The following is a 55,622-nucleotide window of genomic DNA, read 5'->3' as shown; positions in this document are numbered from 1 at the left end:
GAGCAGTTGCAAGGCACGGTCGGTGTCGAGCACCTTGGGCAATCGACGCTCCCCCTTGGGGGCGCTCAGGCCATTGGCAGGATCGTGCTGGCAGATCTTTTCGCGGTTGAGGTAACGGTACAGCCCTCGCACCGCCGATAGCAGCCTGGACAGACTGCGCGAAGACTGGCCCTGGTGATGCTGGCGCGCGATCAACTGGCGCAGGTGCTGAATCTGCAAGGCTTGCCAGCCCCCGATAGCCTGCTCGCTGCAGTAGGCCATGACCTTCTCCAGGTCCCGACGGTAGCCCACAAGCGTGTGCTCGGAAACCTGGCGCTCATTGCGCAGGTGTGCGCAGTAAGCCTCCAGCTGGCGCTCCATCAGCGCACCGGGCGCAGGCTTTGGCTGACGCGGGGGACCACACGGCCCAGCACCTCGGCGATATAGCTCAGGAACAGCGTGCCGACACTGCTCTTGTAATGCTGCGGGTCGCGGCTACCAATGGCCAGCACACCATGCAGCCCCTGGTGCTCCAGGGTCGCCACTGCGCTGGAGCCTACGTCGCGGCGTTGCTCCTCACCGAACAAAAACGCCAGCTCATGATCACGCAGGCTGCCGCTGACGGTCTTGCCGCTACCGAGCAGCGGGCCGATCGCTTGCTGGGCTTCGGCGTTGCTGACCCAGCGCCCCACGGGCGCCACGTTGTCGCCAAACAGGATCAGGCTGACGAAAGGCACCTGGAACTCCTGACGCAGGCTGTCTTCGACGACCATCACCACGTCTTCCAACGTGGTGGCGTCGAGCAAGTCCAGGATCAGGCGTCTGGTCTTGTCGAACAACCGATCGTTGTCACGGGCCACGTCCATCAACTGCGAAAGGCGGTGGCGCATCTCGATGTTGCGGTCGCGCAGCAACTTGAGCTGGCGCTCGACCAGGGAAACACTGTCACCGCGCTGGTGTGGAATGTGCTGCTCGACCAGCAGCTCATCATGCTCGGTGAAGAAGGTCGGATGAGCACGCAGGTAAGCGACCACCGCTTGGGCATCGAGCTCAGCGGCCTGCTGGGGTATATCCTTGGGGTGATCGGTCATGACGGTTACTCGCTTAAAATCGAACCTGTCCTTCGTAGACGCGTACGGCTGGGCCGGTCATCACCACCGGCTTGCCTGGCCCGGCCCACTCGATATGCAAGCGCCCGCCCGGCAGGTCAAGGGAGACGGGCGAGTCCATCCAGCCCTGGCTGATGGCAGCCACGGCAGCTGCACAGGCCCCGGTACCACACGCCTGGGTTTCCCCAGCACCGCGCTCCCACACGCGCAAGTTGGCGCGGTGGCGGTCAATGACCTGCAGGAAGCCGGCATTGACGCGCTGGGGGAAGCGCGGGTGGTTTTCGATCTTCGGCCCCAGCTGATGCACAGGGGCACTGACCACGTCGTCCACGCGCAGTACGGCGTGAGGGTTGCCCATGGACACCGCTGCAATCGAATGCACCTGACCGTCCACCTCCAGCGGGTAGCTCACCGACTGCGCGTCGGCGACGAACGGGATGTCGGCAGGGACGAAGCGTGGCGGGCCCATGTCGACACTGACCTGGCCGTCGTTCTGCACGTCCAGCACGATGATGCCGCCCTTGGTTTCCACACGTATGCGCCTCTTAGCGGTCAGGCGCTTGTCGAGCACGAACCGCGCAAAGCAGCGTGCACCATTGCCACACTGTTCAACTTCGGAGCCGTCGGCATTGAAGATACGGTAGCGGAAATCGACTTCCGGGTTGTTTGGCGCCTCGACGATCAGCAACTGGTCAAAGCCGATGCCCGTGTGGCGATCGCCCCACTGCTTGGCGTGCTTGGGCTGGATGTGGGCATGCTGGCTTACCAGGTCCAGGACCATGAAGTCGTTGCCCAGCCCATGCATCTTGGTAAAACGCAGCAGCATGGGCTTACTCCGGCAGCAGGCTTTCGCCAGCGTACAATTCGGCGATGGTTTCGCGGCGGCGTACTTCGAAAGCCTGGTCGCCGTCGACCAGTATTTCCGCGCAACGGCCACGGGTGTTGTAGTTGGAGCTCATCACGAAACCATAGGCGCCCGCTGACTGAACGGCCAGCAGGTCACCTTCGGCAAGGTTCAGAACTCGGTCCTTGCCCAGGAAATCGCCGGTTTCGCAGATCGGACCGACCAGGTCATACGGACGACCTTCGCCCTCACGCGGCTTGACTGCACAGATGCCCATCCAGGCCTGGTACAGGGCTGGGCGGATCAAGTCGTTCATGGCCGCATCGATGATGGCGAAGTCCTTGTGTTCGGTGTGCTTGAGGTACTCCACACGGGTCAGCAGCACGCCAGCGTTGGCCACGATATAGCGCCCCGGCTCGAACACCAGTGCCAGGTCTCGATCGCCCAGGCGCGTGCGAATGGCCTGGATGTAATCGGCTACCAGCGGTGGTTCTTCGTCGCGGTAGCGCACGCCGACCCCGCCGCCCAGGTCCAGGTGGCGCAGGTGGATACCGCACTCTGCCAGGCGGTCGACCAGTACCAGCAAGCGGTCCAGCGCATCGAGGAAGGGCTCCACGGTGGTCAGCTGCGAACCGATATGGCAATCGACCCCGACTACGTCCAGGTTGGGCAACTGAGCGGCCCGCACGTAGATGGCCTCTGCATCGGCGATGGCGATGCCGAACTTGTTTTCCTTGAGCCCGGTGGAAATGTACGGGTGGGTACCTGCATCCACGTCCGGGTTGACCCGCAGCGAGACGGGCGCGACCTTGCCCATTTCGGCGGCCACCTGCTGCAAGCGCTCCAGCTCGTCGGTGGACTCGACGTTGAAGCAATGCACGCCCACTTCAAGCGCACGACGCATGTCTTCGCGGGTTTTGCCCACGCCGGAAAACACCACGCGGTCGGCGCGCCCGCCAGCAGCCAACACGCGCTCGAGTTCGCCACCTGAAACGATGTCGAAGCCTGCACCCATGCGCGCCAGTACATTGAGCACGCCCAGGTTGGAGTTGGCTTTCACCGCGAAGCAGACCAGGTGTTCACACCCTTGCAAGGCATCGGTGTAGCTGCGGTACTGGGCCTCGATATGGGCACGCGAATACACGTAGGTGGGGGTACCGTACCGCTCGGCGATCGCCGACAGGGACATCCCTTCCGCGAACAGTTCACCGTCGCGGTAATTGAAGACGTTCATCCGATTCCCTTATTGCTCAGGCGACTGCTCAGGCTCGGACTGCAGCGTGTCTTGCTGCTCCTCGGTCTGTGCTGACTTGGCTTTGGTCTGGTGCTGGTGCGCCGAGTGGGCGTCTTTGCGGTCCTTGCCGTCATCGGGCAGGTACAGCGGGCCTTTCTGGCCGCATGCAGAAACGAGGCAGGCAACAGCGACCAGCGCCGCGAGGGAGGAAATCAGGCGCTTCATGGATGAAATCCTTAGAAAAATGCAGTATTGAGCCCGAGTATACCGAGCGACCGGCGGCTTGCCTATGCAAGTACCGGCCCGCCGGGCAGGCTATCCTTGGTGCCGACCTGCACCTGTTTGCCGTCAGGGCTGCATTGCGAGCGAAGTGGCCTGCAAGGACCCTGGCTAAACCTTTGCATTCATCGGCCAGCGCCCGTATCGTGCCCGGCTTGCCTGTCACGCCGCCAATTTCGAGGTTCCTGCAATGAGTTTGAGTGAAGCGCGTTTCCATGATCTGGTCGACGCTACCCAGCAGGCGCTGGAAGACCTGTTCGACGAAAGCGGGCTGGACCTGGACATGGAGAACTCCGCTGGGGTGCTTACCGTCAAGTTCGAAGGTGGAGCCCAGCTGATCTTCAGCCGCCAGGAGCCTTTGCGCCAGCTGTGGCTGGCCGATCGGTCAGGCGGCTTCCACTTCGACTATGACGAAGAGAGCGGCAAGTGGGTGTGCGAGAAGAGTGAAGAGCTGCTAGGTGAAATGCTTGAGCGCATCGTGTGGGAGCGAGCCGGCGAAAAGCTGGATTTCGACGATATCTGACATGAGCAATGCACCCGTTCGGCCCCCCAAGCCGCTTTACAGCAACGTCAGCCCAGCGGTGCCATCGCCGTGCATCAGCATCTGCCGCCTTGACGAGCAGCGCGTGTGCACCGGCTGTCATCGGCATGTGGAACATATCCGCGAATGGCGCTCTGCCGATGACGAGCGCCGTCGGCAGATCTGCCGTGAGGCCACTGCGCTTCGCGACCGTAAGGCACACTGATAGCAAGGGCTTGAGTATTTGCCCCGCTGTGGTAGTGTCGGGGCTTGCGTCGATGACGCCAAAGCATTCGAAAACCCCGCCTTTGGGCGTAATGCTGGTCACTTAGGGCTGCACAGCAGCCCCAACAATCTCAAGTGAACAGCACTACGCGCTCAGGGCGGGGTTTCGCTTTATCTGTGCATCGAAAAACTGCCTGTTCAAAGGAGTCTGACTGGATCATGAGCACCAAGCCTTCCCTTATCCTCACCCGTTTGGATGTACAACGTCTGGAGCGTCTGCTCGATAGCCTCGACGAAAGTACCCCTGGCGTGCTCGCGCTCAGCGGCGAGCTCGACCGTGCCGAGCAGGTGGTAGGTCATGATGAGGTACCGGCAGGTGTGGTGACCATGAATTCGCGCGTGCATTGCCGCGAGCAAGCCAGTGGCAAGGACTACCACCTGACCTTGGTCTACCCCAAGGATGCCGGGCCAGACGGCAAGGTCTCGGTCCTGGCGCCCATCGGCTGTGCCTTGCTCGGGTTGTCGGTGGGTGAGCAGATCGACTGGCCGGCGCCAGGGGGCAAGACCCTCAAGCTGGAGTTGCTGGAAGTCGAGTACCAGCCGGAAGCGGCGGGCGATTTCGACCTTTAGTGCTTGCAACGCACCGCTGGCGCGCCCAGTGCCTAAGCCTGGCTCGCCAGCACCTGCCGTAGCCCCTCATTCAAGGCCTGCTCAAGCGTCCGCTTGTAGTTCAGGTAGACCTGCGTCGTGGCCTGGTGGCCATCGGGCAACCCGGAAACATCCAGGTCGGTGATGTAGCACCGATACTGGCCCGCATTTCGCCGTTGGGCGATGATTTCCCGGGCCACCACGCCATACAGGCTCGGCCCATGGTCGAGCTCGGAGAACTCCTGCTCTTCGCAGAACAAGGTCACGTGCGTGGCACCGTCGGCGTCGGCGTGAAGCATGGCCTGGACGTCGTAGTAGGGCTGCGCGTTCCCCGCATCCGGTGCCGCCCGCTGCTCCAGGCCCCGTGCCCTGCCTGATCCAGACCCGAGCAGCTGCGCGTACACGATGCCCAGGCGTGCTGCTTGCCTTGCACCATAAGGCAACTGCGCCTCGCGTCGTCGCAAGACCGATGCCAGAAAGCGTTGCAGCGGCAGCAGAAGATGAGGTTCGTCCTGCAACGGCACGCGCTCGCGCCACAAGGCGTTGCATTCATCCAGCACGTAGAGCTCGGCCCAGTTGTCGAATAGTCGATAGAAGACCTGAACGCAGTCGCGGCGGGCTTGCTCGAGCACAAGGCCCACATCGGTGTCCGCCAGGGCATTGGCATCCAGATGCACAGGGCTGTAGGTGCTGCGCGCCTGGCCCAGGAACGCGAGTAGCGCATCATGATCGTCAAGGCTTGTGAGGACGACCTTGCCCCCAAGCCACTCCAGCACATGAACCTGGTGCGCCACTTGCACCAGGTAACGGCCAGGGGCCTCCTGTGCGTGCAACTGCCGCGCGGTCTGGAAGAGCTCGGCGACACGCTGACTGATGGCCTGCGCCCGGTGCTGGGCAAAGCAGTGCGCCCGCACGTTGGGCCAGCCGCTTGCCTGTTTCGGCAGGTTGATGAAGTCGCGCAGGCATCGCATCAGCGCGTGCTCGCCGTCGTAGCGGTGTACCAGCACTTCGTTCCAGGAGTTGACCGTGACCTGGTCCACCGTCAATACCAGGTTTTCCCGCAGGCCACCGTAGCTGAGCGAGTCGGTACGTTCGGTGGTCAGCAGGATATCCAGTTCACGGTGGTGGGGCAGGGGGTCGATGCCCACGTTGATCAGCAGCAGCACATCGTCGGCAGCGCTTGGCTGCAATAGCCTCACCTCGCTGACGGCCAGCAGCGGCAACACGATAAGCTGCTGCAGGCTCGCGAGCAGGCCCTGCAATTCAGGCTCTTTCAGATCGCTGATGCCCGGATGCAGCGCCAGTCGTGTGTGGCTGTCTATCACGCCATTGCAATGGGCCCAGACCAACAGTTCCACAAGGTGCCAGCAGCGCTTGATCGGGTTGGCGAGTTCCATCTCATGGCCATGCAGGTTACCGCTGTACAGTGCCCAGGGGTGGCTGCCTGGCGCTCTGCGGCTGGGTGATTGGGCCAACGTCACGGTTTGTTCGGCCAGGTCGCAAGCACGGTCGCCCTGGAGGATTTCCACCTTGTCTGCACGGCGTTCGAATGCCGCTTGCAGACGCCGCCCCAACAGGCTGAGCTCGCGCAGGTCAGCGCGACTGGTCGCGTCGTGAGCGCGTGCGAACTGCACCAGAAACCGGTAGCTGCGGCTGAGCTCGGCCACCCGTTCGCGGCGCTCCAGGGTAACCTGGTGCACCCCCCAGCCAGGGCGACTATCGAGCATGGCCAGCTGCGCGCCTCCCCATCCCCATGCGTCGGTCAGGCTGCGCAGCAGGCGGCGTTGCCAGCCCTCGGCGCGCCCCTGTTCGCTGAGCTTGCCGTTCACTTTCAGGTACAAGCTGCGCCGCACCAGTTCCAACCGAGCCAGCTCACCGCGCTGTATCAGGTAGCGCTCGATCCGTCGGTAAACCATGACGTAAGGATCGAGACGGTCAAGGTCGAGCTGATTGGCGAACACCGCTTGCTTGTAGTCAAGGCTCAGGCACCGCACGGTGGGGTATTCGCTGGCATAGGCTTCGGCCAGCAGCAGTTTGAGCAAGGACTTGTGAGGGGCATCGATACCTTTGAACAGCTGCCAAAGCCCGGCGCCAATGAATTCGTGGCCTGGGATCTGCGCCAGGTGGCCCAGATCGAGCGCTTCCCCAGGGCGTACGAAACGCTTTGCCAGCAGGGCCTGGGCGTAGGCCGGGTAAGCGCACTCCTGATCGGGCGGCACCAACCACCACAGTGGCGTCCGACCTGCCAACCAGAGGGCCGTGCGGTAGAACTCGTCCAGCAGAAGATAATGCTGCGTGGTGCCGCAATCGTCGGTGCCGAGTTGGCCTGTGCGCTGGCCTTGAGCGAACGCCTGGGTGTCAATCAGGAAGAAATGCGTATCGGCGCCCTGGCTCGCGGCCCAGGTCTCCAGCAACTGGCATTTACGCTGCAGTGACTCCAACGCTTCGTGCTCCAGGTCGCTGGTATGGCATACCCACACATCGATGTCGCTGTCCTCAGCCTGGGCAAGCGTGCCCAGGCTGCCGATTAGAAACAGCCCGTCGATGGACCGTGCAGAGGTGTTGTCGCGGGCTTTGTAGCTGAAGGCACGTGCCAGGCGCTGGGCTTCGAATACCTGGTCGCCGCTTGGCTCGAAGTCGCAGATCCCTGCCGGCGTCATCGACGAAACATAGCCGGGCAATAACGGATGGTTCACATGGAACAGCACTGGCAGCACGGTCAGCACCTGCTGCTGGCGGGAGGGCAAACCGGCCATTGCCCGCTGCAGGCGGCCTGCGTTGATCTGTAGATAGCGCCCGCGCAAGGTGGCCAGCTGCTTACGGTCGATCCCGTTGTCCAGGTCCAGTTGGATCTCGTCGGGACAATTCATTTTGCGCTCATCAGTCCGCTGAAGCTGGGGCGAGTGTAGCCTGAACGATACGGCCCACGCAGGCTCATTGAGTACTGAGGCCATTTGCGCGAGTTCCTGCAACCTGTGGGGTAGTGCATCATGGCTGGCTAAATGACAACGTGAGGTAAATCATGCGTGTTTGGATCGATGCCGACGCGTGTCCAAAGGCCGCCAGGGACCTGATCGTCAAGTTCGCCCTCAAGCGCAAGTTCGAAGTGGTCATGGTCGCGGGTCAGGCGGTGGCCAAGCCAGCCTTCGGCATCGTACAACTGATCGTGGTACCCAGCGGCATGGATGCGGCCGACGATTATCTCGTCGAGCATGCCGTGCCGGGTGAGTTGGTCGTCTGCAGCGACGTACCGCTGGCCGACCGGCTTGTGAAGAAAGGCGTAGCGGCGCTGGACCCGCGCGGGCGCGAGTTCGACGAGCGCAACATGGGCGAGCGCCTGGCTACGCGCAACCTGTTCACCGAACTGCGTGAACAGGGCCAGTCGGGCGGCGGGCAGGGGCCCTATGGGGATCGCGAAAAACAGGCGTTTGCCAATGCGCTGGACCGGATTATCACTCGGCTATCGGTGCGTTGATATCCAGTAGAGCGTCAACCACCCGGTCAGGCGCTCCAGCCGGGCAAGCGGAGCTTACTCGTGGGTCAGCTCCAGCACGCGATCAACCAGCTTGTAGATCCCGCTAGCGGCTTCGCTGATGGTCTTTGCCGACATGTAGGCGGGAGTGGTCACCAGTTTGCGCTGCGGGTCCTCGACGATGTCGTGCACGTCGCATTCTTCGTGGGTGCCGCCCATCTTGACGACGGCCTCAGCGGTATCGGCGTCGTTACCGATGGTGCAGACCACGCCAGGGCCATAGATCTTGGCAGCCAGTGCAGGCGAGATACAGATCAGGCCAACTGGCTTGCAGGCAGCGGCGAACGCCTCGGCCAACGCCAGGACATCCGGATTGACAGTGCAGTCTGCGCCTTTTACGGCAAAGTCCGAGAGGTTCTTGGCTGCGCCAAAGCCGCCCGGAACGATCAACGCGTCGAAGTCCTCGACGCGCGCCTCACGGATGTCTTTCATATCGCCACGCGCAATACGGGCAGATTCCACCAGCACGTTGCGCGACTCGGGCATCTCGTTGCCGGTCAGGTGGTCGATGACATGCATCTGCGCGATGTTCGGTGCAAAGCACTGCACCTGCGCGCCGCGTTGGTCCAGGCGCAGCAGGGTGATCACACTTTCGTGAATTTCTGCACCGTCATAAACGCCACAGCCAGAAAGAATCACCGCCACTTTTTTTGTCATGCTCATTACTCCAGGTCGAAGCGCTTGATACCCGTCAGGCTGGCAGCGCGGCGCAGTGCGGGATGGTCCATGTCTGTTGGAGTGTGCCGCGGTGCAGGTGTTCAGTCCTGGGACTCGCGCGCAGCCCGGCGCTCTGCCCGCAGCGTACGAAAGCGCCGGTGCAGCCACAGGCCTACGCCAAGCACCAGCAAGGCACCGAGTACCCACAGTTCGTAGCGCTTGATATTGCCCAGCAGGCCTTCGAGGATTGCGCCGAAATGATAGGCCGCAGCACCCAGGGCGATGGCCCAGATCGCGGCCCCGATGCCGTTGAGCAGCAGGTAGCGCCGCGGCGGATAGCCCGAGAGGCCGATTGCGACCGGCATTACCGTGCGAAGCCCGTAAACAAAGCGGAAGCTGAGCACCCAGATATCGGGATGGCGACGGATGTGGCCCAGGGCGCGGTCGCCCATTGCCTGCCAGCGGGGCTTGCGCGCCAGAATCTTGCGCCCATGGCGACGACCCATGAAATACCACAGCTGATCACCGGCATAGCTGCCCATGAATGCCACCAGGCATACCAGCTTGATGTCCATGTAATCGCGGAACGCAAGAAAGCCTGCAAGGACCAGAATGGTCTCGCCTTCGAAGAAGGTGCCTAGAAAAAGGGCAAAGTAGCCGAAATCCTGCAGGAATTGTTGGAGCATTTTCTGAGGTGCTGGCGAAATGAACGCGCAGCCTACCCCTTCGCGTGCGTTCGGGAAAGTGTCCAAATGTGTCTCGACGTGAACAGTGCCCGCCACCACAATGTCTGCAACCGTGTGCCATGGCTTGCCCTGGCGTGTAACACAGGCGTCATAATGGGCGCTTATCTTGCCGCTCAATTGATGATAGGGCGTTAACGTCCTCAGGACCGCCAGATGAATAACGAAGTGCTTCCCCCTGTCTTGATCAAGGATGCCAAGGAGCTTCCAGAGGAGCTGGTGCAGACCCCGCCTGATCTGCCACCCGGGTCCCAGGTCGCTGTAGAGCCTGCAGCGGAGCCAGCGACGCCCACGCCGGCCCCAGCACCGCCCATCGCCGTGCCCGGCCTGGACGATACCAGCCTGTACATTCATCGCGAACTGTCCCAACTGCAGTTCAACATCCGGGTACTGGAGCAGGCGCTGGATGAAAGCTACCCGCTGCTCGAACGCCTGAAGTTCTTGCTGATTTTCTCGAGCAACCTGGACGAGTTCTTCGAGATTCGTGTGGCTGGGCTTAAGAAACAGATCAATTTCGCCCGCGAGCAGGCCGGCGCCGACGGCTTGCAGCCGCACCAGGCCCTCACGCGCATCAGCGAACTGGTGCATATCGAGGTCGATCGCCAGTACGCGATTCTCAACGATGTATTGCTGCCAGAGCTGGAAAAACACCAGATTCGATTCATTCGTCGTCGTCACTGGACACCCAAGCTCAAGACATGGGTGCGTCGCTACTTCCGCGACGAGATCGCGCCCATCATCACCCCGATCGGCCTGGACCCTACCCACCCATTCCCGTTGCTGGTGAACAAGAGCCTGAACTTCATCGTCGAGCTCGAAGGCGTCGATGCCTTCGGCCGCGATTCAGGTCTGGCCATCATTCCGGCACCGCGGCTGCTGCCACGGGTCATTCGCGTGCCTGAGGAAGTGGGTGGCACCGGTGCGAACTATGTCTTCCTTTCGTCGATGATCCATGCCCACGCAGACGACCTGTTCCAGGGCATGAAGGTCAAGGGGTGCTACCAGTTCCGCCTGACCCGCAACGCCGACCTGGCGTTGGATTCCGAGGAAGTCGACGACCTGGCCCGGGCGCTTCGTGGCGAGCTGTTCTCGCGCCGCTATGGCGATGCCGTGCGCCTGGAAGTCGCCGATACGTGCCCCAAGCACCTGTCGGACTACCTGCTCAAGCAGTTCAGCCTGAGCGAAAGCGAGCTGTACCAGGTCAACGGGCCGGTCAACCTGACGCGGTTGTTCAGCATTACCGGGCTGGACAGCCATCCCGAGCTTCAATATGTGCCGTTCACCCCGGCCATCCCGAAGTTGCTGCAGAACGCCGACAATATTTTCAGCGTGATCAGCAAGCAGGACATCCTGCTCATGCACCCCTTCGAGTCGTTCACGCCGGTCATCGACTTGTTGCGCCAGGCGGCCAAGGACCCGCACGTCCTGGCCGTACGCCAGACGCTGTACCGCTCCGGCGCCAACTCGGAAATCGTCGATGCGCTGGTCGATGCAGCGCGCAACGGCAAGGAAGTCACCGCAGTGATCGAACTGCGCGCACGCTTTGACGAGGAGTCCAACCTGCAGATGGCAAGCCGCCTGCAAGCAGCAGGCGCGGTGGTGATCTATGGCGTGGTCGGTTTCAAGACGCACGCCAAGATGATGTTGATCCTGCGCCGCGAGCAGGGCGAGATCGTACGCTATGCGCACCTGGGGACCGGCAACTACCACGCTGGCAACGCCCGTTTGTACACCGACTACAGCCTGCTCACCTCCGACGATGCGCTCACCGAAGACGTCGGCAAGCTGTTCAGCCAGTTGATCGGCATGGGCAAGACCCTGCGCATGAAGAAACTGATGCATGCGCCGTTCACCTTGAAAAAGGGCATGCTGGACATGATCGCCCGCGAAACCCAGTTCGCCTTGGACGGCAAGCCGGCGCATATCATCGCCAAATTCAACTCGCTGACCGATGCGAAGGTCATCAAGGCCTTGTACAAGGCCAGTCAATCGGGGGTGAAGATCGACTTGATCGTGCGTGGCATGTGCTGCCTGCGTCCAGGGATTCCAGGGGTTTCACATAACATCCAGGTGCGCTCGATCATCGGCCGCTTCCTGGAACACACCCGTGTGTTCTATTTCCTCAATGGCGGTGAAGAGCAGATCTACCTCTCCAGTGCCGACTGGATGGAGCGCAACCTCGACAAGCGGGTCGAGACCTGCTTCCCGGTCGAGGGCAAGAAGCTGCTGTTACGGGTGAAGAAGGAACTGGAGGCGTACCTGACCGACAACACCCACGCCTGGACCCTTCAGCCAGACGGGCGCTATGTGCGCAGCAGTCCAACGGGTAACCAGAACCCGCGCAGTGCCCAGGCGACCCTACTGGAGCGCCTGAGCAACCCGGTCCTCAACGTACGCTGAGGACAAAGCCGACCCGGGCCAGCCACTCCGCCTCGTTGGCAAAGTCGGCCTGGGTCAGCTGGTTCTGTTCGAGCCAACCTTCCGGGAATACCACTTCCAGGCGGTTGTCGGCCGCCTTGAGCTCGACTTTGGGCATCTGCTGCGTGCCCCGGATATGGTGGAACAGGATGGCGAAGCGCAGCAGCACGCACAGGCGCAGCAGCTTGACCCCTTCATCCCCCAGTTCGGCATAACGGTCCTTGGGAATGTTGCGGCGGTGGCCGCGCACCAGCAAGGCCATCATCTGCTGATCCTCGCGCGAGAAGCCTGCCAGGTCGGAGTGCTCGATCAGGTACGCGCCGTGCTTGTGGTAATGATAGTGGGCAATGTCCAGGCCGATCTCGTGGACCTTGGCTGCCCAACCCAGCAGGTCGCGCCAGTTGCCGTCCTGCAGGTCCCATGCCTCGGCCACCTGGTCGAAGGCATGCAGTGCCTTGCGCTCGACCCTGGCGGCCTGGCCTTGGTCGACGTGGTAGCGCTCCATCAGCGAGTTGAGGGTACGCTCGCGTACGTCCTCATGATGATGCCGTCCAAGCAGATCGAACAGCACACCTTCACGCAGCGCACCGTCGCAGTGGTCCATGCGCTGCAGCTCCAGGGCATCGAAGATCGCTTCGAGGATGGCCAGGCCCGCCGGGAAGATGGTGCGCCGATCCGGCTTGACCCCATCGAAGTCGATCCTGTCGACTTCGCCCAGCTTGAACAGCTTGCGCTTGACCCAGGCCAGCCCGTCGGCATTCACCTCACCATTGCCCAGGCCTGCGGACCTAATGGCGGCGCCGATGGCACGAATAGTGCCGGACGAGCCGATGGCTTCATCCCAGGTCAGGCGGTGCAGGGCATGCTCGATGCTCATCAGCTCAAGCCGGGCGGCCGTATACGCCTGTGCATATCGCGCCGGGGTGATCTTGCCGTCACGGAAATAGCGCTGGGTGAAGCTGACGCAGCCCATCTGCAAGCTCTCGCGCAACAGGGGCTCGAAGCGCTGGCCAATGATGAATTCGGTGCTGCCGCCGCCGATGTCCGCCACCAGGCGCTTGCCTGGGGTATCGGCCAGCGTGTGGGAAACGCCCAGGTAGATCAGGCGGGCCTCTTCGCGGCCTGAAATGACTTCCACCGGGTGGCCAAGGATGGCTTCGGCACGCTGGATGAAGATGTTGCGGTTGCGCGCTTCACGCAAGGCGTTTGTGCCGACGATGCGCACCGAGCCTGCGGGCATGCCGTTGATCAGCTGAGCGAAGCGCTTGAGGCACTCAAGGCCGCGCTCCATGGCTTCTTCACTGAGCTTGCGCTCCTCATCGATGCCGGCGGCCAGCTGTACCTTCTCGCCCTGCCGCTCGAGAATGCGGATTTCGGTGTGGTGGGCCTTGGCCACGACCATGTGGAAGCTGTTGGAGCCAAGGTCGATGGCGGCTATCAGGGACAGGTTCTTCGCGGTGGTATGCGGCATGATCTGGAAGTTCTCGGTCATTAACCTGGCAATCGTGCCACGATAGCAGGCTGGTCGCCAACGCGTGGCACCTGGCCTGCGCGGTGAGCTTGATATACGGCAATATGCCATTCGATTGGATGACGGCGATGTGACAGTTTCGATTCGAGTGCTCTTGCACAACTATAGTTACACTCAATCGTCTGCGGCTTCCTGTCGACCGCGGGGGCGGCTATGATGGGCAACGTTTTCCGTGCTTACGACCTTGGAGATTTCCATGAGCGACAAAATCAAACACGTCACCGACGCCACCTTCGATGCCGAAGTGCTTCAGGCTCAAGGCCCGGTGTTGGTCGACTACTGGGCTGAATGGTGCGGCCCGTGCAAGATGATCGCTCCGGTTCTGGACGACATCGCCACTACGTACGAAGGCAAGCTGGTCGTTGCCAAGCTGAACATCGACGAAAACCAGGAAACCCCAGCCAAGCACGGCGTGCGTGGTATCCCGACGCTGATGCTGTTCAAGAACGGCAACGTCGAAGCCACCAAGGTCGGCGCCTTGTCCAAATCGCAGCTGGCAGCGTTTCTCGACGCCCACCTGTGATGAAAAAGCCCCGCAAATGCGGGGCTTTTCTTTTCCAGAGCACTAGACGCACAAAAAAGCAAGTGTTACATTCGGCCTCGCACTGCTTCTTCAGTGCCCTCTACATGCCGTCGCCGAAGCATCCCCAATTCGAATCAGTACGCGATCCTTTCGCCATCTAGCGGCGCGGCTTCATTAAGCCAGAAGCTTAATTCTCCCTTCTTACATGATTACGTCATTCCCCTTATGAACCTGACTGAACTCAAGCAAAAGCCGATTACCGATCTTTTGGAAATGGCCGAACAAATGGGCATCGAGAACATGGCCCGTTCGCGCAAACAGGACGTGATTTTCTCCCTGCTGAAAAAGCATGCGAAAAGCGGCGAAGAGATCTCGGGTGACGGCGTGCTGGAGATTCTCCAGGATGGCTTCGGTTTCCTGCGTTCTGCTGATGCGTCCTACCTGGCCGGCCCTGACGATATCTACGTTTCGCCTAGCCAGATCCGCCGCTTCAACCTGCGTACCGGCGATACCATCGTTGGCAAGATCCGCCCGCCGAAGGAAGGGGAGCGTTACTTCGCCCTGTTGAAGGTCGATACCATCAACTTCGACCGGCCGGAAAACGCCAAGAACAAGATCCTGTTCGAAAACCTGACGCCGCTGTTCCCCAACAAGCGCCTGAAGATGGAGGCTGGCAACGGCTCCACCGAAGACCTGACCGGCCGTGTCATCGACCTGTGCGCCCCGATCGGCAAGGGCCAGCGTGGCCTGATCGTCGCCCCGCCCAAGGCGGGCAAGACCATCATGCTGCAGAACATCGCAGCCAACATCACCCGTAACAACCCTGAGTGCCACCTGATCGTTCTGCTGATCGACGAGCGCCCGGAAGAAGTGACCGAGATGCAGCGTACCGTACGCGGCGAAGTGGTTGCCTCTACCTTCGACGAGCCGCCAACCCGTCACGTGCAAGTGGCCGAAATGGTCATCGAGAAGGCCAAGCGCCTGGTCGAGCACAAGAAGGACGTGGTCATCCTGCTCGACTCCATCACCCGCTTGGCACGCGCCTACAACACGGTCATTCCAAGCTCGGGCAAAGTGCTGACCGGTGGTGTCGACGCCCACGCCCTGGAAAAGCCCAAGCGCTTCTTCGGGGCCGCCCGTAACATCGAGGAAGGCGGCTCGCTGACCATCATCGCCACCGCGCTGGTCGAAACCGGTTCGAAGATGGACGAGGTGATCTACGAGGAATTCAAGGGCACCGGTAACATGGAGCTGCCCCTGGACCGTCGTATCGCTGAAAAGCGTGTGTTCCCCGCCATCAACATCAACCGTTCGGGTACTCGCCGCGAAGAGCTGCTGACCGCTGACGACGAACTGCAACGCATGTGGATCCTGCGCAAGCTGTTGCACCCGATGGACGAGATCGCTGCCATCGAGTTCCTGGTCGACAAGCTCAAGCAGACCAAGACCAACGACGAGTTCTTCCTGTCGATGAAGCGCAAGTAAGCGTTTCAGGTCTGAATCGAACGGGGCCGCTTCGCAGCCCATCGCAGTCGGTCCGGTGCCCCGGACCGGCTGCGATGGGACGCGAAGCGGCCCTGATCAGTTTTGACCATTGCACGCTGAACGGCGCTACACTCTGAACCCCCGATCGATACGGCCAACACGAGGCTCATGCATGCAGTATCGCGACTTGCGCGACTTCATTCGTGGCCTGGAACAGCGCGGCGAGCTCAAGCGCATCCAGGTCCCGATCTCCCCAGTGCTGGAAATGACCGAGGTCTGCGATCGCACCCTGCGTGCCAAAGGCCCTGCGCTGTTGTTCGAAAAGCCGACCGGCTTCGACATTCCCGTACTGGGCAACCTGTTCGGTACGCCTGAACGGGTGGCCATGGGCATGGGTGCCGAGTCGGTCGATGAGCTGCGCGAGATCGGCAAGCTGCTGGCTTTTCTCAAAGAGCCTGAGCCTCCCAAAGGGCTCAAGGACGCCTGGTCCAAGCTGCCGATCTTCAAGAAAGTGGTGTCGATGGCGCCCAAGGTGGTCAAGGACGCCGTTTGCCAGGAAGTGGTGCTCGAAGGAGAGGACGTGGACCTTGGCGCATTGCCGATCCAGCATTGCTGGCCGGGCGATGTGGCACCGCTGATCACCTGGGGCCTGACCGTAACGCGCGGTCCGAACAAGGACCGCCAGAACCTGGGTATCTACCGGCAGCAGGTGATTGGTCGCAACAAAGTGATCATGCGATGGCTCAGCCACCGTGGTGGCGCCCTGGACTACCGTGAGTGGTGTGAAAAAAACCCTGGCCAGCCGTTCCCAGTGGCCGTGGCGTTGGGGGCAGACCCTGCCACTATCCTGGGTGCAGTGACCCCGGTTCCCGATACGCTTTCCGAATACGCCTTCGCGGGCCTGTTGCGGGGTAATCGCACCGAGCTGGTCAAGTGCCGCGGCAGCAATCTGCAGGTGCCGGCCACGGCCGAGATCATCCTCGAAGGGGTCATTCACCCGGGCGAGATGGCGCCTGAAGGCCCGTATGGGGACCATACCGGGTACTACAACGAAGTGGACAGTTTCCCGGTGTTCACCGTCGAGCGCATCACCCATCGGCAAAAGCCGATCTATCACAGCACCTACACCGGCCGGCCGCCGGATGAGCCGGCCATTCTCGGGGTGGCGCTGAACGAAGTGTTCGTGCCGATCCTGCAGAAGCAGTTCCCGGAAATCGTCGATTTCTACCTGCCGCCAGAGGGGTGCTCCTACCGCATGGCGGTGGTGACCATGAAGAAGCAGTACCCAGGGCATGCCAAGCGCGTGATGCTGGGTGTGTGGTCGTTCCTGCGACAGTTCATGTACACCAAGTTCGTTATCGTGACCGACGACGACATCAACGCCCGCGACTGGAACGACGTGATCTGGGCCATCACCACACGCATGGACCCCAAGCGTGATACGGTGATGATCGACAACACGCCGATCGACTACCTGGATTTTGCCTCTCCGGTGTCGGGCCTGGGATCGAAAATGGGCCTGGATGCCACGCACAAGTGGCCGGGCGAAACTACACGCGAGTGGGGGCGAGTCATCGTCAAGGACGAAGCCGTCACCCGGCGTATCGATGAGCTGTGGGATCAGTTGGGAATAGATTGATGCAGGTAACGTTGCAGCCGTCCGGAGCAGTGCTGACGCTAGAGCCCGGGGAACGGATCCTGGAAGGTGCGCGTCGGCTGGGTTATGACTGCCCCAATAGCTGCCGTAATGGCAACTGCCATGTCTGCGCTGCATTGCTGGTCGAAGGCAGCGTGCGCCAGAACGGAGAAGTCCGGGACCATGGCGAATTGTTCACCTGCATCGCCGAGCCGCTCGAGGATTGCATCCTGCTGTGGGACGGCGTGCTCGCCCTGGGCGAGCTGCCGGTGCGCAAGCTGACCTGCACGGTCAGTGAATGCCGTGAAGTGGGTGGCGACGTCTGGCGCGTGCGGCTGTTGGCCCCTGCGGGCAAGCCGCCGCGCTACCATGCTGGGCAGTATTTGATGATCGAACGCGAAGCGGGTAAGCCGGCCGCTTTTTCGCTGGCTTGCGCTCCCCATTCCGGACGCGAGCTTGAATTGCATGTACTGGCGCGCGAGCCCAGTGCCGTGCAGTTGATCGAGCAATTGCAGCGCGATCGCCTGGCTCGCATCGAAATGCCCTTTGGCGATACCCACCTGGCCGAACTGCCGGACGGGCCATTGGTGCTGATCGCCGCCGGTACCGGCATGGGCCAGATGCACAGCCTTGTGGAGCACTGCCGCGCTCAGGGCTTCAAGCACCCTGTTCACTTGTACTGGGGCGTACGACGCCCGGAAGACTTCTACCAGATCGAGCATTGGGATCAGTGGCTGAGTTTGCCCAACCTGTACCTGCACCAGGTGGTTAGCGACCTGTGCGGCTGGGAAGGCCGTTGCGGGATGCTGCACGAAGCGGTTTGCGAGGACATCCCCGACCTCAACAGCGTTCATGTGTACGCCAGTGGCTCGCCGAACATGATCTACGCAACGCTCGATGCACTGGTGGACGCTGGCATGGATGCGCACCGCATGCGTGCGGACGTGTTCGCCTACGCGCCTCGCGGCTGAGGAATTCCATCGCGGTGCGTGGCGCCCCTGTGGCTGCCCGCGCCACCCCGTAAGCAGGTAACGCGCTGCACGGCCGGTCGTCGGCGCCTGACGTGAAAATCACTGCATGCACTTGTTCAGCCCCTTGCCCTGACTTAGCTTATACACCGCCTGGCGCGACTGCCGTGAATGACTTGCCTGAGGGTTCTGGTCAACGACGCAGTGACAACGCATCAGGCTCGGTCACGTTACATGCTTTGTTAACAGGGAATCATAGCGGCAGCTTATGTCGGCGCTCGAACGGTCATCCTGGCAAGTCACATACCCCCCTTCGCTCGATTTTGGTCAGCAACTGACCCACGAGCAATTGCATCACTCCATGCAAGCCGCCATGTCCCGTCACCAGGGCGGGCCGGTGTGGCTGTTTGCCTATGGCTCTTTGATCTGGCGGCCCGAGTGCAGCGCGGTGGAGCGTCGACGTGCGCGGGTGCACGGTTACCACCGGGGCTTGTACCTGTGGTCGCACGAGCACCGTGGCACGCCCGAAACCCCAGGTTTGGTGTTTGGCCTGGATCGAGGCGGCTCGTGCAGCGGCTTTGCCTACAGGCTGGATGACGCGACACTCGATGCATCGCTGCGAGCCCTGTGGCAACGCGAAATGCCTTACCCCGCCTACCGCCCCCACTGGCTCAACTGTCGACTCGACGATGGCAGCAGGGTGCAGGCCCTGGGTTTCGTGTTGGAGCGGCACCTGCCTTGCTACGCGGGCAATCTGCCGGATAACGTGCTCAGCCACATACTGGCCAGCGCCAAAGGGCGTTATGGCACCACGCGCGATTACGTCGAGCAGACCCTTCATGCCCTGCGCAGCCACCATATGCCTGATCGCAACCTGGAAGCGCGCTTCAGGCGCTGTCACGATCTGCGCGAACGGTGATCACGCACGCGGCGGCACCACCACCAGCTTGCCGACCGCCTGGCGCTGGCCCAGCGTTTCGATGGCCGCACCCGCGTCGGCCAGGGCGTATGTCTGTGAAACGAGAGGCTTCAATTTGCCCTGCGCGTGCCAGGCAAACAGCTGCTTGAAGTTGGCCGCGTTATCCTCGGGTTGGCGCTGGGCAAACGCGCCCCAGAAGACGCCCAGTACCGCCGCCCCCTTGAGCAGCACAAGGTTGGCTGCCAATTGGGGAATGGTGCCGCTGGCAAAACCCACTACCAACAACCTACCGTTCCACGCCAGGCCCCTCACGGCGTGCTCGAACAGTTCGCCGCCCACCGGATCGTAAATCACATCCACACCTTTGCCATCGGTCAGGCGCTTGATGGCCTCGCGCAGATTGTCCTGGCTGTAGTCGATCAGGTCATCGGCCCCAGCGGCACGGGCCACCGCGAGCTTTTGCGCACTGCTGGCAGCCGCGATGACCCGCGCCCCCATGGCTTTGCCGATCTCGACCGCCGCCAGGCCCACCCCGCCGGACGCGCCCAATACCAGCAAGGTCTCGCCGGTTTGCAATCGACCGCGCTGGTGCAAGGCGTGCATCGAGGTGCCGTAGGTCATGCCGAATGCGGCGGCGGTGATGAAGTCCATGCTGGCTGGCACGGGCATTACGTTGGCGGCGGGCACTGCCACTTGCTCGGCAAAAGCACCCCAGCCGGTCAGTGCCATGACCCGGTCACCCACCTTGAAGGCGCCCACCTTGGCGCCGACGGCTGCGACCGTGCCCGCGGCCTCTCCACCCGGTGAGAAGGGCAAGGGCGGCTGAAACTGGTATTTACCTTCTATGATCAAGGTATCGGGAAAGTTGACCCCAGCCGCCTGCACGTTCAACAGCACTTCGTTGGGCTTGGGCGTTGGGCTGGGCACGTCTTCCAGGACCAGTTCGCGGGCCGGGCCCAGGTGCTTGCATAGCAGCGCTTTCATCGTGGCCTATTCCTTTGCGGGTAATGGCCGATAAGTGTAGGAGGGCCGCCAGTTGGGTCAACGAGCATGGCTTGTCCTGATGGGCCGGCATAAGCCCAGGCTTGGGTTTGAACGATGTGCTGGTTAAGCTGGCGCCACCTGAATAGAGGAGCGATTTCGTGAAAGCGTGGATATTGATGGTGTTGGCACTGGTATTACCCGCCGCAGCCGTGGCCGAGGAGGGCAAGGAGGGTGCGCCCAAGGTGGCCTATATCACGCTGACGCCGCCGTTCGTGGGCAACTATGCGCTCGATGGTGGTCCGCGCTTGCGGGTGTTCAAGGCGGACGTCGCATTGCGAGTGACCGGGGATGAGGCCGCCAAGGCGGTACAGCACCATGAACCACTGATCCGCAACCAGCTCGTCGCACTGTTTACTCAACAGACCGTGGACAGCATGAGCAATGTGGAGGCCAAGGAGCATTTACGTCAGGAGGCCCTAAAGCAGGTTCAGCAGGTGATGGAGACCGAAGAGGGCAAGCCGATCGTCGAGGACCTGCTGTTCAACAACCTGATCGTCCAGTGAGCGGCTGACCCGGTTTTCGGTCAGCCACTGAAGGCTGCGGTTCAAGGGAATGCCGGAGCGGGGCAGGTGCCTCAAACCATCGCCAGGATGGCCGTCCACTGCTCGGCCGTGACCGGCATGACCGACAGGCGACTGCCTTTTTGTATCAGCGCCAGCTCGGCCAGGGCTGGCTGTTGTTTCAACCAGCCCAGCTCAAGCACGCGCGGCAGGGTCCGCACGTGGGCCACGTCTACCGCACTCCACGGGTTCTTGTCGGGCGTGGCCTTGGCATCGTGGTAAGGGCTCTGCGGGTCCAGCGCAGTGGGGTCCGGATAGGCTGCGCGGATGACCTTGGCAATGCCGGCGATGCCGGGTTGAGGGCAGCTGGAATGGTAGAAGAAGAACGTGTCCCCCTCGCTCATCGCACGCATAAAGTTGCGCGCCTGGTAATTGCGTACACCGTCCCAACGAGCTTCGCCTAGGTGAGCCAGGCTTTCAATCGACAGTTCGTCGGGCTCGGACTTCATCAGCCAATAGGCCATGTTGTTTGCTCCAGAAATGCTTTGAAATAACTCGTTCCATCAAACCGACGGCCGGTTGACGTCAACGTTTGCGTGGTGGCTCAGGTTGTCGGAGAATGCGCCCCGTTTGAGGTGCGATGCTCAGGTACTACCCAGAAGTCGCCGAGCACTGAACAGTTTGCCTGGGGGGCAATCGTCGATGAATCAACGTAAAAAGCCGGACCTGCTGTGGGTCCTGGTGTTCATCTTTGGCTTGGGTGTGGTTACCACCGGTTATGCGCAGGGGATCTGGGAGCGCAAGCTGGATAACGCCTACCAGATGCCATACGAAGCTGGTCAGGCGCAACGCTGACCCTTCCCGGCACCGCTTAGCGCGGTGCCACGTACCAGTGACGATCCGAGACCGTTCCCTGCAAAGGCACGTCCCAACTGGCTTGTGCTAGCCGCTCGACCTTCTGGCACTCATGCGCCAAGCCTAGCAGCCGTGGTTTTTTCCAGGTCTGCCGACGGGCCAGGTAAGCCAGGCTGCGATCATAGAAGCCACCGCCCATGCCCAGTCGCCCTCCCGCGTCGTCGAAGCCCACCAGGGGCAGCAGAATCAGGTCCAGTGCCCACACCGGGCGTTGACGCCTGCGGTCGGTGGCCGGCTCAGGGATTCGGAAACGGTTGGGCGTGAGCTTCTCGCCCTTCTCGAATCGCTGAAACACCATGCGGGTGCGTGGCCATGCATGCAGCACCGGCAAGTACGTGCGCTTGCCGCGACGCTGCGCCTCGCGCAGCAACAATGCAGGGTCGATTTCGCCGTCGTTGGGCAGGTACAAGGCGATATGCCTGGCCTTGCGAAAGAGTGGATGCTGTGCCAGCAGACGGTACAGGCCTGCAGCGGCCTGACGCTGCTGGGCGGGCGTGAGCGCCCGGCGCGCGTTGCGCAAGTGCCTGCGAAGTTGAGGGCGGCTGAGCGTCGCGGTGTCGGTCATGGCACGGGCGATCCGAGAAGTGCTGGCCATTGCTGTCGGCCAAAACGACTTGCCCGCCGAGTGGCGGGCAAAGGAATTCGGGCTCCCCGATAAGACCGCTATCGGTGTAGCCCTTGAACCCGAAAGTTCAAGGTGGAGATTGCAGGGGACATTAAGGCTTTCCGTCGAGCGGACATGCACACCTGCCCCAGCGTGCAACCCCCGTGGTTGTGCGTATCGGCTCAGGGACATAACCGACTGGCGCATCCACCAGGGAGTGGCGCCAGTATAACAACCTCAGTTTTTTTTGGTACCCGTCTCGTCGGACAGCGCCTGGTCGACCCGGTCCAGCAAATCGCGCACTTGCTCGCGCGTGGCTCCGCCGGACGGAGCCGCGCTGCGGTCTTCCTGGCGGTGGAGCATCTCGTGGGTAATGTTCAACGCCGCCATGACCGCGATGCGGTCGGCACCGATCACCTTGCCGCTGCTGCGAATCTCGCGCATCTTGCTGTCCAGGTAGTGAGCTGCACTGACCAGGTTGTTGCGCTCTTCGGGCGGGCAGATGATCGAGTATTCCTTGTCGAGGATCTGCACGGTGACGCTATTGCTTGAACTCATGAGTCTTGCTCCAGGGCCTTGAGACGCAAGATCATCGACTCGACCTTGCGCCTGGCGATCTCGTTCTTTTCGATGAGGTGGGCGCGCTCTTCGCGCCAGGACTTTTCCTGAGCTACTAGGAGTGCATTTTGCCGTTTAAGTTGCTCGACACGCTCGATCAGCAGCTCGAATCGGCTCATCAGGGCCTGCAGGTCGTTCTCTTGCGTGGGTTGCACTCGATTCGCTCCGTCATTGACTCATCTTGCGATGATGCCTCTCCCTGGGCCGTGACTGCCAGTGCCGATGGTCTTGGCGCGCCTGCCGGTGCTAGGATACAAGGCCTTCATTCTAGTCATTGCGCCCTCCGGCGCCTAGCAGCCCATGCCCAATACTCAATCGCCCTACGTTGCTTTCGCCATGTTGCTTTCCAGCAATGGCCACCCTGTCACACCCGCCGAACTGCACGGCCTGCTCATCGGCCGCAGCTGTGCGGGCGCCGGCTTCGATGCCGACGGCTGGCTGGCCGATGCGGCCCAGTTGCTGGAAACCGAACCGCAAGACGCTGTGCGCAATGCCCTGATCGGCCTGCAGGAAATGGTCAAGGGCGAGCTTACCAGCGACGACATGGCGATCGTGCTGCTGCTGCCGTCCGATGATGCTGCGCTGACCGATCGCGCCACCGCCCTGGGGCAGTGGTGCCAAGGCTTCATCACAGGCTTCGGCCTGAACGCCGGTGGCAAAGACCTGTCCATCGAGGCCAAGGAAGTGCTCCAGGACCTGGTGGCCATCTCCCAGGTGCAGGAAGCGCTGGAAGAATCCGAGGACGGCGAAAGCGACTACATGGAAGTGATGGAATACCTGCGTGTCGCGCCGTTGCTGCTGTTTTCCGAACTGGCCAAGCCCGCAGCGCCTGCGCCCAAGCCTTCTCTGCACTGAACGACGGGGTAGTCTGCCCATGAGCCGCATTCCCAAGGCCGAATATGCCCGCCGGCGCAAGGCGCTGATGGCGCAGATGGTTCCCAACAGCATTGCCATCCTGCCTGCCGCCGCCGTTGCCATCCGCAACCGTGATGTGGAGCACGTGTATCGCCAGGACAGCGACTTTCAATACCTCAGTGGTTTTCCAGAGCCCGAGGCGGTCATTGCGTTGATACCCGGCCGTGAGCATGGCGAATACGTGATGTTCTGCCGCGAGCGCAATCCTGAACGCGAGCTGTGGGACGGCTTGCGGGCCGGTCAGGAAGGTGCGGTGCGCGACTTCGGTGCTGACGACGCGTTTCCCATCGCCGACATTGACGAGATCCTGCCGGGCCTGATTGAAGGCCGCGAACGCGTCTACAGCGCCATGGGCAGCAATCCCGAGTTCGATCGCCGGCTGATGGACTGGATCAACGTGATCCGCTCCAAGGCCCGCCTCGGTGCGCAGCCCCCGAACGAATTCGTTGCCCTGGATCACCTGCTGCACGACATGCGCCTGTATAAATCGGCGGCGGAAGTGAAAGTGATGCGCACGGCCGCCGAGATATCTGCCAAAGCCCATGTACGGGCGATGCAGGCTTGCCGCCCGGGCCTTCATGAGTACAGCCTGGAAGCCGAACTTGATTACGCCTTCCGCCAGGGCGGGGCAAAAATGCCGGCGTACGGGTCGATCGTCGCCGCAGGGCGCAATGGTTGCATCCTGCACTACCAGCAGAACGACGCGCCGCTCAAGGAGGGCGACCTGGTCCTGATCGACGCGGGCTGCGAAATCGATTGCTATGCCAGTGACATCACCCGCACCTTCCCCGTCAGCGGGCGGTTTTCACCGGAGCAGAAGGCGATCTATGAGCTGGTTCTCAGCGCCCAGGCAGCGGCGTTTGCCGAAATCGCCCCGGGCAAACACTGGAACCATGCCCATGAAGCCACCGTGCGGGTGATCACCGAAGGGCTGGTTGAGCTGGGTCTGCTCAAGGGCGACGTGCAGGCGTTGATCGAGAGCGAGGCGTACCGGGCGTTCTACATGCACCGTGCCGGCCATTGGCTGGGCATGGATGTGCATGACGTGGGCGATTACAAGGTGGGCGGTGAGTGGCGGGTGCTCGAGCCAGGCATGGCCTTGACCGTCGAGCCCGGCATCTACATAGCAGCCGACAATGAAAGCGTGGCCAAGAAATGGCGCGGCATCGGCATTCGGATCGAGGATGATGTGGTGGTCACCAGGCAAGGCTGTGAAATCCTGACATCGGGCGTTCCCCGCACCGTCGCCGAGATCGAGGCGTTGATGCACGACGCGCGTCAGGCCAGCCTATGACCCAGGTGAATCTCGCGATCATCGGTGGCGGGCTGGTTGGGGCCAGCTTGGCGCTGACCCTGCAGGCAGGGGCCAAGGCGCGTGGTTGGAAAATCCTTCTCATTGAGCCCTTCGCCCCCGGCGACAGCTTCCAGCCTAGCTACGATGCGCGTTCTTCGGCGCTGTCGTTCGGTACCCGCCAGATCTACGATCGACTGGGCTTGTGGCCTGCCATCGAGCGGCGTGCCGAACCGATCGCCCAAATTCATGTCTCGGACCGGGGGCGCTTTGGTGCCACCCGCCTGGATGCGAGGGAAGAAGGCGTTCCGGCCTTGGGCTACGTGGTCGAGAATGCCTGGCTCGGGCAATGCCTGTGGCAGGGCCTGGACAGCGATGTGGTCAGTTGGCGCTGCCCGGCGGAAGTGACGTCGATGCAGGCTATCGAGGGCGGTTACCGTCTGCGCCTCAATGACGACACGCACATTGACTGCGACCTGGCGGTGCTGGCCGATGGTGGCCGCTCGGGCCTGCGTGAGCAACTGGGTATTCACGTCTGCCATACCCCTTACGAACAAAGCGCATTGATCGCCAACATCACCCCCGGCGAGCCTCACCGCGGGCAGGCCTTCGAGCGCTTCACCGAAGCCGGTCCCATGGCCTTGCTGCCGTTACCGGAAAACCGCTGCGCGCTGGTCTGGACACGGCAGGGCATGGATGCGCAGCGCCTGGCTGACATGGATGAGCGCAGTTTCCTGCGTGAATTGCAGGGCGTCTTCGGTTACCGCCTGGGCACCCTTCGGCAGGTAGGCGTACGGCATCTGTACCCGCTGTCGCTAATCGAGGCGCAGGAGCAGATCCGTCCCCACCTGGTCGTGCTAGGTAACGCTGCGCACAGCCTGCACCCCATCGCGGGGCAGGGATTCAACCTGTCACTGCGGGATGTGCAGTCCCTTGCCGAGGCGCTGCTTGCAGGGCCGCAACGGCCAGGTGACCTTGCGACCTTGCAGGCTTATGGCAAGCGCCAGCGCCTGGATCAAACGCTGACCATCGGGTTTTCCGATCAGGTGACGCGGCTGTTCGGCAGCGGCCAGCCTTTGCTCGCCGCAGGCCGTAACCTGGGTTTGCTGGGCCTTGACCTGCTGCCACCGGCCAAAAGCTGGTTCGCCCGTCAGGCCATGGGCCTGGGTACGCGTTCCGATGTACGGGGCAAGGCATGAACAACCCACGCAAACTGGCCCGGCGTGCGCGCGTCCTGCGCTGGATGCTGAACCTGTATCCGCCTTACCTGGGCGCAGGTATCCGTGTGCAGCACATTAGCCCTGACATGCGCAGCATCCGGGTGGCGATGAAGCTTACCCGCTGGAACCGCAACTACGTGGGCACCCAGTTCGGTGGCAGCCTCTACGCCATGGTCGACCCGTTCTACATGCTCTTGCTCATCGAACGGCTGGGGCGCGACTACATCGTCTGGGACAAGGCCGCCAGCATCGATTTCATCACCCCTGGCAAGGGCCCTGTGTATGCCGAGTTCCATGTCGATGACGCGCTGCTGGACGATATCCGCCAGCAGACCGCCACCGGCAAGAAATGCCTGCCCCGTTTGCAGGTCGATATCCGCGACGGCGCTGGTGAACTGGTGGCGCGGGTCGATAAAACCCTATACGTGCGGCTCAAGCCGCAAGCGAGGCTGGCGTAAGGCATGGAAACACGCGCAGATATTCTGATCGTAGGTGCTGGTATGGTCGGCAGCGCGCTGGCGCTCGCCTTGCGCCATAGCGGTCTGCAGGTGCTGCTGCTCGATGGCGGCCCCCTGGCAGTCAGGCCGTTCGACGCCAAGGCGCCGTTCGAGCCCAGGGTCAGTGCGTTGTCCGCGGCTAGCCAGCGTATTCTCGACCGCTTGGGCGCTTGGGAGGGCATTGCACGGCGGCGCGCGACGCCGTATTCCGATATGCAGGTTTGGGATGGCAGTGGCACTGGGCAGATTCACTTTTCCGCCACCAGCGTGCATGCGCAGGTGCTGGGCCATATCGTCGAGAACAAAGTGGTGCAGGATGCCTTGCTCGAACGCCTGCATGACAGCGACATCGGCCTGCTGCCCAATGCGCGCATGGAACAGCTGCGCCATTCCGGCGATGACTGGCTGATGACGCTGCACGACGGCCGGCAGCTGCGCGCACCGCTGGTCGTGGCTGCCGACGGTGCTCATTCTGCGGTTCGCCGCCTGGCTGGGTGTGAAACGCGCGAGTGGGATTACTTGCACCACGCCATCGTCACCAGCGTGCGTTGTGCCCAAAATCACCAAGCCACCGCCTGGCAACGCTTCACCGACGATGGTCCGCTCGCCTTCCTCCCTTTGACCCGAGACGGCAAGCAGGACTGGTGCTCGATCGTGTGGTCAACCACGCCGGCCGAGGCCGAGCGGCTGATGGCGCTGGATGAGCCAGCCTTCCTCAGGGCGCTGGAGCGTGCATTCGAGGGCCGCCTCGGAACGGTGCTGCAAGCTGACCCGCGGCTGTGCGTACCCCTGCGCCAGCGGCATGCCAAGCGATACGTGGAAGCCGGCCTTGCGTTGATCGGTGATGCGGCCCACACCATTCATCCGCTGGCAGGGCAGGGGGTGAACCTGGGCTTCCTTGACGCGGCGGTACTGGCCGAAGTCCTGATGGACGCCTGCAAGCGGGGGGAAAGGCTGGCCGATGTCAAGGTGCTGAGCCGCTATGAGCGTCGACGCATGCCGCACAACCTGGCGCTGATGGCAGCCATGGAAGGGTTCGAGCGGCTGTTCCAGGCCGACAAGTTGCCGCTGCGCTGGCTGCGCAACAGTGGCTTGAAGCTGGTCGAGCAGTTGCCGGAGGCAAAAGCCGTGTTCGTGCGCCAGGCATTAGGCTTGAGTGGCGACTTGCCGGACCTGGCCAAGGCGTGAAGGCTGCCCTTGGCCCGCTGTCTGGTACGGATGCGGGGCGGACCCTGGCACATAGCAACATCCAGTAACGGCAATGGGGGTGAGGGTTCAAATGGGATTCACTACCATCTGCGCCTCTCTAATCGATCGAGGAGCGCCTTCCATGTTGCCACGCAAGTCCCTACTGGCCGCCCTGGCCCTGAGCGTTGTCGGTGGTACCGTGCAGGCAGCTGACGAGGTCGTGGTCTATTCCTCGCGTATCGACGAGCTGATCAAGCCAGTGTTCGACGCCTACACGGCCGAGACCGGGGTCAAGGTCAAGTTCATCACCGACAAGGAAGCCCCCCTGATGCAGCGCATCAAGGCCGAGGGCGAGCACGGTGTGGCGGATCTTCTGCTCACCGTCGACGCAGGCAACCTGTGGCAGGCTGAGCAGATGGGCATCCTGCAGCCGATCCGATCCGAGATCATCGAGCGCAACATCCCGCCTCAATACCGTGCCTCGTCCCACGACTGGACCGGCCTGAGCCTGAGGGCGCGCACCATCATCTACTCCACCGAACGGGTCAAGCCGGCCGAGCTCAGCACCTATGAAGCCCTGGCCGACAAGCAGTGGGAAGGTCGGCTGTGCCTGCGCACGGCGAAGAAGGTGTACAACCAGTCCCTGACCGCCACCCTGATCGAAAGCCATGGTGAGGCGAAGGCCGAGCAGATCGTCAAGGGCTGGGTCAATAACCTCTCCACCGACGTGTTCTCGGATGACAACGCCGTGATCCAGGCCGTCGAGGCGGGTCAGTGCGACGTGGGCGTGGTGAACACCTATTATTACGGCCGGCTGCACAAGCAGAACCCCAACCTGCCGGTGAAGATCTTCTGGCCCAACCAGCAAGACCGTGGCGTGCACGTAAACCTCTCCGGCATCGGCCTGACCAAGCACGCGCCTCATCCTGAGGCCGCAACAAAGCTGGTCGAATGGATGACCGGTGAACAGGCGCAGAAGTTGTTCGCCGACCTCAATCAGGAATTTCCGGCCAACCCCCAGGTCAAGCCCTCTGACGAAGTCGCCGCGTGGGGCGACTTCAAGGCCGACAGCATTGCGGTGGAAGTGGCCGGCAAGCGGCAGGCCGAAGCCATCCGCCTGATGGACCGTGCTGGCTGGAACTGAGCGGCGCTCCCTGCCCGAGAGGCCTGCCGAGGCCTCTTCGTGGGTCCTGCAGCGACCCGTCATCGAGACATAACGTGCCCTACACCCACCGTCGTCGCTGGTACCTCCCCGTCACTCTGATCGCCGGCCTCGTGCTGCTGCCCCTGAGCGTGCTGCTGTTGTCGTGGCAGTCGATCGACCTGCAGATCTGGTCACACCTGCTCGACACGCAGATGGGGCGCTTGCTGGGCAACACCGTTACCTTGGTGGTGGGGGTCGGTCTGGGTGTCACCTTGCTCGGTGTCAGCCTGGCCTGGCTCACCAGCCTGTGCGAGTTTCCGGGCCGTCGCTGGCTGGATTGGGCGCTGATGTTGCCGTTCGCCATTCCGGCGTACGTCCTGGCCTTCGTCTTCGTAGGTTTGCTGGACTTCGCCGGCCCGGTGCAGAGTGCCCTGCGCGAGGCTTTCGGGCCCATGCGCCTGCCGCGGGTGCGCTCTACCGGCGGCGTGATCATCGTGCTGGTGCTGGTGTTCTATCCGTATGTCTACCTGCTGGCACGCACAGCGTTTCTTGCCCAGGGCAAAGGGTTGATGGAGGCCGCCCGGGTGTTGGGGCTCTCGCCCTGGCAGGCATTCTGGCGGGTGGCCCTGCCCATGGCCCGACCTGCCATCGGGGCGGGCATCGCCTTGGCCCTGATGGAAACCCTCGCCGACTTCGGCGCCGTGGCGGTCTTCAACTTCGACACGTTCACGACCGCCATCTACAAGACCTGGTATGGCTTCTTCAGCCTGTCCAGCGCTGCGCAATTGGCCAGTTTGCTGTTGCTGGCCGTCATGCTGGTGCTGTACGGCGAGCGCCGTGCGCGGGGCGCCAACCACAGCGCCAGTGAACGCCCCAGAGGCCAGGCGCTGTACCGCCTGCAGGGTGGCAAGGCCGTGCTGGCCAGCGGCTGGTGCCTGTTGGTCTTCGCCTGCGCATTCGTCATCCCTTTGCTGCAACTGCTGGTGTGGTTCTGGCAGCGCGGGCGCCACGATCTGGATGAGCGCTACATCGGCCTGGTGCTTCATACCCTATACCTGGGCGGCGTTGCAGCGCTGGTGACGGTCTGCGTGGCGCTGCTACTGGCCTTTGCCCGGCGCCAGGCGCCCATGCCGGGCATTCGCGTCGGTGTAGGGCTCGCCAACATGGGCTACGCCTTGCCCGGCTCGGTACTGGCGGTGTCGATCATGCTGGCCTTCAGCTACCTGGACAGCCAGGTCGTCGCGCCGCTGTCCAGCTGGCTGGGAGGCGCGGGCAGGCCATTGCTGCTGGGCAGCCTTGCAGCATTGCTGCTGGCCTATGTGATTCGTTTCATCGCCGTGGCCTACGGCCCGCTGGAGAGCAGCCTGGAACGGATTCGTCCCTCGTTGGCGCAGGCATCGCGCAGCCTGGGTGTGGGCGGGGTGCGGCTGTTCATCAAGGTGTACTTGCCGCTGCTGCTGCCAGGCGCACTGAGCGCGGCGTTGCTGGTGTTTGTCGATGTGCTCAAGGAGATGCCGGCTACCCTGCTGATGCGTCCTTTTGGCTGGGATACGCTGGCGGTACGGGTGTTCGAGATGACCAGCGAGGGTGAATGGGCGCGGGCGTCGCTGCCGGCATTGACGCTGGTGGTGGTCGGGCTGCTGCCGGTCATTGGCCTGATACGCCGCTCGGCGCGCAGGCCAGGCCATTCCTGCTAAGGGTGTCAGCTTGCGCCCTTGCCGCTACAATGCGCGGCACTCGCGCAGCAGGCAATCAAAACAACGCTGTTCACACAGCTGAAGGCCATGAGCCTTCCACTGCTGCCGCTTCGCCACGCCCGGAAGGAGAAACCCATGGGACAGCGCACGCTTTTGTACGACCTGCATCTGGCGCTTGGCGCCAAGACGGTCGATTTCGGTGGCTGGGACATGCCGCTGCACTATGGCTCGCAGGTCGATGAGCACCACCAGGTGCGCAGTGACTGTGGGGTCTTCGACGTGTCCCACATGACCGTCATTGATATCCGGGGCGATGCGGCCACGGCTTGGTTGCAGCGGCTGCTGGCCAATGATGTCGCCCGGCTCGATCAGGTTGGCAAGGCACTCTACAGCCCGATGCTGCATGAGCAGGGCGGGGTGATCGATGACTTGATCGTCTATCGCACGGCGACCGGTTACCGGCTGGTCACCAACGCTGCCACCCGAGCCCGGGTGCTGGAGTGGCTGGACCAGCAGCGTGATGGGCTTGCCGTCGACGTTCAGGTTCGTCCGGACCTCGCCATTCTTGCCGTTCAGGGCCCGAACGCGCGCGAGAAGGTAGCTGCTTTGGTCAGTGCCTCGCGGGCCGCTCTGATACGCACGCTACGCCCCTTCGAAGGGGTGATGGACGGGGACTGGTTCATCGCGCGCACCGGCTATACCGGCGAAGATGGCCTGGAGTTGATCTTTCCGGGTGACCAGGCCGTGGCCTTTTTCAACGACCTGGTTGGCGCCGGTATCGCGCCCAGCGGCCTGGGGGCTCGCGACACGTTGCGGCTCGAAGCCGGCATGCACCTTTACGGGCAGGACATCGACGAGCAGCACACGCCGTTATCGTGCAATCTGGGCTGGAGCATCGCCTGGGAGCCGGCAAGCCGAAACTTCATCGGTCGCGCGGCGCTGTTGGCGGAAATCGAGCGGGGCGTACAGGAAAAGCTCGTGGGTTTGGTACTGGAGGAGCGTGGTGTCCTGCGCGCCCACCAGGTGGTCCGTGTGGCGGGAATTGGCGAAGGAGAGATCACCAGTGGTAGTTTCTCACCTACGCTGAGCAAGTCCATTGCCCTGGCACGCGTGCCCATGGCCACGGGCGACCGGGCCGAAGTGGAAATTCGTGGCAAGTGGTACCCGGTGCGCGTGGTCAGGCCGACTTTCGTGCGCCACGGCAAGATCCTGATCTGATCCATCATCAAACGGCGGGCGTACCGCTGAGCCAATCGAGGAATTCAAGACATGAGCACTATCCCCGCCGAACTTCGTTTTGCCCAAAGCCATGAATGGGCCCGCCTGGAAGCCGACGGTACCGTCACGGTAGGCATCAGTGACCATGCGCAGGAAGCGCTAGGTGACGTGGTATTCGTCGAGCTGGCCGAAGTGGGCAAGGTGTTTGCCGCAGGCGACGCGGCCGGTGTCGTGGAGTCGGTCAAGGCCGCGTCCGACATCTACGCCCCGGTCGGTGGCGAAGTGATCGCGGTCAACGAGGCGTTGGCCGACAGCCCTGAACAACTAAACGAGCAGCCCTACGACGCATGGATCTTCAAGCTCAAGCCGAGCAGCCAGGCCGATCTGGAGAAACTGCTGGATGCGGCTGGCTACAAGGCCGCCATTGGCGAGTAAGCCGTCCTTGCGTCACCGGCAGAAAGCACTCGCAGCCAGGGGTTGAAGACCTCCCGGCGCGAGTTAGCCGGCGTTGAGGCCGGCGCTGTACCGATCAGTCGGCTATTGCATGCTTGGCCAGAATGGCATTGGCCAGCTCCATGTCAGACGCGTGAAGCCCTGGATGTTCCGCACGCACCTGCTTGATTGCCGACTCCAGGAATGGCCCACGGATGGCGCCTTCACTGGCTACGAAGCTGCCAGCATCATCCTGCGCCGCCATTACCAACTTGTGGTCACGCGAGGTCAGGTAGGTCGAGCCGGTGGTTGCACCGGAAGAGATCACATTACGCCAGAAGGAATCGGCCATGGCCGAGCCCACAGGCAGCGCGAGCAGGGCTGCGGCAGCGATGGCAGTGTTGAGACGCATGATGAGACACCTCGAAGGTGAGGGTTGAAGATGTGCGGTTGGATGCTCGCGAACCTGCCAAGTTCCTGGGCCTGCCGCTTCTGATCAGCTGCATGCACGCAGTACTTCGTCAGCCAGGGTTTGCCCACACGCAACCTTGGCCTCGCCGCAGCGGCGCAGGTCCACAAGGCCATCTGCCTGGGCCTGGCGTCGCAATTGCGCAAGGTCCGTATGAGGGCCGATCAGGGCACGCAGGTTGTCGCTGGGTTCGAGTAATTCGAACAAGCCGGTACGCCCATGAAAACCCGTGCCGCGGCACGTTCTGCAGCTGGCTGCGTCGCGCCCCTGGCACTGGCTGCACAGCGTGCGCACAAGGCGCTGGGCCATCACGGCAATCAATGTCGCTTTGATCAAGTAGTCAGCCACACCCAGTTCTTGCAGGCGGATGATCGCGGCACAGGCGTCGTTGGTGTGCAGGGTAGACAGCACCAGGTGCCCGGTAAGGGCGGCCTGCACGGCCACCCGTGCGGTGTCGGGGTCCCGTATTTCGCCGATCATGATGATGTCCGGATCCTGGCGCAGCATGGCGCGCACGCCGTTGGCAAAGCCCAGGTCCAGGGCCGGCTGCACCTGAAACTGGTTGAACCCGGGTTCGAGCCGTTCGATGGGGTCCTCGATGGTGCACAGGTTGACCTGCGGGGTGGCCAATAGCTTGAGGCTGGCGTACAGCGTGCTGGTCTTGCCTGAGCCCGTAGGCCCTGTGACCAGGATGATGCCCTGGCGCCGTTGCAGCAGGCCTTGCCATTGACCCAATTGCTGCCCCTGAAGACCGAGCCGATCAAAGCTCTCGTGCAGCTGCTGCGGGTCGAACAGGCGCAATACCAGTTTTTCACCAAAGGCAGTGGGCAGGGTCGACAAACGCAGCTCCACCTCGCTCCCGTTTGGCAGGCGGCTTTGCAGTCGGCCATCCTGAGGCCTGCGTTTTTCCGCGACGTCCATGCGCCCAAGGTGCTTCAGGCGGCTGATCAAGGCCACTGCGACTGCGGCGGGGAAAACATAGACGGTGTGCAACAGGCCATCGATGCGATAGCGCAAGTGGCCCTGGTCGCGGCGCGGCTCCAGATGGATGTCGCTGGCGCGCTGGTCGATCGCGTAGTGCAGCAGCCAGTCGACGATATGCACGATGTGCGCGTCATCCGCGTTGGCCTGCGAGTGACGCTTGCCCAGCTCCAGCCACTGCTCGAGTTCGCCGAAGCGGTTCGATTGCTGGTGGTGCGCGCCCTTGACCGACTGCGCCAGGCGCTGGAAGGGTTCACCGGCCTGACGCATCTGCACAGGGCTTGCGAGCACTCGCCGCACGGTTCGTCCAAGGCTCAGGGCCAGATCGGCCTGCCAACGGCACTGATAGGGCTGTGCGCTGGCCACGGTGACGCTCGCCGCGTCAGCTGCCACGATGAGAATGCCGTGGCTCTGCGCAAAGGCTGGGGACACCAGCTCAGCCACCTGCTGCAGGTCGATTTGCAGCGGATCGATACGCAGATAGGGCAGGCCCGTCTTGGCAGCCAGCCATTGGCAAAGCCGATCCAGGTCCAGTACTTGTCCCGGATGGAGGCGGTCGGCAAGGTTGCAGGCGGCCACCTGCTCCAGCGGATGATCGCCAGGGTGATCGACGGCATGCTCAAGTACACGCACGCTATCGCTGGCGTGCAGGCGCTGGTCGATGAGCAAGGCTTCGAGCACCCGGTGCAGGTCGAGTGCCAGGGTATCGGGGTTATGCATAAAGGCGTCCGTGCCTGATCAAGAAGACCCGATCTAGGCTAGTTCACCCTCCGCCAAAGCCGAATCGAAAGGATGTCAGGGTTTTGCCTGAGGGCTATTCATGCTCATGTCAAAGCGCTGGCCGGTGCGCCGCTAGGCGTGCACTACCGACAGCTCCACACGGTGTTGCGGGGCCAAGTGCACGTCGGCCACACACACCATGTTGCGCAATTTCTGAGCGATCACTTCGGCGCGGTGCCAGCTCAAGCCGCCAATACCGATGTCGAGGGTCAGCCAGTCATCCTGTTGAGTGACCTGGACGCTATGCGGTGTGAGCATTTGCAAGGCGAACTGATTGAGCACCCGGCACAAGCTGTCGGGCTCGGCTTCGGCCCGCAAGCGGTACAGCACAGTGGTGTGAGCATTGCTGTTGGCCCATACATCGGCACGCGGCAGTGAGTTCATGCGTCATCCTCTTTGAGTGCAGAAAGTTTTGCATGCCCGAGCCGGTATTATTTCGCTAAGATTCGACTAAATCAGTCTGTTCTTGCATAACTATGATCGATACAGGTCGATCTGGAGAATTGTTCATGCACGGCGCATTGGATGTCTACGACCGTCGTATCCTCGAGTTGCTACAAGAAGACGCTTCGCTGTCCAGCGCTCAGATCGCCGAACGCATTGGCTTGTCACAATCGCCATGTTGGCGACGGATTCAACGGCTCAAAGAGGAGGGGGTGATTCGCGGGCAGGTCACCTTGCTGGACCGCAAGAAAATCGGGCTGAACACCCAGATATTCGCCGAAGTGAAATTGAATGCCCACGGCCGCTCGAATTTCACCGAGTTCACAGAGGCTATCCGCGGGTTTTCAGAGGTGCTCGAGTGCTACGTGCTGATGGGGTCGGTGGACTTCCTGCTGCGTATCGTCACCCCGGATATCGAGGCGTATGAACGGTTCTTCTTCGAAAAGCTCTCGAACGTACCCGGTATTCAGGAGGTGAACTCGATCGTGGCCCTTTCGGAGATCAAGTCCACCACCAGCCTGCCGCTGTCGGGCTGAAGGCATCACGCTTTGAGCAGATGCTTCCAGCCACGGCTCTGATCGACGGCACGCGCCTGCTCGATGCGGGCTTCGAGCACCTCATCGCTGATCGGGTGCTCAGCCAGCTCGTGCAGTTTCTTCATGTCACCGTACAGGCGGTCCATTTGTGGTGCATCCAGCACATGGCGGGCATGGTGCAGCCAGGCCATCACTTGCTCGATGCGCGGCAGTTGCTCTGCCAGGTCTTCGGGGCGCTGGGTGTATAGCGACAACTTCAGAGCGCGGCCTTCCTCGGCAATCAGGTGTGCCAGCCAGCTTGCCAGAAGCGCCTTGCCCTGGCGCTCGCCACGGCCCTTGCGCTCGGCAGCCCAGGCACGCGACAGCAGCCAACGCGAGGTTTCCAGGGAGAACTGGCCCCAGCGAGGATCATCCAGCTCTTCTGCGAACTGCTCGGGCGCAGCGCGGCGGATGTCTTCGTCACCGTTGCCGGCTTGCACCAGTGGACGCCAGTCTTCGAGCAGGGCATCCAGGCGCGCGCGCAGGTCACGGGTGGCAGCGCGGGGGGCGGCCTGGCCCAGGCTGGCAGTGATGGCGCGCAGCTCGATGAGGTTCTGCACCCAGTCCTGCAGCGACCGCCAGTGGCCGCTGTGGCGGTATTGCTCGGCCAGGCGCTGGCTGTTGCCCAGCAGTTGCCACGCCAACGCAGCGTAGGCATCGTCCAAGGCCATGTCCGCTTCGAGGTCGGCGACGCTCAGATCCAGCTCGAAACGCTCGGGCTCCAGCAGGCGGTAGCCGCGCTCAGCCTTGCTGATATCGCAGGGCATCAGCGCAACGCTTGCGGCCAGCTCGGCGGCCAGCTCCAGCAGCGCCGCAGGCTCACCTTCACGCAGCTCCAGTTCCAACTCGCAAATCGCTTCCTTGCGCTTGCCGGCAATCACGAAGCCTTGGTCCAGCGCGGCCTCGATCACCACCTTGGCCTTGCCACGGCCCCAGGCGATTTCGGCGTATTCGCGGGTGAAGTCGGTGGTGAACAACGGCTTGATGGTCTTCTTGTCCAGGTCGGCCAGTTGCACGGGCCAGCAGCTGTCATCCAGCTTCTTGAGGTCCAGCTTCACCTTGTCCAGTTGCCATTCGTGCTCGTTGCGCTCGGACAGGCCAGCCACGCTGGTGCCGCGACACTTGAGGGTCTGGATGACGGTATCGCCGTCACGGCGCAGGCGCAGGGCAACACGTGCCTCGGCCAGCGCGCGCTCAGGCGTGTCGAAATACTGGTTCAGCAGTTCGCGGGTCTGCCAGCCAGACTTGTTGCGCTTTTTCAGCAGCGGGTGCTCGCGCAGGGCGGCGAGGGTCTCGGGGCTGGCGCGCAGCTTGAGTTCGGTTTCTTTGGGCATTACAGGCTCGAAAGGGGGCGTGGTCGATGCAGAGTCTACAGCAGTAGGCCGTCAACGGTTTATTCCAGACGGCGGATGGTCCTATGATGGGCAATGCTTCCGAGGAGTACACGCATGCCGTTGCCGACGCTGAAAGACCAATTTGCCGCCTTGATCGCCGCGCCTTCGGTCAGTTGCACCCAGGCCTCGCTCGACCAGTCCAATCGTCAGGTCATCGACCTGCTGGCTACCTGGCTGGGTGATCTGGGCTTTTCCTGCGACATTCAGCAGGTGACTCCCGGCAAGTTCAACCTGCTGGCCAGCCGCGGCAGCGGCCCTGGCGGCCTGGTGCTGGCCGGCCACAGCGACACCGTGCCTTACGACGAGCAGCTCTGGAGCAGCGACCCCTTGAAGCTGACCGAAGTCGAGGGTCGCTGGGTGGGGCTCGGCAGTTGCGACATGAAGGGTTTTTTCGCACTGGTGATCGAGGCCGTCATTCCCTTGCTGCAGCACGACTTCAAGCAGCCGCTGCTGATTCTGGCCACCTGCGACGAGGAAAGCTCCATGTCTGGCGCCCGTGCCCTGGCCGATGCTGGCCAGCCGCTGGGCCGCGCGGCGATCATCGGCGAGCCGACCGGGCTGCGGCCGATCCGCATGCACAAAGGCATCCTCATGGATCGGATCGACATCCTCGGGCGCAGTGGTCATTCATCGGACCCAAGCCTTGGCCGCAGCGCCATGGATGCCATGCATGCGGTAATGGGCGAACTGATGGGCCTGCGCCAGCAATGGCAGAAGGTCTACAACAATCCACAATTCACGGTGCCTGCGCCGACCATGAACTTCGGTTGCATTCACGGTGGCGACAACCCCAACCGGATCTGCGGCCAGTGCGCGCTTGAGTTCGACCTGCGCCCATTGCCGGGCATGGACGTGGACCAGCTGCGCGCCGCCATCCGTGAAAAACTGGTTCCGGTGGCCGAGCGCCATGACGTGCGTATCGACTATGCGCCGCTGTTCCCCGAAGTGCCGCCGTTCGAACAGGCGGCCGACAGTGAACTCGTCCAGGTGGCAGAGCGGCTCACCGGCCACCGCGCCGAAGCGGTGGCATTCGGCACCGAAGCACCTTATCTTCAGCAGCTTGGCTGCCAGACCATCGTGCTCGGCCCTGGTGACATCGCCTGCGCACACCAGCCTGGCGAATACCTGGATATGTCACGTATCGAGCCGACCGTGCGTCTATTGCGTGACCTGATCGGGCACTATTGCCTGCATTAAACGTCCACCCCTTTCATTCGTTTCTGCCTAGAGGAGACCGCGCGTGACCGCAAGCCTGTTCCGACGATGATCCTGAACGCCCCTGTAACGCCGTTCTCCGTCCACTTATCCACAGGCCCTGTCATGCACGATTACGTCAACTGGCTACGCCACGCTTCTCCTTACATCAACGCCCACCGCGACTGCACCTTTGTGGTGATGCTTCCCGGCGATGGGGTTGAACACCCCAACTTCGGCAATATCGTCCACGACCTGGTGCTGCTGCACAGCCTTGGGGTGCGTCTGGTCCTGGTACACGGCTCTCGCCCTCAGATCGAGACCCGCCTGGCTGAACGTGGCCTGGCAGCGCACTACCACCACGGCTTGCGTATCACCGATGCCGCTACCCTGGATTGCGTGATCGACGCGGTAGGTGCGCTGCGCCTGGCTATCGAGGCGCGGTTGTCAATGGACATTGCCGCCTCGCCCATGCAGGGCTCGCGCCTGCGGGTGGCCTCCGGCAACCTAGTCACCGCGCGGCCGATCGGCGTGCTCGAAGGCGTGGATTTTCATCACACCGGCGAAGTGCGTCGGGTAGACCGCAAGGGCATCAGCCGCCTGCTCGACGAGCGCTCCATCGTGTTGCTCTCGCCGCTGGGCTATTCGCCAACCGGCGAGATCTTCAACCTTGCCTGCGAAGACGTGGCCACCCGTGCGGCCATCGAACTGGGCGCTGAGAAGTTGGTGCTGTTCGGCGCAGAACCTGGCCTGTTGGATGAACATGGCCGCCTGGTGCGCGAACTGCGCCCCCAACAGGTTGCGCCGCACTTGCAGCGCCTGGGCAGCGACTACCAGGCCGAGCTGCTCGATGCCGCTGCCCAGGCGTGCAAGGGCGGCGTGGCACGCAGCCACATCGTCAGCTATGCCGAGGACGGCGCGCTGCTGACCGAACTGTTCACCCGGGGCGGTGGCGGTACGCTGGTGTCCCAGGAGCAGTTCGAGATCGTACGAGAGGCCACCATCGAAGACGTCGGCGGCCTGCTCGACCTGATCAGCCCGCTGGAAGAACAAGGCATCCTGGTTCGCCGTTCACGTGAAGTGCTGGAGCGGGAAATCGAGCAGTTCAGCGTGGTGGAGCGCGAAGGCATGATCATCGCGTGCGCAGCGTTGTATCCGATTGCAGAGTCCGATGCGGGTGAGCTGGCATGCCTGGCGGTGAATCCGGAGTACCGCCATGGCGGGCGCGGGGATGAGCTGCTGGCGCGTATCGAAAGCCGGGCACGGGAGATGGGGTTGAGCACCCTGTTCGTGCTCACAACACGCACGGCGCATTGGTTCCGCGAACGCGGCTTCTCGCCCAGTGGCGTCGAGCGGCTGCCGGCGGCACGGGCTTCGCTGTACAACTTCCAGCGCAATTCGAAGATCTTCGAAAAGCCGCTGGGCTGAGGCGCTCTGCGCATGCGTGCCTTAAATGAAAACGCCGCCTTGATGGGCGGCGTTCTGGTTTACACGGTGTGCAGATACCAGTTGTACTCGAGGTCGGAGATCGAATGTTCGAACTCCTCCAGCTCGCTTTCCTTGCACGCGACGAAGATGTCGATGTACTTCGGATCGATGTACTTGTTCAGGATTTCGCTGTCATCCAACTCGCGCAGCGCATCACGCAGGTTGTTCGGCAGGCTCTGTTCCAGCTGCTCGTACGAGTTGCCTTCGATAGGCTCCCCAGGCTCGACCTTGTTGGTCAGGCCATGGTGAACGCCTGCCAGCACGGCCGCCATCATCAGGTACGGGTTGGCATCGGCGCCAGCCACGCGGTGCTCAAGGCGCACAGCATCGGGCGAGCCGGTCGGTACGCGCAGCGCCACGGTGCGGTTGTCCAGGCCCCAGCTTGGCGCATTGGGCACGTAGAACTGCGCGCCAAAGCGGCGATAGGAGTTGACGTTCGGGCACAGGAACGCCATGGACGCAGGCAGGGTCTCGAGCACACCGCCGACAGCGTGACGTAGCGCGGCGTTCTGCTCGGGATCCTCGCTGGTGAAGATGTTGTTGCCATCTTTGTCCAGCACGGAAATGTGTACATGCAGACCATTGCCTGCCTGCCCTGGGTAGGGCTTGGCCATGAAAGTAGTGTCCATTTCATGGTCGTAGGCGATGTTCTTGATCAGGCGCTTGAGCAGCACGGCGTAGTCGCACGCCTTGAGCGGGTCCGGCACATGGTGCAGGTTGACTTCGAACTGAGCCGGGGCGCTTTCCTTGACGATGGCATCGGCAGGAATACCCTGTTCCTTGGCCCCTTCGAGAATGTCCTGCAGGCAGTCGGCATACTCGTCCAGGTCATCGATCAGGTAGACCTGGGTCGATTGCGGACGCTTGCCGGAAATGGGCGAGCGCGGCGGCTGCGGACGGCCGTTCACGTTCTCCTGGTCGATCAGGTAGAACTCCAGCTCGAACGCGGCGCAGATGGTCAGGCCCATGTCGTCGAACTTGCTCACCACCTGGCGCAGCACTTCACGCGGGTCAGCGAAGAAAGGTTCGCCTTCGAGCTCGTGCATGGTCATCAGCAGCTGGGCAGTGGGGCGCTTTTGCCATGGCTCGTTGGAGAGGGTGTCAGGGATCGGATAGCAGATGCGGTCTGCATCGCCGATGTCCAGGCCCAGCCCGGTGCTTTCGACGGTGGAGCCATTGATATCCAGTGCAAACAGGGAGGCCGGCAGGTTGATGCCTTTCTCGTAAACCTTGTGGAGGCTGGTGCGCTCTATGCGCTTGCCGCGCACCACACCATTCATATCTGCAATCAGAAGGTCAACGTAGAGAACCTCAGGATGTTCCTTAAGGAACGCGTTCGCTTCGTTAAGCTGAACGGCACGCGGGGGTACCGACATGATGCAACACCTTTGTTGTTAAAAATATCAATCAAGGGGGGCTTGCAGGACCAGTCAATCGAAAAGCCATACTGATGTCAAGCCAACCCCATGATGCCCTGAAATGGCACATCTACGGCAGATTTGCTGCATATCGGGGCACGGCATTATCCGCTATTTTTCTGGAAAAGCGCTATCGCGAGCACTGCGTCGTTTATTTTTTACGCAGGTGTTGTGTAAAAAAATGAACGGCGCTAAGCTCCGATTCAACCCAAAACAGAATAATACGAGGGTCTCATGGTCCGCCTGCCGCGACCTGGAAGCGCTGCCAATGCAGTGCAGTCAGGCTGTTCAGTCATGTTTGCCAGGCCTGCCAACCGCGTGGGGGCAGTGCTCGCAATAATTGACGTCTGGCATGCCCGGCCCCGCCTTCATGGCACCCCATCTCTACGCTTCGCTTCTTTCTGCCGTTACAAATCGCCTCGGGCACACGTGGTTTCAGTGTATCCACCGTCCGCCTGCGCGGGGGTTTTGCTTTAGCCATCCACTGCATCCAGAATCAAGGCGCGGACCACCTTACCTCCTGAGGTATTTATGAGTAACAACCTCGACCAGCTCACCGATTGGTTGAAAGAGCACAAGATCACCGAAGTCGAATGCCTGATCAGCGACTTGACCGGCATCACGCGCGGCAAGATTTCGCCTACCAACAAGTTCATCGCCGAGAAAGGCATGCGCCTGCCCGAGAGCGTGCTGCTGCAGACCGTGACCGGCGACTATGTCGACGACGACATCTATTACGAGCTGCTGGACCCTGCAGACATCGACATGATCTGCCGGCCTGACGAGAATGCCGTGTTCCTGGTGCCATGGGCCATCGAGCCGACCGCGCAGGTCATCCACGATACCTACGACAAGAAGGGCAACCCCGTAGAGCTGTCGCCGCGCAACGTGCTCAAGAAGGTGCTCAAGCTGTACGCTGACAAGGGTTGGCAGCCCATCGTCGCGCCCGAGATGGAGTTCTACCTGACCAAGCGCAGCGAAGACCCTGACTTCCCGCTGCAACCGCCGGTGGGCCGTTCGGGGCGGCCCGAAACCGGGCGCCAGTCCTTCTCCATCGAAGCTGCGAACGAATTCGACCCGCTGTTCGAGGATGTCTATGACTGGTGCGAATTGCAGCAGTTGGACCTCGACACGCTGATCCACGAAGACGGCACGGCGCAGATGGAAATCAACTTCCGTCACGGCGATGCCCTGCACCTGGCCGACCAGATACTGGTGTTCAAGCGCACCATGCGCGAAGCGGCGCTCAAGCACAACGTGGCAGCCACCTTTATGGCCAAGCCCATGACCGGCGAGCCTGGCAGCGCGATGCACCTGCACCAGAGCGTGGTCGACGTAACCACCGGCAAGAATATCTTCAGCAATGAAGACGGCAGCATGAGCACGCTGTTTCTGAACCACATTGGCGGCCTGCAGAAATTCATTCCCGAAGCGCTGCCGCTGTTCGCGCCGAACGTGAACTCGTTCCGCCGCTTCCTTCCGGATACCTCGGCACCGGTGAACGTGGAGTGGGGCGAGGAAAATCGTACGGTAGGCCTGCGCGTGCCTGACGCCGGCCCGCAAAGCCGGCGCGTCGAAAACCGCCTGCCGGGTGCGGATGCCAACCCGTACCTGGCCATCGCCGCGAGCCTGCTGTGTGGCTACATCGGCATGGTCGAAGGTATCGAGGCCAGCGCCCCGGTCCAAGGGCGGGGTTACGAGCGCCGCAACCTGCGCCTGCCGCTGACCATCGAGGACGCCCTGGAGCGCATGGAAAACAGCCGCGCCCTGGAGCAGTACCTGGGCAAGAAATTCATCGCCGGCTACGTGGCCACCAAGCGTGCCGAGCACGAGAACTTCAAGCGCGTCATCAGTTCCTGGGAGCGTGAATTCCTGCTGTTCGCAGTTTGATCAACCTCGGCCCCGCAGGCGCGCGGCCGTCCGTCAACGGAGAAGCACATGAGCCTGAACAACCCGCAAACCCGTGAATGGCAAGCCCTCAGTGGCGAGCATCACCTCGCGCCTTTCAGCGACTACAAGCAGCTCAAGGGCAAGGGGCCGCGCATTATCACCAAGGCGCAGGGCGTGCATTTGTGGGACAGCGAGGGGCAGAAGATTCTCGACGGCATGGCTGGCCTGTGGTGCGTGGCCGTGGGGTATGGGCGTGAGGAGCTGGTTCAGGCGGCAGAGCGGCAGATGCGTGAGCTGCCCTACTACAACCTGTTCTTCCAGACCGCCCATCCTCCGGCGCTGGAGTTGGCCAAGGCGATCACCCAAGTGGCGCCCGAGGGCATGAGCCATGTGTTCTTCACCAGTTCAGGCTCCGAAGGCAACGACACGGTGCTGCGCATGGTTCGCCATTACTGGGCACTCAAGGGCAAACCGAGCAAGCAGACCCTGATCGGCCGGGTCAACGGTTATCACGGCTCCACCGTGGCCGGCGCCAGCCTGGGCGGCATGAGTGGCATGCACGAGCAAGGCGGCCTGCCCATCCCGGGCGTGGTGCACATCCCCCAGCCGTACTGGTATGGCGAGGGCGGTGACATGACACCGGAGGCGTTCGGGGTCTGGGCTGCGGAGCAACTGGAAAAGAAAATTCTCGAAGTCGGCGAGGACAACGTCGCAGCGTTCATCGCCGAGCCCATCCAGGGCGCAGGTGGCGTGATCATCCCGCCAGACACCTACTGGCCGAAGATCAAGGAAATTCTGGCCCGTTACGACATCCTCTTTGTGGCCGACGAAGTCATTTGCGGCTTCGGGCGAACAGGGCAGTGGTTCGGCTCGGATTTCTACGACCTCAAGCCCGACCTGATGACCATCGCCAAAGGCCTTACCTCCGGTTACATCCCCATGGGCGGTGTGATCGTGCGTGACAAGGTAGCCAAGGTGCTCAGCGAAGGTGGGGATTTCAATCACGGCTTCACCTATTCGGGGCATCCTGTGGCTGCCGCAGTGGGCCTGGAAAACCTGCGCATCCTGCGCGACGAACAAATCGTCGAGAAAGCGCGCACCGAAGCGGCACCGTATTTGCAAAAGCGTCTGCGTGAGTTGCAGGACCACCCGCTGGTGGGCGAGGTGCGCGGTGTTGGCCTGCTCGGCGCGATCGAGCTGGTCAAGGACAAGGCGACCCGCAGCCGTTTCGAAGGCAAGGGCGCGGGCATGATCTGCCGTAATTTCTGCTTCGACAATGGTCTGATCATGCGGGCTGTTGGCGACACGATGATCATCGCGCCACCTCTGGTCATCAGCCCGGCCGAGATCGACGAACTGGTGGAAAAGGCACGTAAATGCCTGGACCTGACGCTCGAAGCGATTCGCTGACAGCTAGCGATGTGACATTAAGTCGTTACAAGGGCCAGGTTTCCTTGAAACCGGGCCTTGTAACTTGCCAGACTAGCGGCTGCTTCAGTCGCCCACACGCGTGTACTGCGGGACCCGGCTTCTGAACGGATAGCTAATCGAACACTCTGGAGCATGACGCATGAAGAATATGGGCAAGACGTTGTTGGCCGCCGCGCTGATGGGCGCAGTGGTCGGGGCTGTACAGGCTGAAGACAAGGTACTGAACGTCTACAACTGGTCGGACTACATCGCTCCGGACACCATCGCCAAGTTCGAGAAAGAGTCGGGCATCAAGGTCAAGTACGACGTGTTCGACAGCAACGAAACCCTGGAGGCCAAGTTGCTGGCCGGCAAGTCCGGCTATGACATCGTGGTGCCTTCCAACAACTTCCTGGCCAAGCAGATCAAAGCTGGCGTCTACCAGGAACTCGATCGCACCAAGCTGCCCAACTGGAAGAACCTCGACGAGGACCTGCTCAAGGCCGTGGGCGATGCCAGTGACCCGGGCAACAAATACGCCTTCCCCTACATGTGGGGCTCGATCGGCATCGGCTACAACCCCGAGAAGGTCAAGGCCGCGCTGGGCGTGGACAAGATCGACTCCTGGGACGTGGTCTTCAAGCCAGAGAACATCGCCAAGCTCAAGAGCTGTGGCGTGAGCTTCCTTGATGCCCCAACCGAAATGCTGCCAGCTGCCCTGCATTACCTGGGCCTGCCGACCAACAGCACCAAGAAGGAAGACCTCAAGGCTGCCGAGGACCTGTTCCTCAAGATCCGTCCTTCGATCACCTACTTCCATTCCTCCAAGTACATTGGCGACCTGGCCAACGGCAACATCTGCCTGGCAGTCGGCTACTCGGGTGACCTGGAACAGTCCAAGACCCGCGCCCACGAGGCGGGGGACAAGGTCAAGCTGGACTACGTGATTCCGAAAGAAGGCGCCGGCACCTTCTATGACATGGTTGCCATGCCCAAGGATGCCGAGCACAAGGAAGCGGCCTACAAGTTCATGGACTTCCTGATGCAGCCGCAAGTCATGGCCGAAATCACCAATGCCGTGCGCTTCCCCAACGGCAACAAGGCCGCGACCGCCTTCGTGGACAAGGAAATCACCAGCGACCCAAGCATCTATCCGTCCGCTGAAGTGAAAAAGCAGCTGTACGCCATTGCCGCCCCTGAGGCAGCAGTGCAACGGGTGATTACCCGCAGCTGGACCAAGATCAAATCGGGCAAATAAGCCTGATGTAGCATTTTCGGGCCGGGTATTCCCGGTCCGAAACCAGTGAAAGGCAATTGAACATTGCGGCATCGAAGCTGCGAAGGTAAGTTGCGCGCCGGTTTTGCGTGTGCGGCAGCATTGTCGCTACCCAGACACTGATTGTGAGGACCACCCACTTGTCCAATTCTGTATTACGCAAGGCCATGATGGCTGCAGCGAGCCTGACGCTGGCATGCAGCGTCCAAGCGGCGCCTACGGTGCATTTCTACAACTGGTCCGACTATATCGGCCCTGATACCCTCGCGGGCTTCGAGAAAGCCACGGGCATCAAGCCGGTGCAGGATGTCTTCGATTCCAACGAGACCCTGGAAGGTAAGCTGCTGGCCGGCAGGACCGGCTATGACGTGGTCGTGCCTTCCAACCATTTCCTGGGCAAGCAGATCAAGGCGGGCGCTTTCCAGAAGCTCGACAAGACACTGCTACCCAATTACGCGAACCTTGATCCTGCGCTGATGAAGCGTCTGGAGAAGAACGATCCGGGCAACCTGTATGCCGTGCCTTACCTGTGGGGCACCAATGGCATCGGGTATAACGTCGACAAGGTCAAGGAGGCGCTTGGCGTCGATACCATCGATTCCTGGGCGGTGCTGTTCGAACCCGAGAACATGAAGAAGTTGTCCAAGTGCGGTGTGGCCTTCCTCGACTCGGCGGACGAAATGCTACCGGCCGTCCTCAACTACATGGGCCTGGATCCCAACAGCACCAACCCCAAGGATTACGCCAAGGCCGAGCAGAAGCTGCTGGCGGTGCGCCCCTACGTGACCTACTTCCATTCGTCCAAGTACATCACCGACCTTGCCAACGGCAACATCTGTGTCGCGGCGGGTTTCTCGGGTGATGTGTTCCAGGCCAAGGCCCGCGCCGAAGAGGCCAAGAAGGGCGTGAACCTGGCTTATGCCATTCCCAAAGAAGGCGGCAACCTCTGGTTCGACGTGCTGGCGATCCCCAAGGACGCCAGGAACGTGGAGCAGGCGCATGCCTTGATCAACTATCTGCTGAAACCTGAGGTTATCGCCCAGGTCAGTGATTACGTCGGTTATGCCAACCCTAACTCGAAGGCTGGCGACCTGATGGACCAGGCCGTGAGGACTGACGCTGCGGTCTATCCACCGCAGGATGTGCTGGACAAGATGTTCGTGAACTCAGAGCTGCCGCCCAAGGTGCAGCGCCTGATGACCCGCAGCTGGACCAAGGTCAAGTCGGGCAAGTAATCCACCTCACCCCGCGACCTGCCTGGCAGGCCGCGCGGGCACAAAAATCTTGTTGGGAGTTTCACTCATGGCAGTTGCCTCCGGCGCCTATAAGAAAGCCCTCGAGGGTGGCCAGCAACCCAAGCAGGTGCTGGTCAAGATCGACCGGGTCACGAAAAAATTCGACGAAACGGTAGCGGTGGACGATGTGTCCCTGGAAATCCGCAAGGGCGAAATCTTCGCCTTGCTCGGCGGTTCCGGCTCCGGTAAGTCGACCTTGCTGCGCATGCTGGCAGGCTTCGAACGCCCCACCGAAGGGCGCATCTTCCTGGACGGTGTGGACATCACCGACATGCCGCCCTACGAGCGGCCGATCAACATGATGTTCCAGTCCTACGCCCTGTTCCCGCACATGACCGTGGCGCAGAACATCGCCTTCGGCCTGCAGCAGGACCGCTTGCCCAAGGCCGAGGTCGACGCCCGCGTGGCCGAGATGCTCAAGCTGGTGCACATGACCCAGTACGCCAAGCGCAAACCGCATCAGCTCTCCGGTGGCCAGCGCCAGCGCGTGGCCTTGGCCCGCTCCCTGGCCAAGCGCCCCAAGCTGTTGCTGCTGGACGAGCCGATGGGCGCCCTGGACAAGAAGCTGCGTTCGCAGATGCAACTGGAGCTGGTGGAAATCATCGAGCGCGTCGGTGTGACCTGCGTGATGGTGACCCACGACCAGGAAGAGGCCATGACCATGGCCCAGCGCATCGCCATCATGCACTTGGGATGGATCGCTCAGATCGGCTCGCCGGTGGATATCTACGAAACCCCGACCAGTCGCCTGGTCTGCGAATTCATCGGCAACGTCAACCTGTTCGATGCCGAGGTGATCGACGATGCCGAAGGTCATGCCCTGATCGCCTCGCCTGAACTTGAGCGCAAGATCTACGTCGGGCATGGTGTTTCCACCTCCGTGGAAGACAAGCACATCACCTATGCGCTGCGCCCGGAAAAGATGCTGGTCACCACTGTCCAGCCTGACTTCGAGTACAACTGGTCGCGCGGCAAGATCCATGACATCGCCTACCTGGGCGGTCATTCGGTGTTCTACGTAAAGCTGCCCAGTGGCAAGGTGGTGCAGTCGTTCGTCGCCAACGCCGAGCGCCAAGGCGCGCGCCCTACGTGGGACGATGAAGTCTACGTATGGTGGGAAGACGACAGCGGCGTGGTACTGCGGTCATGAAGCTGCGCAAGCTCAAGCGAGCGTTCCGGCGCATCACCCCTGAGGGGCGGCACCTGGTGATCGGTGTTCCTTTCGTGTGGCTGTTCCTGTTCTTCATGCTGCCGTTCTTCATCGTCCTGAAGATCAGTTTCGCCGAAGCTGACGTGGCGATCCCGCCTTATACCGAGATCTACAGCTACGTCGAGGACAAGATCCAGTTGGTGCTCAACCTGGCCAACTACGGTTTGCTGACCGAGGACGACCTGTATATCTCGGCCTACCTGGGTTCGCTTAAGATGGCGTTCATCAGCACGCTGCTTTGCCTGCTGATCGGCTACCCGATGGCCTACGCCATCGCCAATGCCAAGAAGGAAACCCAGACCGTCCTGCTGCTGCTGATCATGATGCCGACCTGGACCGCGATCCTGATCCGCGTGTATGCCTGGATGGGCATTCTCAGCAACAACGGTTTGCTCAACGGCTTTCTGATGTGGACCGGGCTGATCGACCAGCCGCTGCAGATCCTGAACACCAACCTGGCGGTGTATATCGGCGTGGTCTATTCCTACCTGCCGTTCATGATCCTGCCCTTGTTCGCCAACCTGGTGAAGCATGACCCAAGCCTGCTCGAAGCGGCATCCGACCTGGGCTCGAGCACCTTCAACAGTTTCTGGAAAATCACCGTGCCGCTGTCGAAAAACGGCATCATCGCCGGTTGTATGCTGGTATTCATCCCCGTGGTGGGCGAGTTCGTGATCCCCGAGCTGCTCGGCGGTCCGGAAACCCTGATGATCGGCAAGGTGTTGTGGCAGGAGTTCTTCAACAACCGTGACTGGCCGGTGGCCTCCGCGCTGGCGGTGGTGATGCTGGCGATCCTGATCGTGCCGATTCTGCTGTTCAACCGCAGCCAGGCCAAGGAAATGGAGGGCAGGGCATGAAGCGCTTCGGTTTTTCCAAGCTGATGCTGGTGTTCGGCTTGCTGTTCATTTACTTGCCGATGGTGATTCTGGTCATCTACTCGTTCAACGCCTCCAAGTTGGTGACGGTGTGGGGTGGGTGGTCGGTGAAGTGGTACGTCGGCCTGCTGGACAACACCCAGCTGATCGGCTCGGTGATGCGCTCGCTGGAAATTGCCTGCTACACGGCGGTGGCAGCGGTTGCGTTGGGCACCATGGCCGCTTTCGTGCTGACCCGGGTCACCCGCTTCCGCGGTCGCACCTTGTTCGGCGGCCTGGTCACTGCGCCGCTGGTGATGCCTGAAGTCATCACCGGTCTGTCGCTGTTGCTGCTGTTCGTGGCCATGGCGCAATTGATCGGTTGGCCGCAGGAGCGTGGCGTGGTCACCATCTGGATCGCCCACACCACCTTCTGTGCAGCCTATGTGGCGGTTGTCGTGTCGGCGCGGTTGCGTGAACTGGACCTGTCGATCGAGGAAGCGGCCATGGACCTGGGAGCCAAGCCGTGGAAGGTGTTCTTCCTGATCACCATCCCCATGATTGCGCCATCGCTGGCGGCCGGCGGCATGATGTCGTTCGCGCTGTCGCTCGATGACCTGGTGCTGGCAAGCTTCGTGTCCGGGCCAGGCTCGACCACGTTGCCCATGGAAGTGTTCTCGGCGGTGCGCCTGGGCGTGAAGCCGGAGATCAACGCCGTGGCCAGCCTGATTCTGCTGTCCGTCTCGTTGGTTACGTTCTTCGTCTGGTACTTCAGCCGCCGTGCCGAGGAGCGCCGCCGCAAGGCCATACAGCAAGCCATCGAAGAGGGTGCGGCGGCCAACGCCTCGCAGCCACAGGTACGGCGCCCGGCGCCGGTGGCGCCGATCTGATTGAGGCGTAGCTGCTCGCTTGCAGACGATCAGCTACGCCCGACCCAGCGCCCGTGATCTTGAGAGAATGCGGTACTGACACAATTGCTGGAGCTCGCTATACCTGACCTAACAAAGCCGCCCAGGGGCCTGAAGTAGGCAGGGCCTCTAGTACTCCAATAAGAATTATGGAACCCCGGCTTACCTGGCGAATCGCATGCATGAATCTTTTGCGCGCAAGAAAGGAGCCTCCATGACGTTGTCGCGTGTGCTGCTGGTCACCGGCTTGGGGGTGCTGGGCTTGCTCACGGGCTGCAGCAAGAGTGAGCCCGAAGGAACCCTGCCTCGCGTGGGGGTGCAGACTGTCCAATCTGCTGATTTCGCTGCCAGGGTGACCCTGACCGGTGATATCCAGGCGCGTGTGCAAACCGACCTTTCTTTCCGCGTAGGCGGCAAGATCATCGCGCGCGCGGTGGATGTGGGCGATCACGTCAAGGCCAAGCAGGTGCTGGCGCGGCTTGACCCCAAGGACCTGCAGAACAACGTCGCCTCGGCCAAGGCCGAGGTGTTCGCCGCCCAGGCGCGTGTAACCCAGACCCAAGCCGCCTTCGTCCGCCAGCAGAAACTGCTGCCCAAGGGCTATACCAGCCAAAGCGAATACGATGCTGCCCAGGCCTCGTTGCGCAGTAACCAGAGCGCGTTGAAGGCCGCACAGGCTCAGCTGGCGAACGCCAACGAGCAGTTGAGCTATACCGCGCTGATATCAGAGGCCGATGGTGTGATCACCGAGCGTCAGGCCGAGGTAGGCCAAGTGGTGCAAGCGACCATGCCGATCTTCAGCCTGGCCCGGGATGGCGAGCGTGATGCGGTGTTCAACGTCTATGAGTCCCTGTTGGCAGGCACCCCGAGCGATGCCAGCGTGGTGGTCAGCCTGCTGGACGATCCCAAGGTACAAGCCCGTGGGGCGGTGAGGGAAATCACGCCCACCGTCTCGGCTCAGAGCGGTACGGTACAGGTCAAGGTCGGTCTGCAGGACGTTCCGCCTGCCATGCAGTTGGGCGCGCCCGTCACCGTGACCACGCAGGGGCGGGGCAAGCCGAGTGTCGAGCTGCCTTGGTCGGCACTGACCAAAGGCCTGAAGAAACCCGCCGTATGGATCGTGGGTGAGGGCGACAAGGTGCAGTTGCGGGAAGTCGAAGTGAGCCGCTACCTGACCGGCACCGTGGTCATCGGCAAAGGCCTCGACGGTGGCGAAGTCGTCGTGGTGACCGGCGGGCAGCTGCTGCACCCCGGTATGAAAGTTGAAAAAGTCCCCGCCAAAGCGCCGGAGAGCCCGCTATGAAGCCTTGGCTGACACTGATGTGTGCCGGTGTGTTGCTTGTCGGGTGCGGCAAGCAAGAGCAGCCGCCAGAGCCGGTTCGCCCCGTGCTGTCGGTAGTGGTGCAACCTCAGTTGCAGGCCCGCCTGGGCCGCTTTGCAGGCGTCATCGAAGCGCGCTACGAAAGTACCTTGGGCTTTCGCGTAGGCGGTCGCATCGCACGCCGTTGGCTGGACGTCGGTGCCCAGGTCAAAGCGGGCGATACGCTGGCCACGCTGGATCCGACCGACCAGCAAAACCAACTGCGTGCAGCTGAAGGCGACTTGGCCAGGGTGCAGGCGCAGTGGATCAACGCGCAGTCCGACGCCCGCCGGCAACAACAGTTGTACGACCGCGGCGTGGGTGCTCAGGCGCAGCTGGACATCGCCCAGACCAACCTGAAAACAGCCGGCGCCACGTTGGAGCAGGCCAGGTCCTCGGTCAGTCAGGCCCGTGATCAGCTCGGCTACACCACGCTGCGCAGCGATCATGCGGCGGTGATCACCGCTTGGCAGGCCGAGGCTGGGCAAACCGTCACCGCTGGGCAGGCGGTGGTCAAGCTGGCCAGGCCAGACGTGAAGGAAGCCGTGATCGACCTGCCCATTGGCATTGCCGAGCAGTTGGCCCCGGACCTGACCTTCACCGTTGCCTCGCAGCTCAACCCTGCCGTCAACACCACCGCCACCTTGCGCGAGCTCGAGCCCAAGGCCGATGCCACCACCCGCACCCGGCGTGCGCGGCTGACCTTGGCCAGTACCCCTGAAACCTTCCATCTGGGGACTGCCGTCAGCGTCACCCTCAGCTCGCAGGTTTCTCCGCGCAGCGAACTGCCGGCCAGCGCTCTGCTCGAGCGCGATGGCAAGACCCAGGTGTGGGTCGTCGAACCTCAACAGAAAACTGTCGCTTTGCGCGACGTGACCCTGATCGACCGAAACGAAGACCGCATCGTCGTCTCATCAGGCGTACAGCCTGGAGAGCGGGTGGTGATCGCCGGCGTCAATAGCCTCAAGCCTGGCCAGCAGGTCACCTTCGACGAGGATGCGCAATGAAAGGAAGCTTCAACCTGTCCGAATGGGCGCTCAAGCATCAGTCGTTCGTGTGGTACCTGATGTTCGTCGGCCTGCTCATGGGCATCTTTTCGTACTTCAACCTCGGTCGCGAAGAAGACCCGTCCTTCACCATCAAGACCATGGTGATCCAGACCCGCTGGCCTGGCGCTACCCAGGAGGAGACGCTGCTGCAGGTCACCGACCGGATCGAGAAGAAGCTCGAGGAACTCGATTCGCTCGACTACACCAAGAGCTATACCCGGCCGGGTGAATCAACGGTGTTCGTCTACCTGCGCGACACCACCAAGGCAGACGACATACCGCAGATCTGGTACCAGGTACGCAAGAAGATCCAGGACATTCGCGGCGATTTCCCCGAGGGCTTGCAGGGCCCTGGCTTCAACGATGAATTCGGCGACGTATTCGGTTCCATCTACGCTTTCACCGCCGACGGGCTGAGCCTGCGTCAGTTGCGTGATTATGTGGAGCGGGTGCGGGCCGAGGTCCGTGAAGTGCCCAATATCGGCAAGATCGAAATGGTCGGTATCCAGGACGAAGTGCTCTACCTGAACTTCTCCACCCGCAAGCTCGCTGCCTTGGGTATCGACCAGCGTCAGGTGATGCAGGCTTTGCAGACGCAGAACAGCGTGACGCCAGCGGGCGTGATCGAGGCCGGGCCGGAGCGTATCTCCGTACGGACCAGCGGGCAGTTCGCCTCGGAAAAGGACCTTGAGAACGTCAACCTGCGCATCAACAACCGCTTCTACCGCCTGGCAGATGTTGCTCAGGTCGAGCGCGGCTACGCCGATCCGCCTGCGCCAATGTTCCGCTACAACGGCAAGACGGCCCTGGGCCTTGCCATCGGCATGCAGAAGGGCGGCAACATCCAGGAGTTTGGCAAGGCCCTGAAGCAGACCATGCAGCGCATTACCAATGAGCTTCCGGTAGGCGTCGATGTGCACACGGTGTCCAACCAGGCCACAGTGGTGGAGAAGGCCGTCGGTGGCTTCACTAGCGCGCTGTTCGAGGCGGTGATCATCGTATTGGCCGTCAGCTTCGTCAGCCTTGGCGTACGTGCAGGCCTGGTGGTGGCGTGCTCGATCCCGCTAGTGCTGGCCATGGTATTCGTGTTCATGGAGTACAGCGGCATCACCATGCAACGCATCTCGCTGGGTGCGTTGATCATTGCACTGGGGCTGCTGGTCGATGACGCCATGATCACGGTGGAGGTCATGGTCACACGCCTTGAGATGGGCGAGAGCAAGCAGGATGCCGCGACGTTCGCCTATACCTCCACGGCCTTTCCCATGCTCACCGGTACGCTGGTGACCGTGGCCGGTTTCGTGCCGATCGGCCTGAACGCCAGTTCGGCCGGCGAATACACCTTTACGCTGTTCGCAGTCATTGCCGTGGCGCTGTTGGTGTCGTGGGTGGTCGCCGTGTTCTTCGCCCCCGTGCTGGGTGTGCACATTCTCAACGCCCGGAAGGTGAAGTCCCATGATGACAAGCCGGGCAAGGTGGCCCGGGCGTTCGAACAGGGTTTGTTGTGGAGCATGCGCCACCGCTGGTTGACCATCATCGGCACCGTGGTGCTGTTCGCCCTGGCAGTGTTCTGCATGCGCTTCGTACAGAACCAGTTCTTCCCTGCATCGGACCGTCCGGAAATCCTGGTCGATCTGAACCTGCCACAGAATGCGTCGATCCAGGAAACCCGCAAGGTGGTCGACCAGCTGGAGGCAACGCTCAAGGACGATGAGAGCATCGACCACTGGAGCACCTACATCGGCCAGGGTGCGGTGCGCTTCTACCTGCCATTGGACCAGCAGTTGCAGAACCCCTACTACGCGCAGTTGGTCATCGTGAGCAAAGGCCTGGAGGAGCGCGGTGAACTCATCGCCCGCCTGCAGAAGCGCCTGCGCGAGGATTTTGTGGGTATCGGCTCGAACGTCCAGTCGCTGGAAATGGGGCCTCCGGTGGGGCGGCCGATCCAGTACCGGGTCAGCGGCAAGGACATCGACCAGGTGCGCAAGCATGCCATCGAGCTGGCGACGCTGCTGGACAAGAACCCCAACATCGGCGAAATGATCTACGACTGGAACGAGCCGGGCAAAGTGCTGCGCATCGATATCGCCCAGGACAAGGCCCGTCAGCTGGGGTTGTCGTCGGAAGACGTGGCCAATGTGATGAACAGCATCGTCACCGGCGTACCCGTCACCCAAGTCAACGACGATATCTATCTGATCGATGTGGTGGCCCGCGCCGTGGACAGCGAGCGGGGCTCCCCCGATACGCTGCAAAACCTGCAGATCCTAACGCCCAATGGCACCTCGATCCCGCTGCTGGCGTTTGCCACCGTGCGCTACGAACAGGAGCAGCCCCTGGTCTGGCGCCGCGATCGCAAGCCGACGATCACACTCAAGGCCTCGGTCAACGGCGATATCCAGCCCACGGACCTGGTGGCCCAGCTCAAGCCGGATATCGACAAATTCGCTAGCCAGTTGCCCACCGGCTATGAGATTGCAACCGGCGGTACGGTGGAAGAGAGCGGCAAGGCCCAGGGGCCCATCGCCAAGGTGATCCCGCTGATGCTGTTCCTCATGGCCACGTTCCTGATGATCCAATTGCACAGTGTGAAGAAGCTGTTCCTGGTGATCAGCGTGGCGCCACTGGGGCTCATCGGCGTGGTGTTGGCGCTGGTGCCGACCGGCACGCCAATGGGCTTCGTGGCGATTCTGGGTATTTTGGCGCTGGCCGGCATCATCATTCGCAACTCGGTGATTCTGGTGACCCAAATCGATGAGTTCGAAGCCCAGGGATACTCGCCTTGGGACGCCGTGGTCGAGGCGACCAACCATCGTCGCCGGCCGATTCTGCTGACTGCTGCCGCCGCCAGCCTGGGCATGATCCCGATTGCCCGCGAGGTGTTCTGGGGCCCGATGGCCTACGCCATGATCGGCGGCATCATCGTGGCGACCTTGCTCACGCTGCTGTTCTTGCCGGCGCTGTATGTAGCGTCCTACAAGATTCGGGAGCCTCGTCAGGAAGGTTGAGGCGCGATACGCGTCGCTTGCCAGCTGGGCCGCAAAGCGGCCCCGATATTGCGCGCTACGAAGCTGAAACCCTGGGGCTGCTGCGC

The 55,622-nt window shown here is 62.0% G+C and carries 53 protein-coding genes and 1 other RNA gene (1 of these 54 running past the window's edge); 34 read left to right on the top strand and 20 right to left on the bottom strand.

Annotation, left to right across the window (positions count from 1 at the left end):
• The 5 genes in view from xerC to ACF8GB_RS11755 are tightly spaced (at most 13 nt apart) and all read right to left on the bottom strand, a layout consistent with a single transcriptional unit that may run on beyond the window.
• On the bottom strand, nt 1-360 hold the beginning of the coding sequence (gene xerC, locus ACF8GB_RS11775; RefSeq protein ID WP_058602808.1) for a tyrosine recombinase XerC. 537 nt of this gene lie to the left of the window's left edge; only the first 360 of its 897 coding nucleotides appear in the window; it begins with the start codon at nt 358-360; the stop codon falls past the left edge of the window.
• On the bottom strand, nt 360-1,070 hold the full coding sequence (locus tag ACF8GB_RS11770; RefSeq protein ID WP_145254087.1) for a DUF484 family protein: 711 nt from the start codon (nt 1,068-1,070) through the stop codon (nt 360-362). The genes xerC and ACF8GB_RS11770 overlap by 1 nt, the downstream gene beginning before the upstream one ends.
• A gap of 13 nt (nt 1,071-1,083) precedes the next feature.
• Nucleotides 1,084-1,914: a diaminopimelate epimerase gene (gene dapF / locus ACF8GB_RS11765; RefSeq protein WP_392527063.1), complete on the bottom strand. Its 831-nt coding sequence runs from the start codon at nt 1,912-1,914 to the stop codon at nt 1,084-1,086.
• Between the two features lie 4 nt (nt 1,915-1,918).
• Nucleotides 1,919-3,166 carry a diaminopimelate decarboxylase gene (lysA, locus tag ACF8GB_RS11760; RefSeq protein ID WP_392527062.1) on the bottom strand — a complete coding sequence of 416 codons (1,248 nt, stop codon included), beginning with the start codon at nt 3,164-3,166 and terminating at the stop codon, nt 1,919-1,921.
• A 9-nt stretch (nt 3,167-3,175) separates the two neighbouring features.
• Nucleotides 3,176-3,391 (bottom strand): lipoprotein, encoded by a 216-nt coding sequence (locus ACF8GB_RS11755; RefSeq protein ID WP_058638864.1) that lies wholly within the window; start codon nt 3,389-3,391, stop codon nt 3,176-3,178.
• A 244-nt stretch (nt 3,392-3,635) separates the two neighbouring features.
• Between ACF8GB_RS11755 and cyaY the strand changes: the two genes are divergently transcribed.
• From cyaY to rnk, 3 genes are all read left to right on the top strand, one after another.
• On the top strand, nt 3,636-3,968 hold the full coding sequence (gene cyaY / locus ACF8GB_RS11750; RefSeq protein ID WP_023532439.1) for an iron donor protein CyaY: 333 nt from the start codon (nt 3,636-3,638) through the stop codon (nt 3,966-3,968).
• 1 nt (nt 3,969) lies between these two features.
• Nucleotides 3,970-4,191, top strand: a complete 222-nt coding sequence (locus ACF8GB_RS11745; protein ID WP_058602813.1) for a DUF1289 domain-containing protein — start codon at nt 3,970-3,972, stop codon at nt 4,189-4,191.
• A gap of 218 nt (nt 4,192-4,409) precedes the next feature.
• Nucleotides 4,410-4,820, top strand: a complete 411-nt coding sequence (gene rnk / locus ACF8GB_RS11740) for a nucleoside diphosphate kinase regulator (protein ID WP_058638197.1) — start codon at nt 4,410-4,412, stop codon at nt 4,818-4,820.
• A gap of 32 nt (nt 4,821-4,852) precedes the next feature.
• Here rnk and ACF8GB_RS11735 read toward each other — a convergent pair whose 3' ends face one another.
• Entirely contained in the window at nt 4,853-7,708 is a 2,856-nt protein-coding gene (locus tag ACF8GB_RS11735; protein ID WP_392527061.1) for a class I adenylate cyclase, read from the bottom strand.
• A gap of 152 nt (nt 7,709-7,860) precedes the next feature.
• Here ACF8GB_RS11735 and ACF8GB_RS11730 point away from each other — a divergent pair, with 152 nt between their 5' ends.
• A complete protein-coding gene (locus tag ACF8GB_RS11730; protein ID WP_058638196.1) occupies nt 7,861-8,313 on the top strand; it encodes a YaiI/YqxD family protein in 453 nt (150 codons plus the stop codon).
• A gap of 54 nt (nt 8,314-8,367) precedes the next feature.
• Here ACF8GB_RS11730 and elbB read toward each other — a convergent pair whose 3' ends face one another.
• On the bottom strand, nt 8,368-9,027 hold the full coding sequence (elbB, locus tag ACF8GB_RS11725) for an isoprenoid biosynthesis glyoxalase ElbB (protein WP_392527059.1): 660 nt from the start codon (nt 9,025-9,027) through the stop codon (nt 8,368-8,370).
• A 101-nt stretch (nt 9,028-9,128) separates the two neighbouring features.
• Complete coding sequence (locus tag ACF8GB_RS11720) at nt 9,129-9,713, bottom strand: DedA family protein (RefSeq protein ID WP_023532679.1); 585 nt, start codon at nt 9,711-9,713, stop codon at nt 9,129-9,131.
• Between the two features lie 213 nt (nt 9,714-9,926).
• Here ACF8GB_RS11720 and ppk1 point away from each other — a divergent pair, with 213 nt between their 5' ends.
• Nucleotides 9,927-12,170: a polyphosphate kinase 1 gene (gene ppk1, locus ACF8GB_RS11715; protein WP_058602818.1), complete on the top strand. Its 2,244-nt coding sequence runs from the start codon at nt 9,927-9,929 to the stop codon at nt 12,168-12,170.
• Here the strand turns inward: ppk1 and ppx are convergent.
• The gene (gene ppx / locus ACF8GB_RS11710; RefSeq protein ID WP_058638203.1) at nt 12,157-13,659 is read right to left on the bottom strand and encodes an exopolyphosphatase; all 1,503 of its coding nucleotides are present in this window, start codon (nt 13,657-13,659) and stop codon (nt 12,157-12,159) included. The two genes, ppk1 and ppx, sit on opposite strands and share 14 nt — an antisense overlap.
• A gap of 256 nt (nt 13,660-13,915) precedes the next feature.
• Here ppx and trxA point away from each other — a divergent pair, with 256 nt between their 5' ends.
• The 5 genes from trxA (at nt 13,916) to ACF8GB_RS11685 (ending at nt 19,250) form a co-directional block, all read left to right on the top strand.
• Nucleotides 13,916-14,242: a thioredoxin TrxA gene (trxA, locus tag ACF8GB_RS11705; RefSeq protein WP_058602819.1), complete on the top strand. Its 327-nt coding sequence runs from the start codon at nt 13,916-13,918 to the stop codon at nt 14,240-14,242.
• Between the two features lie 225 nt (nt 14,243-14,467).
• Nucleotides 14,468-15,727, top strand: coding sequence for a transcription termination factor Rho (rho, locus tag ACF8GB_RS11700; protein ID WP_023532437.1), 1,260 nt, complete (start codon nt 14,468-14,470; stop codon nt 15,725-15,727).
• 172 nt (nt 15,728-15,899) lie between these two features.
• Entirely contained in the window at nt 15,900-17,366 is a 1,467-nt protein-coding gene (ubiD, locus tag ACF8GB_RS11695) for a 4-hydroxy-3-polyprenylbenzoate decarboxylase (protein ID WP_023532812.1), read from the top strand.
• A complete protein-coding gene (locus ACF8GB_RS11690; RefSeq protein WP_058638194.1) occupies nt 17,366-18,334 on the top strand; it encodes a CDP-6-deoxy-delta-3,4-glucoseen reductase in 969 nt (322 codons plus the stop codon). The genes ubiD and ACF8GB_RS11690 overlap by 1 nt, the downstream gene beginning before the upstream one ends.
• A gap of 265 nt (nt 18,335-18,599) precedes the next feature.
• Nucleotides 18,600-19,250, top strand: a complete 651-nt coding sequence (locus tag ACF8GB_RS11685; protein ID WP_058602821.1) for a gamma-glutamylcyclotransferase — start codon at nt 18,600-18,602, stop codon at nt 19,248-19,250.
• Here the strand turns inward: ACF8GB_RS11685 and ACF8GB_RS11680 are convergent, their stop codons facing one another.
• Nucleotides 19,251-20,234, bottom strand: coding sequence for an NADPH:quinone oxidoreductase family protein (locus ACF8GB_RS11680; protein WP_392527058.1), 984 nt, complete (start codon nt 20,232-20,234; stop codon nt 19,251-19,253).
• Between the two features lie 158 nt (nt 20,235-20,392).
• Between ACF8GB_RS11680 and ACF8GB_RS11675 the strand changes: the two genes are divergently transcribed.
• Complete coding sequence (locus ACF8GB_RS11675) at nt 20,393-20,797, top strand: flagellar basal body-associated protein FliL (protein WP_058638192.1); 405 nt, start codon at nt 20,393-20,395, stop codon at nt 20,795-20,797.
• 71 nt (nt 20,798-20,868) lie between these two features.
• Here ACF8GB_RS11675 and ACF8GB_RS11670 read toward each other — a convergent pair whose 3' ends face one another.
• Entirely contained in the window at nt 20,869-21,318 is a 450-nt protein-coding gene (locus ACF8GB_RS11670) for an EVE domain-containing protein (protein WP_392475727.1), read from the bottom strand.
• 178 nt (nt 21,319-21,496) lie between these two features.
• On the opposite strand from ACF8GB_RS11670, the gene ACF8GB_RS11665 reads away from it, so the two are divergent.
• Nucleotides 21,497-21,649 carry a hypothetical protein gene (locus tag ACF8GB_RS11665; RefSeq protein WP_023532702.1) on the top strand — a complete coding sequence of 51 codons (153 nt, stop codon included), beginning with the start codon at nt 21,497-21,499 and terminating at the stop codon, nt 21,647-21,649.
• A 16-nt stretch (nt 21,650-21,665) separates the two neighbouring features.
• Here the strand turns inward: ACF8GB_RS11665 and ACF8GB_RS11660 are convergent, their stop codons facing one another.
• From ACF8GB_RS11660 to ACF8GB_RS11645, 4 genes are all read right to left on the bottom strand, one after another.
• On the bottom strand, nt 21,666-22,274 hold the full coding sequence (locus tag ACF8GB_RS11660) for a 5-formyltetrahydrofolate cyclo-ligase (protein WP_196186598.1): 609 nt from the start codon (nt 22,272-22,274) through the stop codon (nt 21,666-21,668).
• 79 nt (nt 22,275-22,353) lie between these two features.
• Nucleotides 22,354-22,533, bottom strand: a non-coding RNA gene (gene ssrS / locus ACF8GB_RS11655) — 6S RNA.
• Nucleotides 22,534-22,550: 17 nt separating this feature from the next.
• Nucleotides 22,551-22,871 (bottom strand): cell division protein ZapA, encoded by a 321-nt coding sequence (locus tag ACF8GB_RS11650; RefSeq protein WP_392475726.1) that lies wholly within the window; start codon nt 22,869-22,871, stop codon nt 22,551-22,553.
• Entirely contained in the window at nt 22,868-23,050 is a 183-nt protein-coding gene (locus ACF8GB_RS11645) for a TIGR02449 family protein (RefSeq protein ID WP_033693939.1), read from the bottom strand. Before ACF8GB_RS11645 ends, ACF8GB_RS11650 begins: the two co-directional genes overlap by 4 nt.
• Nucleotides 23,051-23,231: 181 nt before the next feature.
• Between ACF8GB_RS11645 and ACF8GB_RS11640 the strand changes: the two genes are divergently transcribed.
• The 9 genes from ACF8GB_RS11640 (at nt 23,232) to gcvH (ending at nt 32,536) form a co-directional block, all read left to right on the top strand.
• Nucleotides 23,232-23,786, top strand: coding sequence for a YecA family protein (locus ACF8GB_RS11640; protein ID WP_027913422.1), 555 nt, complete (start codon nt 23,232-23,234; stop codon nt 23,784-23,786).
• A 19-nt stretch (nt 23,787-23,805) separates the two neighbouring features.
• Nucleotides 23,806-25,140 (top strand): Xaa-Pro aminopeptidase, encoded by a 1,335-nt coding sequence (gene pepP / locus ACF8GB_RS11635; protein WP_058602826.1) that lies wholly within the window; start codon nt 23,806-23,808, stop codon nt 25,138-25,140.
• Nucleotides 25,137-26,336 carry a 2-octaprenyl-6-methoxyphenyl hydroxylase gene (gene ubiH, locus ACF8GB_RS11630; RefSeq protein WP_058638189.1) on the top strand — a complete coding sequence of 400 codons (1,200 nt, stop codon included), beginning with the start codon at nt 25,137-25,139 and terminating at the stop codon, nt 26,334-26,336. The genes pepP and ubiH overlap by 4 nt, the downstream gene beginning before the upstream one ends.
• Nucleotides 26,333-26,815 (top strand): DUF4442 domain-containing protein, encoded by a 483-nt coding sequence (locus ACF8GB_RS11625; RefSeq protein ID WP_058638188.1) that lies wholly within the window; start codon nt 26,333-26,335, stop codon nt 26,813-26,815. The genes ubiH and ACF8GB_RS11625 overlap by 4 nt, the downstream gene beginning before the upstream one ends.
• A gap of 3 nt (nt 26,816-26,818) precedes the next feature.
• Complete coding sequence (locus ACF8GB_RS11620) at nt 26,819-28,042, top strand: 2-octaprenyl-3-methyl-6-methoxy-1,4-benzoquinol hydroxylase (protein ID WP_392527057.1); 1,224 nt, start codon at nt 26,819-26,821, stop codon at nt 28,040-28,042.
• Nucleotides 28,043-28,184: 142 nt separating this feature from the next.
• Nucleotides 28,185-29,186 (top strand): extracellular solute-binding protein, encoded by a 1,002-nt coding sequence (locus tag ACF8GB_RS11615; protein ID WP_058602829.1) that lies wholly within the window; start codon nt 28,185-28,187, stop codon nt 29,184-29,186.
• Between the two features lie 74 nt (nt 29,187-29,260).
• On the top strand, nt 29,261-30,883 hold the full coding sequence (locus tag ACF8GB_RS11610; protein WP_058638185.1) for an iron ABC transporter permease: 1,623 nt from the start codon (nt 29,261-29,263) through the stop codon (nt 30,881-30,883).
• A gap of 135 nt (nt 30,884-31,018) precedes the next feature.
• Nucleotides 31,019-32,101: a glycine cleavage system aminomethyltransferase GcvT gene (gene gcvT, locus ACF8GB_RS11605; protein ID WP_392515895.1), complete on the top strand. Its 1,083-nt coding sequence runs from the start codon at nt 31,019-31,021 to the stop codon at nt 32,099-32,101.
• Between the two features lie 51 nt (nt 32,102-32,152).
• Nucleotides 32,153-32,536 (top strand): glycine cleavage system protein GcvH, encoded by a 384-nt coding sequence (gene gcvH / locus ACF8GB_RS11600; RefSeq protein ID WP_058638183.1) that lies wholly within the window; start codon nt 32,153-32,155, stop codon nt 32,534-32,536.
• Between the two features lie 94 nt (nt 32,537-32,630).
• On the opposite strand, the gene ACF8GB_RS11595 is transcribed toward gcvH, so the two are convergent.
• The 3 genes from ACF8GB_RS11595 to ACF8GB_RS11585 form a co-directional block, all read right to left on the bottom strand.
• Nucleotides 32,631-32,945, bottom strand: coding sequence for a DUF2388 domain-containing protein (locus ACF8GB_RS11595; RefSeq protein WP_058638182.1), 315 nt, complete (start codon nt 32,943-32,945; stop codon nt 32,631-32,633).
• Nucleotides 32,946-33,029: 84 nt separating this feature from the next.
• Nucleotides 33,030-34,703, bottom strand: a complete 1,674-nt coding sequence (locus ACF8GB_RS11590; RefSeq protein ID WP_326383338.1) for a GspE/PulE family protein — start codon at nt 34,701-34,703, stop codon at nt 33,030-33,032.
• Nucleotides 34,704-34,835: 132 nt separating this feature from the next.
• Nucleotides 34,836-35,147 (bottom strand): hypothetical protein, encoded by a 312-nt coding sequence (locus ACF8GB_RS11585; RefSeq protein ID WP_058602835.1) that lies wholly within the window; start codon nt 35,145-35,147, stop codon nt 34,836-34,838.
• A 125-nt stretch (nt 35,148-35,272) separates the two neighbouring features.
• Between ACF8GB_RS11585 and ACF8GB_RS11580 the strand changes: the two genes are divergently transcribed.
• Nucleotides 35,273-35,743 (top strand): Lrp/AsnC family transcriptional regulator, encoded by a 471-nt coding sequence (locus ACF8GB_RS11580; RefSeq protein WP_058602836.1) that lies wholly within the window; start codon nt 35,273-35,275, stop codon nt 35,741-35,743.
• Between the two features lie 5 nt (nt 35,744-35,748).
• On the opposite strand, the gene ACF8GB_RS11575 is transcribed toward ACF8GB_RS11580, so the two are convergent.
• Entirely contained in the window at nt 35,749-37,116 is a 1,368-nt protein-coding gene (locus ACF8GB_RS11575) for a CYTH domain-containing protein (RefSeq protein WP_058638179.1), read from the bottom strand.
• Nucleotides 37,117-37,230: 114 nt separating this feature from the next.
• Between ACF8GB_RS11575 and argE the strand changes: the two genes are divergently transcribed.
• The gene (gene argE, locus ACF8GB_RS11570) at nt 37,231-38,373 is read left to right on the top strand and encodes an acetylornithine deacetylase (RefSeq protein WP_058602838.1); all 1,143 of its coding nucleotides are present in this window, start codon (nt 37,231-37,233) and stop codon (nt 38,371-38,373) included.
• 123 nt (nt 38,374-38,496) lie between these two features.
• A complete protein-coding gene (gene argA, locus ACF8GB_RS11565) occupies nt 38,497-39,798 on the top strand; it encodes an amino-acid N-acetyltransferase (RefSeq protein ID WP_058602839.1) in 1,302 nt (433 codons plus the stop codon).
• Between the two features lie 59 nt (nt 39,799-39,857).
• Here the strand turns inward: argA and ACF8GB_RS11560 are convergent, their stop codons facing one another.
• Nucleotides 39,858-41,234, bottom strand: coding sequence for a glutamine synthetase family protein (locus ACF8GB_RS11560; protein ID WP_023532636.1), 1,377 nt, complete (start codon nt 41,232-41,234; stop codon nt 39,858-39,860).
• Nucleotides 41,235-41,807: 573 nt separating this feature from the next.
• Here ACF8GB_RS11560 and ACF8GB_RS11555 point away from each other — a divergent pair.
• From ACF8GB_RS11555 to ACF8GB_RS11510, 10 genes are all read left to right on the top strand, one after another.
• Entirely contained in the window at nt 41,808-43,166 is a 1,359-nt protein-coding gene (locus tag ACF8GB_RS11555) for a glutamine synthetase family protein (protein ID WP_058602841.1), read from the top strand.
• A 48-nt stretch (nt 43,167-43,214) separates the two neighbouring features.
• A complete protein-coding gene (locus ACF8GB_RS11550) occupies nt 43,215-44,576 on the top strand; it encodes an aspartate aminotransferase family protein (RefSeq protein ID WP_392527056.1) in 1,362 nt (453 codons plus the stop codon).
• Between the two features lie 160 nt (nt 44,577-44,736).
• A complete protein-coding gene (locus ACF8GB_RS11545) occupies nt 44,737-45,834 on the top strand; it encodes a polyamine ABC transporter substrate-binding protein (RefSeq protein WP_058638177.1) in 1,098 nt (365 codons plus the stop codon).
• 158 nt (nt 45,835-45,992) lie between these two features.
• A complete protein-coding gene (locus ACF8GB_RS11540) occupies nt 45,993-47,087 on the top strand; it encodes a polyamine ABC transporter substrate-binding protein (RefSeq protein WP_078479327.1) in 1,095 nt (364 codons plus the stop codon).
• A gap of 67 nt (nt 47,088-47,154) precedes the next feature.
• On the top strand, nt 47,155-48,297 hold the full coding sequence (potA, locus tag ACF8GB_RS11535) for a polyamine ABC transporter ATP-binding protein (RefSeq protein WP_058602845.1): 1,143 nt from the start codon (nt 47,155-47,157) through the stop codon (nt 48,295-48,297).
• On the top strand, nt 48,294-49,214 hold the full coding sequence (locus ACF8GB_RS11530; RefSeq protein WP_058638175.1) for an ABC transporter permease subunit: 921 nt from the start codon (nt 48,294-48,296) through the stop codon (nt 49,212-49,214). Before potA ends, ACF8GB_RS11530 begins: the two co-directional genes overlap by 4 nt.
• Nucleotides 49,211-50,101 carry an ABC transporter permease subunit gene (locus ACF8GB_RS11525; protein WP_023532426.1) on the top strand — a complete coding sequence of 297 codons (891 nt, stop codon included), beginning with the start codon at nt 49,211-49,213 and terminating at the stop codon, nt 50,099-50,101. The genes ACF8GB_RS11530 and ACF8GB_RS11525 overlap by 4 nt, the downstream gene beginning before the upstream one ends.
• Nucleotides 50,102-50,333: 232 nt before the next feature.
• A complete protein-coding gene (locus ACF8GB_RS11520; protein WP_326383335.1) occupies nt 50,334-51,422 on the top strand; it encodes an efflux RND transporter periplasmic adaptor subunit in 1,089 nt (362 codons plus the stop codon).
• On the top strand, nt 51,419-52,486 hold the full coding sequence (locus ACF8GB_RS11515) for an efflux RND transporter periplasmic adaptor subunit (protein WP_058638173.1): 1,068 nt from the start codon (nt 51,419-51,421) through the stop codon (nt 52,484-52,486). Before ACF8GB_RS11520 ends, ACF8GB_RS11515 begins: the two co-directional genes overlap by 4 nt.
• Nucleotides 52,483-55,536 carry an efflux RND transporter permease subunit gene (locus ACF8GB_RS11510; protein WP_058638172.1) on the top strand — a complete coding sequence of 1,018 codons (3,054 nt, stop codon included), beginning with the start codon at nt 52,483-52,485 and terminating at the stop codon, nt 55,534-55,536. The genes ACF8GB_RS11515 and ACF8GB_RS11510 overlap by 4 nt, the downstream gene beginning before the upstream one ends.
• Nucleotides 55,537-55,622 lie beyond the last annotated feature (86 nt).

The sequence above is a fragment of the Pseudomonas sp. xss_4 genome (assembly GCF_043104125.1).
Classification (GTDB): Bacteria; Pseudomonadota; Gammaproteobacteria; order Pseudomonadales; family Pseudomonadaceae; genus Aquipseudomonas; species Aquipseudomonas parafulva_B.
This window is presented reverse-complemented; position numbering and strand designations above follow the sequence as displayed.

Coding starts and splice junctions, on each gene's coding strand:
- ACF8GB_RS11770 (WP_145254087.1), bottom strand. CDS start 1,070: ATGACCGATCACCCCAAGGATATACCCCAGCAGGCCGCTGAGCTCGAT.
- dapF (WP_392527063.1), bottom strand. CDS start 1,914: ATGCTGCTGCGTTTTACCAAGATGCATGGGCTGGGCAACGACTTCATG.
- lysA (WP_392527062.1), bottom strand. CDS start 3,166: ATGAACGTCTTCAATTACCGCGACGGTGAACTGTTCGCGGAAGGGATG.
- ACF8GB_RS11755 (WP_058638864.1), bottom strand. CDS start 3,391: ATGAAGCGCCTGATTTCCTCCCTCGCGGCGCTGGTCGCTGTTGCCTGC.
- cyaY (WP_023532439.1), top strand. CDS start 3,636: ATGAGTTTGAGTGAAGCGCGTTTCCATGATCTGGTCGACGCTACCCAG.
- ACF8GB_RS11745 (WP_058602813.1), top strand. CDS start 3,970: ATGAGCAATGCACCCGTTCGGCCCCCCAAGCCGCTTTACAGCAACGTC.
- rnk (WP_058638197.1), top strand. CDS start 4,410: ATGAGCACCAAGCCTTCCCTTATCCTCACCCGTTTGGATGTACAACGT.
- ACF8GB_RS11735 (WP_392527061.1), bottom strand. CDS start 7,708: ATGAATTGTCCCGACGAGATCCAACTGGACCTGGACAACGGGATCGAC.
- ACF8GB_RS11730 (WP_058638196.1), top strand. CDS start 7,861: ATGCGTGTTTGGATCGATGCCGACGCGTGTCCAAAGGCCGCCAGGGAC.
- elbB (WP_392527059.1), bottom strand. CDS start 9,027: ATGACAAAAAAAGTGGCGGTGATTCTTTCTGGCTGTGGCGTTTATGAC.
- ACF8GB_RS11720 (WP_023532679.1), bottom strand. CDS start 9,713: ATGCTCCAACAATTCCTGCAGGATTTCGGCTACTTTGCCCTTTTTCTA.
- ppk1 (WP_058602818.1), top strand. CDS start 9,927: ATGAATAACGAAGTGCTTCCCCCTGTCTTGATCAAGGATGCCAAGGAG.
- ppx (WP_058638203.1), bottom strand. CDS start 13,659: ATGCCGCATACCACCGCGAAGAACCTGTCCCTGATAGCCGCCATCGAC.
- trxA (WP_058602819.1), top strand. CDS start 13,916: ATGAGCGACAAAATCAAACACGTCACCGACGCCACCTTCGATGCCGAA.
- rho (WP_023532437.1), top strand. CDS start 14,468: ATGAACCTGACTGAACTCAAGCAAAAGCCGATTACCGATCTTTTGGAA.
- ubiD (WP_023532812.1), top strand. CDS start 15,900: ATGCAGTATCGCGACTTGCGCGACTTCATTCGTGGCCTGGAACAGCGC.
- ACF8GB_RS11690 (WP_058638194.1), top strand. CDS start 17,366: ATGCAGGTAACGTTGCAGCCGTCCGGAGCAGTGCTGACGCTAGAGCCC.
- ACF8GB_RS11685 (WP_058602821.1), top strand. CDS start 18,600: ATGTCGGCGCTCGAACGGTCATCCTGGCAAGTCACATACCCCCCTTCG.
- ACF8GB_RS11680 (WP_392527058.1), bottom strand. CDS start 20,234: ATGAAAGCGCTGCTATGCAAGCACCTGGGCCCGGCCCGCGAACTGGTC.
- ACF8GB_RS11670 (WP_392475727.1), bottom strand. CDS start 21,318: ATGGCCTATTGGCTGATGAAGTCCGAGCCCGACGAACTGTCGATTGAA.
- ACF8GB_RS11665 (WP_023532702.1), top strand. CDS start 21,497: ATGAATCAACGTAAAAAGCCGGACCTGCTGTGGGTCCTGGTGTTCATC.
- ACF8GB_RS11660 (WP_196186598.1), bottom strand. CDS start 22,274: ATGACCGACACCGCGACGCTCAGCCGCCCTCAACTTCGCAGGCACTTG.
- ACF8GB_RS11650 (WP_392475726.1), bottom strand. CDS start 22,871: ATGAGTTCAAGCAATAGCGTCACCGTGCAGATCCTCGACAAGGAATAC.
- ACF8GB_RS11645 (WP_033693939.1), bottom strand. CDS start 23,050: ATGAGCCGATTCGAGCTGCTGATCGAGCGTGTCGAGCAACTTAAACGG.
- ACF8GB_RS11640 (WP_027913422.1), top strand. CDS start 23,232: ATGCCCAATACTCAATCGCCCTACGTTGCTTTCGCCATGTTGCTTTCC.
- pepP (WP_058602826.1), top strand. CDS start 23,806: ATGAGCCGCATTCCCAAGGCCGAATATGCCCGCCGGCGCAAGGCGCTG.
- ubiH (WP_058638189.1), top strand. CDS start 25,137: ATGACCCAGGTGAATCTCGCGATCATCGGTGGCGGGCTGGTTGGGGCC.
- ACF8GB_RS11625 (WP_058638188.1), top strand. CDS start 26,333: ATGAACAACCCACGCAAACTGGCCCGGCGTGCGCGCGTCCTGCGCTGG.
- ACF8GB_RS11620 (WP_392527057.1), top strand. CDS start 26,819: ATGGAAACACGCGCAGATATTCTGATCGTAGGTGCTGGTATGGTCGGC.
- ACF8GB_RS11615 (WP_058602829.1), top strand. CDS start 28,185: ATGTTGCCACGCAAGTCCCTACTGGCCGCCCTGGCCCTGAGCGTTGTC.
- gcvT (WP_392515895.1), top strand. CDS start 31,019: ATGGGACAGCGCACGCTTTTGTACGACCTGCATCTGGCGCTTGGCGCC.
- gcvH (WP_058638183.1), top strand. CDS start 32,153: ATGAGCACTATCCCCGCCGAACTTCGTTTTGCCCAAAGCCATGAATGG.
- ACF8GB_RS11595 (WP_058638182.1), bottom strand. CDS start 32,945: ATGCGTCTCAACACTGCCATCGCTGCCGCAGCCCTGCTCGCGCTGCCT.
- ACF8GB_RS11590 (WP_326383338.1), bottom strand. CDS start 34,703: ATGCATAACCCCGATACCCTGGCACTCGACCTGCACCGGGTGCTCGAA.
- ACF8GB_RS11585 (WP_058602835.1), bottom strand. CDS start 35,147: ATGAACTCACTGCCGCGTGCCGATGTATGGGCCAACAGCAATGCTCAC.
- ACF8GB_RS11580 (WP_058602836.1), top strand. CDS start 35,273: ATGCACGGCGCATTGGATGTCTACGACCGTCGTATCCTCGAGTTGCTA.
- ACF8GB_RS11575 (WP_058638179.1), bottom strand. CDS start 37,116: ATGCCCAAAGAAACCGAACTCAAGCTGCGCGCCAGCCCCGAGACCCTC.
- argE (WP_058602838.1), top strand. CDS start 37,231: ATGCCGTTGCCGACGCTGAAAGACCAATTTGCCGCCTTGATCGCCGCG.
- argA (WP_058602839.1), top strand. CDS start 38,497: ATGCACGATTACGTCAACTGGCTACGCCACGCTTCTCCTTACATCAAC.
- ACF8GB_RS11560 (WP_023532636.1), bottom strand. CDS start 41,234: ATGTCGGTACCCCCGCGTGCCGTTCAGCTTAACGAAGCGAACGCGTTC.
- ACF8GB_RS11555 (WP_058602841.1), top strand. CDS start 41,808: ATGAGTAACAACCTCGACCAGCTCACCGATTGGTTGAAAGAGCACAAG.
- ACF8GB_RS11550 (WP_392527056.1), top strand. CDS start 43,215: ATGAGCCTGAACAACCCGCAAACCCGTGAATGGCAAGCCCTCAGTGGC.
- ACF8GB_RS11545 (WP_058638177.1), top strand. CDS start 44,737: ATGAAGAATATGGGCAAGACGTTGTTGGCCGCCGCGCTGATGGGCGCA.
- potA (WP_058602845.1), top strand. CDS start 47,155: ATGGCAGTTGCCTCCGGCGCCTATAAGAAAGCCCTCGAGGGTGGCCAG.
- ACF8GB_RS11530 (WP_058638175.1), top strand. CDS start 48,294: ATGAAGCTGCGCAAGCTCAAGCGAGCGTTCCGGCGCATCACCCCTGAG.
- ACF8GB_RS11525 (WP_023532426.1), top strand. CDS start 49,211: ATGAAGCGCTTCGGTTTTTCCAAGCTGATGCTGGTGTTCGGCTTGCTG.
- ACF8GB_RS11520 (WP_326383335.1), top strand. CDS start 50,334: ATGACGTTGTCGCGTGTGCTGCTGGTCACCGGCTTGGGGGTGCTGGGC.
- ACF8GB_RS11515 (WP_058638173.1), top strand. CDS start 51,419: ATGAAGCCTTGGCTGACACTGATGTGTGCCGGTGTGTTGCTTGTCGGG.
- ACF8GB_RS11510 (WP_058638172.1), top strand. CDS start 52,483: ATGAAAGGAAGCTTCAACCTGTCCGAATGGGCGCTCAAGCATCAGTCG.